General features: G+C 74.4%; 61 protein-coding genes and 2 tRNA genes (1 of these 63 running past the window's edge). 38 read left to right on the top strand and 25 right to left on the bottom strand.

Annotated features, from left to right (window positions below; genetic code table 11):
- From CRP29_RS01115 to CRP29_RS01095, 5 genes are all read left to right on the top strand, one after another.
- Nucleotides 1–875, top strand: partial view of a PLP-dependent cysteine synthase family protein gene (locus CRP29_RS01115; RefSeq protein WP_097193233.1) — the 3' portion only. The gene continues 76 nt to the left of window position 1, outside the view; only the last 875 of its 951 coding nucleotides appear in the window; its start codon lies beyond the left edge, outside the window; the stop codon is at nucleotides 873–875.
- 146 nt (nucleotides 876–1,021) lie between these two features.
- On the top strand, nucleotides 1,022–1,849 hold the full coding sequence (gene murI, locus CRP29_RS01110) for a glutamate racemase (protein WP_097193232.1): 828 nt from the start codon (nucleotides 1,022–1,024) through the stop codon (nucleotides 1,847–1,849).
- Nucleotides 1,846–2,589, top strand: a complete 744-nt coding sequence (locus CRP29_RS01105) for an MBL fold metallo-hydrolase (protein WP_097193231.1) — start codon at nucleotides 1,846–1,848, stop codon at nucleotides 2,587–2,589. Before murI ends, CRP29_RS01105 begins: the two co-directional genes overlap by 4 nt.
- A gap of 60 nt (nucleotides 2,590–2,649) precedes the next feature.
- The gene (locus CRP29_RS22350; RefSeq protein ID WP_097194013.1) at nucleotides 2,650–3,606 is read left to right on the top strand and encodes a DNA polymerase domain-containing protein; all 957 of its coding nucleotides are present in this window, start codon (nucleotides 2,650–2,652) and stop codon (nucleotides 3,604–3,606) included.
- A gap of 92 nt (nucleotides 3,607–3,698) precedes the next feature.
- A complete protein-coding gene (locus CRP29_RS01095) occupies nucleotides 3,699–4,181 on the top strand; it encodes a DUF4262 domain-containing protein (RefSeq protein ID WP_097193230.1) in 483 nt (160 codons plus the stop codon).
- 3 nt (nucleotides 4,182–4,184) lie between these two features.
- Here CRP29_RS01095 and bcp read toward each other — a convergent pair whose 3' ends face one another.
- From bcp to CRP29_RS22345, 3 genes are all read right to left on the bottom strand, one after another.
- Nucleotides 4,185–4,679 carry a thioredoxin-dependent thiol peroxidase gene (bcp, locus tag CRP29_RS01090; RefSeq protein WP_097193229.1) on the bottom strand — a complete coding sequence of 165 codons (495 nt, stop codon included), beginning with the start codon at nucleotides 4,677–4,679 and terminating at the stop codon, nucleotides 4,185–4,187.
- A gap of 64 nt (nucleotides 4,680–4,743) precedes the next feature.
- Nucleotides 4,744–5,148, bottom strand: coding sequence for a YjbQ family protein (locus CRP29_RS01085; protein ID WP_176522779.1), 405 nt, complete (start codon nucleotides 5,146–5,148; stop codon nucleotides 4,744–4,746).
- A gap of 59 nt (nucleotides 5,149–5,207) precedes the next feature.
- Complete coding sequence (locus CRP29_RS22345; protein ID WP_245852489.1) at nucleotides 5,208–5,426, bottom strand: DUF4337 family protein; 219 nt, start codon at nucleotides 5,424–5,426, stop codon at nucleotides 5,208–5,210.
- 564 nt (nucleotides 5,427–5,990) lie between these two features.
- On the opposite strand from CRP29_RS22345, the gene rph reads away from it, so the two are divergent.
- Together rph and rdgB are read left to right on the top strand one after the other, a co-directional pair.
- Entirely contained in the window at nucleotides 5,991–6,731 is a 741-nt protein-coding gene (gene rph / locus CRP29_RS01080) for a ribonuclease PH (protein ID WP_097193228.1), read from the top strand.
- Nucleotides 6,728–7,339, top strand: a complete 612-nt coding sequence (gene rdgB / locus CRP29_RS01075) for an RdgB/HAM1 family non-canonical purine NTP pyrophosphatase (RefSeq protein ID WP_097193227.1) — start codon at nucleotides 6,728–6,730, stop codon at nucleotides 7,337–7,339. The genes rph and rdgB overlap by 4 nt, the downstream gene beginning before the upstream one ends.
- A 1-nt stretch (nucleotide 7,340) precedes the next feature.
- Here rdgB and CRP29_RS01070 read toward each other — a convergent pair whose 3' ends face one another.
- On the bottom strand, nucleotides 7,341–7,526 hold the full coding sequence (locus CRP29_RS01070; RefSeq protein WP_097193226.1) for a hypothetical protein: 186 nt from the start codon (nucleotides 7,524–7,526) through the stop codon (nucleotides 7,341–7,343).
- Nucleotides 7,527–7,645: 119 nt separating this feature from the next.
- Here CRP29_RS01070 and CRP29_RS01065 point away from each other — a divergent pair, with 119 nt between their 5' ends.
- A complete protein-coding gene (locus CRP29_RS01065; RefSeq protein WP_097194011.1) occupies nucleotides 7,646–8,563 on the top strand; it encodes a DUF6910 family protein in 918 nt (305 codons plus the stop codon).
- A gap of 10 nt (nucleotides 8,564–8,573) precedes the next feature.
- Here CRP29_RS01065 and CRP29_RS01060 read toward each other — a convergent pair whose 3' ends face one another.
- On the bottom strand, nucleotides 8,574–9,098 hold the full coding sequence (locus CRP29_RS01060; RefSeq protein WP_097193225.1) for a VanZ family protein: 525 nt from the start codon (nucleotides 9,096–9,098) through the stop codon (nucleotides 8,574–8,576).
- Between the two features lie 108 nt (nucleotides 9,099–9,206).
- Here CRP29_RS01060 and CRP29_RS01055 point away from each other — a divergent pair, with 108 nt between their 5' ends.
- The gene (locus tag CRP29_RS01055) at nucleotides 9,207–9,839 is read left to right on the top strand and encodes a dihydrofolate reductase family protein (RefSeq protein WP_097193224.1); all 633 of its coding nucleotides are present in this window, start codon (nucleotides 9,207–9,209) and stop codon (nucleotides 9,837–9,839) included.
- A 24-nt stretch (nucleotides 9,840–9,863) separates the two neighbouring features.
- Here CRP29_RS01055 and CRP29_RS01050 read toward each other — a convergent pair.
- A tRNA-Leu gene (locus CRP29_RS01050) sits at nucleotides 9,864–9,944 on the bottom strand.
- Between the two features lie 88 nt (nucleotides 9,945–10,032).
- On the opposite strand from CRP29_RS01050, the gene CRP29_RS01045 reads away from it, so the two are divergent.
- Together CRP29_RS01045 and CRP29_RS01040 are read left to right on the top strand one after the other, a co-directional pair.
- Nucleotides 10,033–10,263 (top strand): DUF3618 domain-containing protein, encoded by a 231-nt coding sequence (locus CRP29_RS01045; protein ID WP_097193223.1) that lies wholly within the window; start codon nucleotides 10,033–10,035, stop codon nucleotides 10,261–10,263.
- A gap of 4 nt (nucleotides 10,264–10,267) precedes the next feature.
- The gene (locus tag CRP29_RS01040; protein ID WP_217991413.1) at nucleotides 10,268–10,762 is read left to right on the top strand and encodes a DUF427 domain-containing protein; all 495 of its coding nucleotides are present in this window, start codon (nucleotides 10,268–10,270) and stop codon (nucleotides 10,760–10,762) included.
- Between the two features lie 22 nt (nucleotides 10,763–10,784).
- On the opposite strand, the gene CRP29_RS01035 is transcribed toward CRP29_RS01040, so the two are convergent.
- Nucleotides 10,785–11,423, bottom strand: coding sequence for a TetR/AcrR family transcriptional regulator (locus tag CRP29_RS01035; RefSeq protein WP_097193222.1), 639 nt, complete (start codon nucleotides 11,421–11,423; stop codon nucleotides 10,785–10,787).
- 137 nt (nucleotides 11,424–11,560) lie between these two features.
- Between CRP29_RS01035 and CRP29_RS01030 the strand changes: the two genes are divergently transcribed.
- Nucleotides 11,561–12,676 carry an EAL domain-containing protein gene (locus CRP29_RS01030; protein ID WP_097193221.1) on the top strand — a complete coding sequence of 372 codons (1,116 nt, stop codon included), beginning with the start codon at nucleotides 11,561–11,563 and terminating at the stop codon, nucleotides 12,674–12,676.
- A 34-nt stretch (nucleotides 12,677–12,710) separates the two neighbouring features.
- Here the strand turns inward: CRP29_RS01030 and CRP29_RS01025 are convergent, their stop codons facing one another.
- On the bottom strand, nucleotides 12,711–13,376 hold the full coding sequence (locus CRP29_RS01025) for a histidine phosphatase family protein (RefSeq protein ID WP_097193220.1): 666 nt from the start codon (nucleotides 13,374–13,376) through the stop codon (nucleotides 12,711–12,713).
- On the opposite strand from CRP29_RS01025, the gene CRP29_RS01020 reads away from it, so the two are divergent.
- The 3 genes from CRP29_RS01020 to CRP29_RS01010 all read left to right on the top strand — a co-directional run bounded on the left by CRP29_RS01020 (nucleotide 13,375) and on the right by CRP29_RS01010 (nucleotide 16,103).
- Nucleotides 13,375–14,229 (top strand): aldo/keto reductase, encoded by an 855-nt coding sequence (locus tag CRP29_RS01020; protein WP_097193219.1) that lies wholly within the window; start codon nucleotides 13,375–13,377, stop codon nucleotides 14,227–14,229. The two genes, CRP29_RS01025 and CRP29_RS01020, sit on opposite strands and share 2 nt — an antisense overlap.
- A gap of 64 nt (nucleotides 14,230–14,293) precedes the next feature.
- A complete protein-coding gene (locus CRP29_RS01015) occupies nucleotides 14,294–15,448 on the top strand; it encodes an acyl-CoA dehydrogenase family protein (RefSeq protein WP_097193218.1) in 1,155 nt (384 codons plus the stop codon).
- The gene (locus CRP29_RS01010) at nucleotides 15,441–16,103 is read left to right on the top strand and encodes a PaaI family thioesterase (protein ID WP_097193217.1); all 663 of its coding nucleotides are present in this window, start codon (nucleotides 15,441–15,443) and stop codon (nucleotides 16,101–16,103) included. The genes CRP29_RS01015 and CRP29_RS01010 overlap by 8 nt, the downstream gene beginning before the upstream one ends.
- 3 nt (nucleotides 16,104–16,106) lie before the next feature.
- Here CRP29_RS01010 and CRP29_RS01005 read toward each other — a convergent pair whose 3' ends face one another.
- The 6 genes from CRP29_RS01005 to CRP29_RS00980 all read right to left on the bottom strand — a co-directional run bounded on the left by CRP29_RS01005 (nucleotide 16,107) and on the right by CRP29_RS00980 (nucleotide 21,842).
- Nucleotides 16,107–17,225 (bottom strand): NAD-dependent epimerase/dehydratase family protein, encoded by a 1,119-nt coding sequence (locus CRP29_RS01005; RefSeq protein WP_097193216.1) that lies wholly within the window; start codon nucleotides 17,223–17,225, stop codon nucleotides 16,107–16,109.
- Nucleotides 17,226–17,269: 44 nt separating this feature from the next.
- A complete protein-coding gene (locus CRP29_RS01000; protein ID WP_097193215.1) occupies nucleotides 17,270–17,608 on the bottom strand; it encodes a cupin domain-containing protein in 339 nt (112 codons plus the stop codon).
- Nucleotides 17,511–18,899, bottom strand: a complete 1,389-nt coding sequence (locus tag CRP29_RS00995; protein ID WP_176522778.1) for an MFS transporter — start codon at nucleotides 18,897–18,899, stop codon at nucleotides 17,511–17,513. Before CRP29_RS00995 ends, CRP29_RS01000 begins: the two co-directional genes overlap by 98 nt.
- A complete protein-coding gene (locus CRP29_RS00990; protein ID WP_097193214.1) occupies nucleotides 18,896–19,474 on the bottom strand; it encodes a helix-turn-helix domain-containing protein in 579 nt (192 codons plus the stop codon). The genes CRP29_RS00995 and CRP29_RS00990 overlap by 4 nt, the downstream gene beginning before the upstream one ends.
- Nucleotides 19,475–19,630: 156 nt before the next feature.
- Nucleotides 19,631–20,992 (bottom strand): MFS transporter, encoded by a 1,362-nt coding sequence (locus CRP29_RS00985; RefSeq protein ID WP_097193213.1) that lies wholly within the window; start codon nucleotides 20,990–20,992, stop codon nucleotides 19,631–19,633.
- A gap of 4 nt (nucleotides 20,993–20,996) precedes the next feature.
- On the bottom strand, nucleotides 20,997–21,842 hold the full coding sequence (locus CRP29_RS00980) for an alpha/beta fold hydrolase (RefSeq protein WP_097193212.1): 846 nt from the start codon (nucleotides 21,840–21,842) through the stop codon (nucleotides 20,997–20,999).
- A 95-nt stretch (nucleotides 21,843–21,937) separates the two neighbouring features.
- On the opposite strand from CRP29_RS00980, the gene idi reads away from it, so the two are divergent.
- The 4 genes from idi (at nucleotide 21,938) to CRP29_RS00960 (ending at nucleotide 24,593) form a co-directional block, all read left to right on the top strand.
- Entirely contained in the window at nucleotides 21,938–22,480 is a 543-nt protein-coding gene (gene idi / locus CRP29_RS00975) for an isopentenyl-diphosphate Delta-isomerase (protein WP_245852245.1), read from the top strand.
- 138 nt (nucleotides 22,481–22,618) lie between these two features.
- Entirely contained in the window at nucleotides 22,619–23,446 is an 828-nt protein-coding gene (locus CRP29_RS00970; RefSeq protein WP_097193210.1) for a polysaccharide deacetylase family protein, read from the top strand.
- Nucleotides 23,447–23,527: 81 nt separating this feature from the next.
- On the top strand, nucleotides 23,528–24,301 hold the full coding sequence (locus CRP29_RS00965) for an SDR family NAD(P)-dependent oxidoreductase (protein WP_097193209.1): 774 nt from the start codon (nucleotides 23,528–23,530) through the stop codon (nucleotides 24,299–24,301).
- 25 nt (nucleotides 24,302–24,326) lie between these two features.
- On the top strand, nucleotides 24,327–24,593 hold the full coding sequence (locus tag CRP29_RS00960; RefSeq protein ID WP_097193208.1) for a hypothetical protein: 267 nt from the start codon (nucleotides 24,327–24,329) through the stop codon (nucleotides 24,591–24,593).
- 23 nt (nucleotides 24,594–24,616) lie between these two features.
- Here CRP29_RS00960 and CRP29_RS00955 read toward each other — a convergent pair whose 3' ends face one another.
- Nucleotides 24,617–25,219, bottom strand: coding sequence for a biliverdin-producing heme oxygenase (locus CRP29_RS00955; RefSeq protein WP_097193207.1), 603 nt, complete (start codon nucleotides 25,217–25,219; stop codon nucleotides 24,617–24,619).
- 11 nt (nucleotides 25,220–25,230) lie between these two features.
- Nucleotides 25,231–25,782 carry a DUF488 domain-containing protein gene (locus tag CRP29_RS00950; protein WP_097193206.1) on the bottom strand — a complete coding sequence of 184 codons (552 nt, stop codon included), beginning with the start codon at nucleotides 25,780–25,782 and terminating at the stop codon, nucleotides 25,231–25,233.
- Nucleotides 25,783–25,836: 54 nt separating this feature from the next.
- On the opposite strand from CRP29_RS00950, the gene CRP29_RS00945 reads away from it, so the two are divergent.
- Nucleotides 25,837–27,018 (top strand): MFS transporter, encoded by a 1,182-nt coding sequence (locus tag CRP29_RS00945; RefSeq protein WP_245852242.1) that lies wholly within the window; start codon nucleotides 25,837–25,839, stop codon nucleotides 27,016–27,018.
- Here the strand turns inward: CRP29_RS00945 and CRP29_RS00940 are convergent.
- The 4 genes from CRP29_RS00940 to CRP29_RS00925 form a co-directional block, all read right to left on the bottom strand.
- Nucleotides 27,008–27,352 (bottom strand): hypothetical protein, encoded by a 345-nt coding sequence (locus CRP29_RS00940; protein WP_097193204.1) that lies wholly within the window; start codon nucleotides 27,350–27,352, stop codon nucleotides 27,008–27,010. The two genes, CRP29_RS00945 and CRP29_RS00940, sit on opposite strands and share 11 nt — an antisense overlap.
- A 74-nt stretch (nucleotides 27,353–27,426) precedes the next feature.
- On the bottom strand, nucleotides 27,427–28,257 hold the full coding sequence (locus CRP29_RS00935; RefSeq protein ID WP_217991412.1) for an ABC transporter permease: 831 nt from the start codon (nucleotides 28,255–28,257) through the stop codon (nucleotides 27,427–27,429).
- Nucleotides 28,254–29,180: an ABC transporter ATP-binding protein gene (locus tag CRP29_RS00930; RefSeq protein ID WP_097193203.1), complete on the bottom strand. Its 927-nt coding sequence runs from the start codon at nucleotides 29,178–29,180 to the stop codon at nucleotides 28,254–28,256. The genes CRP29_RS00935 and CRP29_RS00930 overlap by 4 nt, the downstream gene beginning before the upstream one ends.
- 184 nt (nucleotides 29,181–29,364) lie before the next feature.
- Nucleotides 29,365–30,426 (bottom strand): NAD(P)-binding domain-containing protein, encoded by a 1,062-nt coding sequence (locus CRP29_RS00925; protein ID WP_245852240.1) that lies wholly within the window; start codon nucleotides 30,424–30,426, stop codon nucleotides 29,365–29,367.
- Between the two features lie 172 nt (nucleotides 30,427–30,598).
- On the opposite strand from CRP29_RS00925, the gene CRP29_RS00920 reads away from it, so the two are divergent.
- Genes CRP29_RS00920 through CRP29_RS00900 form a run of 5 tightly spaced genes read left to right on the top strand, consistent with a single transcriptional unit; the run spans nucleotide 30,599 to nucleotide 35,600 of the window.
- On the top strand, nucleotides 30,599–31,390 hold the full coding sequence (locus tag CRP29_RS00920; RefSeq protein ID WP_097193201.1) for an ABC transporter ATP-binding protein: 792 nt from the start codon (nucleotides 30,599–30,601) through the stop codon (nucleotides 31,388–31,390).
- Nucleotides 31,378–32,265 (top strand): ABC transporter ATP-binding protein, encoded by an 888-nt coding sequence (locus CRP29_RS00915; protein WP_245852238.1) that lies wholly within the window; start codon nucleotides 31,378–31,380, stop codon nucleotides 32,263–32,265. The genes CRP29_RS00920 and CRP29_RS00915 overlap by 13 nt, the downstream gene beginning before the upstream one ends.
- Complete coding sequence (locus CRP29_RS00910) at nucleotides 32,262–33,152, top strand: branched-chain amino acid ABC transporter permease (RefSeq protein ID WP_097193199.1); 891 nt, start codon at nucleotides 32,262–32,264, stop codon at nucleotides 33,150–33,152. The genes CRP29_RS00915 and CRP29_RS00910 overlap by 4 nt, the downstream gene beginning before the upstream one ends.
- Nucleotides 33,145–34,365, top strand: coding sequence for a branched-chain amino acid ABC transporter permease (locus CRP29_RS00905; RefSeq protein ID WP_097193198.1), 1,221 nt, complete (start codon nucleotides 33,145–33,147; stop codon nucleotides 34,363–34,365). The genes CRP29_RS00910 and CRP29_RS00905 overlap by 8 nt, the downstream gene beginning before the upstream one ends.
- A complete protein-coding gene (locus CRP29_RS00900) occupies nucleotides 34,362–35,600 on the top strand; it encodes an ABC transporter substrate-binding protein (protein WP_097193197.1) in 1,239 nt (412 codons plus the stop codon). The genes CRP29_RS00905 and CRP29_RS00900 overlap by 4 nt, the downstream gene beginning before the upstream one ends.
- 40 nt (nucleotides 35,601–35,640) lie before the next feature.
- Here the strand turns inward: CRP29_RS00900 and CRP29_RS00895 are convergent, their stop codons facing one another.
- Nucleotides 35,641–36,798 carry an MFS transporter gene (locus tag CRP29_RS00895; RefSeq protein WP_097193196.1) on the bottom strand — a complete coding sequence of 386 codons (1,158 nt, stop codon included), beginning with the start codon at nucleotides 36,796–36,798 and terminating at the stop codon, nucleotides 35,641–35,643.
- Nucleotides 36,799–36,929: 131 nt separating this feature from the next.
- Between CRP29_RS00895 and CRP29_RS00890 the strand changes: the two genes are divergently transcribed.
- Both CRP29_RS00890 and CRP29_RS00885 read left to right on the top strand, forming a co-directional pair.
- A complete protein-coding gene (locus tag CRP29_RS00890; RefSeq protein ID WP_097193195.1) occupies nucleotides 36,930–37,316 on the top strand; it encodes a DUF6394 family protein in 387 nt (128 codons plus the stop codon).
- Between the two features lie 12 nt (nucleotides 37,317–37,328).
- A complete protein-coding gene (locus tag CRP29_RS00885; protein WP_097193194.1) occupies nucleotides 37,329–39,128 on the top strand; it encodes a potassium channel family protein in 1,800 nt (599 codons plus the stop codon).
- A gap of 130 nt (nucleotides 39,129–39,258) precedes the next feature.
- On the opposite strand, the gene CRP29_RS00880 is transcribed toward CRP29_RS00885, so the two are convergent.
- Nucleotides 39,259–39,334: transfer RNA gene (locus CRP29_RS00880), tRNA-Lys, on the bottom strand.
- A 234-nt stretch (nucleotides 39,335–39,568) separates the two neighbouring features.
- On the opposite strand from CRP29_RS00880, the gene CRP29_RS00875 reads away from it, so the two are divergent.
- From CRP29_RS00875 to CRP29_RS00860, 4 genes are all read left to right on the top strand, one after another.
- Entirely contained in the window at nucleotides 39,569–40,732 is a 1,164-nt protein-coding gene (locus CRP29_RS00875; RefSeq protein ID WP_245852237.1) for a L,D-transpeptidase, read from the top strand.
- 83 nt (nucleotides 40,733–40,815) lie between these two features.
- Entirely contained in the window at nucleotides 40,816–41,268 is a 453-nt protein-coding gene (locus tag CRP29_RS00870) for a hypothetical protein (RefSeq protein ID WP_176522777.1), read from the top strand.
- Between the two features lie 56 nt (nucleotides 41,269–41,324).
- Nucleotides 41,325–42,404, top strand: coding sequence for a sialidase family protein (locus CRP29_RS00865; protein ID WP_097193192.1), 1,080 nt, complete (start codon nucleotides 41,325–41,327; stop codon nucleotides 42,402–42,404).
- Nucleotides 42,401–42,682, top strand: a complete 282-nt coding sequence (locus CRP29_RS00860; RefSeq protein WP_097193191.1) for a ubiquitin-like small modifier protein 1 — start codon at nucleotides 42,401–42,403, stop codon at nucleotides 42,680–42,682. Before CRP29_RS00865 ends, CRP29_RS00860 begins: the two co-directional genes overlap by 4 nt.
- Before the next feature lies 1 nt (nucleotide 42,683).
- On the opposite strand, the gene CRP29_RS00855 is transcribed toward CRP29_RS00860, so the two are convergent.
- Together CRP29_RS00855 and dapA are read right to left on the bottom strand one after the other, a co-directional pair.
- Nucleotides 42,684–42,926, bottom strand: coding sequence for a hypothetical protein (locus tag CRP29_RS00855; protein WP_097193190.1), 243 nt, complete (start codon nucleotides 42,924–42,926; stop codon nucleotides 42,684–42,686).
- A 140-nt stretch (nucleotides 42,927–43,066) separates the two neighbouring features.
- Complete coding sequence (gene dapA, locus CRP29_RS00850; RefSeq protein WP_097193189.1) at nucleotides 43,067–43,969, bottom strand: 4-hydroxy-tetrahydrodipicolinate synthase; 903 nt, start codon at nucleotides 43,967–43,969, stop codon at nucleotides 43,067–43,069.
- 141 nt (nucleotides 43,970–44,110) lie between these two features.
- On the opposite strand from dapA, the gene CRP29_RS00845 reads away from it, so the two are divergent.
- From CRP29_RS00845 to CRP29_RS00825, 5 genes are all read left to right on the top strand, one after another.
- Nucleotides 44,111–45,259 carry an acyl-CoA dehydrogenase family protein gene (locus tag CRP29_RS00845; RefSeq protein WP_245852235.1) on the top strand — a complete coding sequence of 383 codons (1,149 nt, stop codon included), beginning with the start codon at nucleotides 44,111–44,113 and terminating at the stop codon, nucleotides 45,257–45,259.
- A 52-nt stretch (nucleotides 45,260–45,311) separates the two neighbouring features.
- Nucleotides 45,312–46,115: a crotonase/enoyl-CoA hydratase family protein gene (locus CRP29_RS00840; RefSeq protein ID WP_097193187.1), complete on the top strand. Its 804-nt coding sequence runs from the start codon at nucleotides 45,312–45,314 to the stop codon at nucleotides 46,113–46,115.
- Nucleotides 46,116–46,190: 75 nt separating this feature from the next.
- On the top strand, nucleotides 46,191–46,916 hold the full coding sequence (locus CRP29_RS00835; protein WP_097193186.1) for an SGNH/GDSL hydrolase family protein: 726 nt from the start codon (nucleotides 46,191–46,193) through the stop codon (nucleotides 46,914–46,916).
- A 72-nt stretch (nucleotides 46,917–46,988) separates the two neighbouring features.
- Complete coding sequence (locus CRP29_RS00830; protein WP_097193185.1) at nucleotides 46,989–48,692, top strand: P-loop NTPase family protein; 1,704 nt, start codon at nucleotides 46,989–46,991, stop codon at nucleotides 48,690–48,692.
- A complete protein-coding gene (locus tag CRP29_RS00825) occupies nucleotides 48,689–50,278 on the top strand; it encodes a GTPase (protein ID WP_097193184.1) in 1,590 nt (529 codons plus the stop codon). The genes CRP29_RS00830 and CRP29_RS00825 overlap by 4 nt, the downstream gene beginning before the upstream one ends.
- Here the strand turns inward: CRP29_RS00825 and CRP29_RS22340 are convergent.
- Complete coding sequence (locus CRP29_RS22340) at nucleotides 50,275–50,463, bottom strand: hypothetical protein (RefSeq protein WP_141437019.1); 189 nt, start codon at nucleotides 50,461–50,463, stop codon at nucleotides 50,275–50,277. The two genes, CRP29_RS00825 and CRP29_RS22340, sit on opposite strands and share 4 nt — an antisense overlap.
- A 139-nt stretch (nucleotides 50,464–50,602) precedes the next feature.
- Between CRP29_RS22340 and CRP29_RS23480 the strand changes: the two genes are divergently transcribed.
- Both CRP29_RS23480 and CRP29_RS00815 read left to right on the top strand, forming a co-directional pair.
- Nucleotides 50,603–51,928 (top strand): methyl-accepting chemotaxis protein, encoded by a 1,326-nt coding sequence (locus CRP29_RS23480; protein WP_281256748.1) that lies wholly within the window; start codon nucleotides 50,603–50,605, stop codon nucleotides 51,926–51,928.
- Between the two features lie 80 nt (nucleotides 51,929–52,008).
- Complete coding sequence (locus CRP29_RS00815) at nucleotides 52,009–53,100, top strand: pectin acetylesterase-family hydrolase (RefSeq protein WP_097193182.1); 1,092 nt, start codon at nucleotides 52,009–52,011, stop codon at nucleotides 53,098–53,100.
- Nucleotides 53,101–53,185 lie beyond the last annotated feature (85 nt).

Genomic DNA, 53,185 nt, shown 5'->3' with positions numbered 1-53,185 from the left:
CCGACGTCCGGCTGTGGGCCAAGCTCGAGGACCGCAACCCCACCGGCTCGATCAAGGACCGCGCCGCGATCAAGATGATCGAGGCGGCCGAGAAGGAGGGGCTGCTGCACCCCGGCTCGACGATCCTCGAGCCCACCAGCGGCAACACCGGCATCTCGCTGGCCATGGTGGCCCGGCAGCGCGGCTACAAGCTGATCTGCGTCATGCCCGAGAACACCTCGGTGGAGCGCCGGCAGCTGCTCGAGATGTACGGGGCGCAGATCATCTCCTCGCCGGCGGCCGGCGGCTCCAACCAGGCCGTCGCCATGGCCAAGGAGCTCGCCGCCGAGCACGACGACTGGGTGATGCTCTACCAGTACGGCAACCCGGCGAACGCCCAGGCGCACTACGAGGGCACGGCGCCGGAGATCCTCGCCGACCTGCCCTCCATCACCCACTTCGTCGCCGGCCTGGGGACGACGGGGACGCTCATGGGCTGCTCCCGCTACTTCCGCGAGCACAAGCCGGGCATCCAGGTGATCGCCGCGGAGCCGCGCTACGGCGAACTCGTCTACGGCCTGCGCAACATCGACGAGGGCTTCATCCCCGAGCTCTACGACGCCTCGCTGCTGGACTCCCGGTTCTCCGTCGGCCCGGACGACGCCATCCACCGCACCCGCCGGCTGGTGGAGCGGGAGGGCATCTTCGCCGGCATCTCGACCGGCGCGATCCTGCACGCCGCCCTCGGCATCGCCGACAAGGAGGTGGCGGCCGGGCGCAAGGCCGACATCGTCTTCATCGTCTGCGACGGCGGCTGGAAGTACCTCTCCACCGGCGCCTACGCCGGCACGCTGGAGGAGGCGTCCGCCGCGCTCGAGGGCCAGCTCTGGGCCTGAGTTCTGGCAGGGTGCGGTCGTGCTGATCACGGCGTGCCCGAACGGGGCCCGGAGCACGGGGGACCACCCCGCGCTGCCCGACCCGGCGCAGCGGGTGGCCGCCGTCCGGGCGTCCGGTGACACGGGCAGTTAGCCTGACCGGCGACATGGGGACGACTCAGCCGGGTGCCGACGCACCGATCGGCATCTTCGACTCGGGCGTCGGTGGGCTCACCGTCGCCCGGGCGGTGCTGGACCAGCTGCCGGGCGAGGCGATCCGCTACATCGGCGACACGGCCAACGGGCCGTACGGGCCCCTCCCGATCGCCGAGGTCCGCCGGCACTCGCTCGCCGTGATGGACGGGCTGGTCGCCGACGGCGTGAAGATGCTGGTCGTCGCCTGCAACTCGGCCAGCGCCGCGTCGCTGCGCGACGCCCGGGAGCGCTACGACGTGCCGGTCGTCGAGGTCGTGCTGCCCGCCGTCCGCCGGGCCACGGCGGCCACCCGCAACGGGCGGATCGGCGTCATCGGCACGCAGGCCACGGTCACCAGCGGCGCCTACGAGGACGCCTTCGCCGCGGTGCCGGGGATCAGCGTCACCAGCGCCGCCTGCCCGAGCTTCGTCGACTTCGTCGAGCGCGGGGTCACCAGCGGCCGGCAGCTGCTGGGGCTCGCGCAGTCCTACCTCGACCCGCTGCTGGCCGCGGGCGTGGACACCGTCGTCCTCGGGTGCACGCACTACCCGCTGCTGACCGGGGTCCTCTCGCTCGTCCTCGGTGACGACGTCACCCTGGTGTCCAGCGCGGAGGAGACCGCGAAGGACGTCTACCGGGTGCTGACCAGCGCCGGCCTGCTGCGCGCCGAGGACGCACCGGCACCACGGCACGCCTTCCTGGCCACCGGCGATCCCGAGCCGTTCGCCCGGCTGGGCCGCCGGTTCCTGGGCCCCGAGATCGGCTCGGTGCTGCGCGTCGGCGCGGTGGGGGTGGCGTGAGGCTGACCGTCATCGGGTGCTCCGGCAGCGGCCCGGGCCCGAGCTCGCCCGCGTCGAGCTACCTGGTCGAGCACGACGGCTACCGGCTGGTGCTCGACCTGGGCAACGGCGCCTTCGGGGCGCTGCAGGGGCTGATCGACCCGGGCTCGGTCGACGCGGTGTTCCTCTCGCACCTGCACGCCGACCACTGCCTCGACGTCGCGCCCTTCGTCGTCTGGCACCGGTACTCGAAGCGCTCGCCGGGGCGGCTCGTCCCGCTGTACGCGCCGGTGGGGGCCGAGCGCCGGCTGGCGCTGGCCTACGACAGCGACGGGGACGGGCTCACCGACGTCTTCGACTTCGTCCCCGTCGGCCCGGGGGCGCTGACCATCGGCCCGTTCGAGGTGGAGCTGGCGCGCACCGCGCACCCCGTCGAGACCTACGCGATCCGGCTCACGGCCGGCGGGCGCTCGCTGGTCTACACCGGCGACACCGGGGTCAGCGACCGCGTCGTCGAGCTGGCCCGTGGCGCCGACGTGCTGCTCGCCGAGGCCGCGCACCCGGACAACGACCCCGACCAGCCGCCGGGCCTGCACCTGACCGGCCGGCAGGCCGCCCAGCACGCCGCCGCGGCCGGGGTGGGCCGGTTGCTGCTCACCCACATCCCTGCCTGGGTGGACCGGATCGGCCAGCTCTTCGCCGCCAGCTCGGTGTTCTCCGAGACCGAGCTGGTCCAGCCGCTGAGCGTCTACGAGATCTGATCGACCCGACCGGGCGACGACCGGTTGCCGCGGGGCCGGTGTCCGGGCAGCGTGGCGGGCGTGGCCACCGAGGAGCGGGACGGCGTCGCGCTGAGCAGCCTGGACTCGCCCCTGGGCGACGACCTCGGCGTGACCAAGCGGCAGCTCGTCGACTACCTGGACGCGGTGGCCGAGCGGCTCGTCCCGCAGCTCGCCGGCCGGCCGCTGTCGGTCAAGCGGGTGCGGCCCGGGCAGCCGCCGTTCATGCAGCGCAACGTGAGCAAGGGGGCGCCCGACTGGGTGCGCACCGCGCCGATGTGGTCGGAGGGCTCGCACCGGGAGATCCACCAGGTGGTGTGCGACGACCGCCGCACGCTGCTGTGGCTGGGCAACCAGCGCGCCGTCGAGCTGCACGTCCCCTTCTTCCGCATCGGGAACCCGGAGCCCACCGGTCTGGTGCTGGACCTGGATCCCCCGGAGGGCGCGGACTTCTCCGTCGTCGTCGCCACCGCGCACCTGGTCCGGCAGGCGCTGCAGGGGGCCGGCCTCGCGGGCGCGGTCAAGACCAGCGGGTCCAAGGGCGTGCACGTCGTCGTCCCCGTCACCGGATCGCCGGGGGAGGACGTCGCTGCCGCGACGCGCGCGCTGGCCGCCCGCACCGCTGCCCTCGACACCGACCTGGCGACCACCGCCTACCTGCTGGAGGACCGGGAGGGGAGGGTGTTCGTCGACTCCACCCGCTCGGGGCAGGCCACCATCGTGGCGCCGTACAGCCCGCGGCTCCGCCCTGGGCTGCCGGTCTCGTTCCCCGTGGCGTGGGACGCGCTGGAGGACGTCCGCCCGGGTGACGTCACGGTGACCACGGCACCGGGCCTGCTCGGGGACGACGACCCGTGGGCGCGGGCGCTGCCCGATCCGCAGCGGCTGCCCGCGGAACTGGTCGCCGAGGGGCACGCGATCCCGGTCGCGCGGGTGCAGGCCATGCACGAGGGCAAGCGCCGCAAGCGGGCCCGGGAGGCGACGAGCACAGAGGGCTGACACTCCCGCTCGTCCGGTCCACACCGGGCGGTGCGCTCCACAGATCGTTCCCGGGCGGCGCCGCACGCCGGTCGGGCGGCGAGGGTTCCGGCATGACACAGGATGCGCAGACCATCGCCTGGCTCGACCAGGAGGACGCCCGGCTCGCCCAGCTGATCCGCCGCCACGGCTGGGCGGTCCAGTACGTCTCGGCGGACGAGGAGGAGGAGCCCTCCTTCGCCTACACCGTGGGCCTGTTCGGCCTCGGGCACCCCGAACTGGTGGTCGTCGGGGTCGGGTACGACACCGCCTGCGGGCTGCTGAACCGGGTGGGGGACATGGTCCTCGACGGGCGCGATCTCGTCGCCGGCGAGGTGATCCGCGACGACGACGGCGTGCCGGTGCTCGCGGTCGAGGTGCTGCCCAATGCCGGGGAGGTGCTCTTCTCCGCGAACCGCTTCTACCAGCGACCGGACGAGTTCTCGGTGCCCGCCTACCAGCTCACCTGGGCGCTGCCCGGCGGCATCTTCCCCTGGGACCACGGCTACGCCTGCGAGCCCGGCTGCCAGCCCCGACCGGGGGAGTGGCGGGCGTGAGCGTCAGCTCAGGCCGAGGTCGCGGCGCAGCTTGGCGACGTGGCCGGTGGCCTTGACGTTGTATGCCGCCTTCTCGATCCGGCCCTCGGCGTCGATGACGAACGTCGAGCGGATCACGCCCACGACCTGCTTGCCGTACAGCTTCTTCGGCCCGTACGCGCCGTAGGCGGTGAGCACCTGCTTGTCCTCGTCGGAGACCAGCGTGATGCTCAGGTTCTCCTTCTCGCGGAACCGCATCAGCTTCTCGACCGGGTCGGGGGAGACGCCGATGATGTCCAGCCCCGCCTCGGCGAGCTCACCCGCGGCGGCCGTGAAGTCGACGGCCTGGGTGGTGCAGCCCGGGGTCAGCGCCGCCGGGTAGCAGTACACGATGACCCGTCGGCCCCGGTAGGACGACAGGGACACCAGGTTGCCCTCGGCGTCGGGCAGCGTGAACTCCGGGGCGGGCTCGCCGGGGGTGAGGCGGACGGGTGCCGTGTCGGTGCTGCTGTCGGTCATGCCCGGCATCCTGCCGTGTCCGTGTGACGAACCTGCAGCGGGTGCGCCGCCCCTGGGGGGGCGGTCAGCCGGCCAGGAACGAGAAGCGCACGTGCCGCTGGTGGTTGTCGGTGTTGGTGTCGACGAGGCAGATCCGCTGCCAGGTGCCCAGCTGCATGCGGCCCTCCAGCACCGGGACCATCGTCTGCGGTGGCACGAACGCCGGCAGCACGTGGTCGCGACCGTGCCCCGGGCTGCCGTGCCGGTGTCGCCACCGGTCGTCGCGCGGGAGGAGTTCGTCCAGCTGGGCGAGCAGGTCGTCGTCGCTGCCGGCGCCGGTCTCGATCAGCGCGATGCCCGCCGTGGCATGCGGGACGAAGACGTGCAGCAGGCCGTCGACCTCCTGGCGCACGAACTCGGCGCACTCGTCGGTCAGGTCCACCACGACCGGCACCCCTCCGGTCCGGACGGCACGCAGCTCCGATCTCATGACGACGATCTTCGCCGTCCCAGCTGATCGGCGCCGCGTGACCGTCCGGGGAGCCCGGTTCAGCCGAGGTGCGCCCAGACCACCGCGCCCCCGCCGATGAGCAGCCCGGCGCCGCCGATCGCCAGGGTGGCGACCTGCGGGAGGTGGCGGCGGAACACCGTCGCGATACCGCCGAAGAACAGGGACAGGGCCAGGAACACCGTGGCCAGGTCGAACCGGTCGCCCTTGTCGTCCGCGGCGACCGCGTCCTGGTAGGCGGCGTCGGCCTCCTCGGACAGCGCGTTGCCCTCGGCCCACTCGGCCAGGGAGTAGGGGGAGCCGGCCTCGGCGTCGAAGGGGGTCGGTGACGTCGTCCCCGGTCGTGTCGTACCAGTCGACGGTCTCGGCGAGCGACTCGGAGAAGAACGACTCCCGCAGGGCGTCGGCGGCCTCCTCCTGGTCGGTGATCCGCAGCTCCGCGTACTGCAGGAAGAGGGTGCGGTCGAAGTTGTACTGGCCGGTGGCGTCCCCGTAGATGTCGGCCGCCTGGCTGGTGAGGGTGTTCGCCTGCGCGTAGCCCTGGATGGCGTTGCCGCCGTGGATGGCCGACCAGTAGGCGCTCCAGGCGGTCGCCACGGCGGCCAGGCCCAGGAGGAAGGCGGCGAGGATCTCCATGCGGCGCCCGTCGTCGGGGGCGTCGGGCTCCGGCGTGCCGACGGGGGCGGAGAACTCGGTGCTCATGGGTATCCCTGCTGCTCAGACGCCCGATCGGGCGAGGTCGCGGCGGACAGTAGGGCATCAGGAGCACGCGGCCGAGGCCGCCAGCGGAGGGGTGGGGCGCGTGCGCACTACTGTCGACTCCCGTGAGTGAGTCCAGTTCTCCTGCCCGTGCCGACGGCCGCTCGGCCGACCAGCTCCGCCCGGTGACCATCACCCGCAACTGGCTCGACCACGCCGAGGGCTCGGTGCTGGTGGAGTTCGGCAAGACCCGGGTGCTCTGCGCGGCGAGCGTGACCGAGGGCGTGCCGCGATGGCGCAAGGGCTCGGGCCTGGGCTGGGTCACCGCCGAGTACTCGATGCTGCCCCGCGCCACGCACACCCGGAACGACCGCGAGTCGGTCAAGGGCAGGATCGGCGGCCGCACGCACGAGATCAGCCGGCTGATCGGCCGCTCGCTGCGCGCCTCGATCGACCTGGGCGCGCTGGGCGAGAACAGCATCGCGATCGACTGCGACGTCCTCCAGGCCGACGGCGGCACCCGCACCGCGGCGATCACCGGCGCCTACGTCGCTCTCGCCGACGCCGTCTCCTGGCTCGGCGACCGCAAGAAGCTGGCGAAGAACGAGCCGCTGATCCAGTCGGTGGCCGCCGTCAGCGTCGGCGTCATCGACGGCGAGCCGCGGCTGGACCTCGCCTACGAGGAGGACGTCCGCGCCGGCACCGACATGAACGTGGTGTGCACCGGCGACGGCGGTTTCGTCGAGGTGCAGGGCACCGCCGAGGGCGCCGTCTTCGACCGGCCCACTCTCGACGCGCTCCTCGACCTCGCCGTGGCCGGGTGCGCGGAGCTGACCCGGCTGCAGGCCGCCGCGCTCGCGCGATGAGCACCCGGCTCCTGCTGGCCACCCGCAACGCGGGCAAGCTCGCCGAGCTCCAGCGGCTGCTGGTCTCCGCCGTCCCCGGTGTGGAGGTCGTCGGGCTGGCCGACGTCGAGGACTACCCGGAGGCGCCCGAGACCGGGGCCACGTTCACCGAGAACGCGCTGCTCAAGGCGCGCGAGGCCGTGCGGTACACCGGCCTGCCGGCCGTGGCCGACGACTCCGGTCTGACCGTCGACGCGCTCAACGGGATGCCGGGCATCCTCTCGGCCCGCTGGTCGGGCCGGCACGGCGACGACGAGGCCAACACCGCGCTGCTCCTGGGCCAGGTGGCCGACGTGCCCGACGGGCGACGGGGCGCGGCGTTCGTGTGCGCCGCGGCCCTCGTCCTGCCCAGCGGTGCCGAGCGGGTGCTGGAGCGGGAGTGGCGCGGCACCGTGATCCGCGAGAAGCGCGGCAGCAACGGCTTCGGCTACGACCCCGTGTTCGTACCCGACGGGCTGGAGGTCACCTCGGCGCAGCTCTCACCGGGGGAGAAGGACGCGCGCAGCCACCGCGGTCAGGCGTTCGCGGCGCTGGTGCCGGTCATCGCCGAGGTGCTCGGCGACCGCTGAGTCAGTCGAGGCCGAGGCTGAACCAGTCGACCGCGGCGAGCTCGGCGCGCAGCGCGTCGTAGATCGGCAGGTCGGCGTCCGGCTCGGCGTGCCGGCCCGGGCGGTCGACGTCGGCGAGGGAGGCGATGGTCTCCGGCGTGTCCTCCGGCGCGCGGTGGCGTCCGACGGCGAGGGCGGCGTTGCTCATACGCGGGAGTTCGGCGCTCCGGACGCTGCGCCCGAGCCTGCGCCGGGCCCGCCTCACCCTGGGGGGTGAGGCGCGGTACCGGAGAGCCGGTGTGCCGGCGCACCGGGCAGAGTGGCGGCATGCGGCTGTTCGTGGACGGGATCCGGCGGCTGCGCTTCGACGACGGGACGCCGGTGACCGCGGCGTCGGCGATCGCACCGCTCGGCGACGGCTGGCTGATCGCGCAGGACGACGCCACGTCCGCCGCCTGGCACCGCGCCGGCTCGGTGACGCCGGTGCGGCTGATGCCCCCGGTCGAGGGGTGCGACCGGTTCTCCGAACACGCCGGGACCAAGCATCTCAAGCCCGATCTGGAGGTCGCCTGCCCCGCGGCGGTGGCGGGCGACCCGGCGGTGCTGCTGCTGGGGTCAGGCTCCTCCGCCCGCCGCACGAGCGGGATCCTGGTCCGCCTCGGGGACGGCGTGCCCCGAGCCACCGGAGCCGACCTCACCCCGCTCTTCGAACGGGTCGCCGCGCGGCTGGGGGTGCCGATGGACCAGCTGAACCTGGAGGGGGCCGCCCGCCTCGGGAACCGGATGCGCTGGTTCTCCCGGGGCAACCTGGCCACGGGCACCCCGTCGGCGAGCGTCGACCTCCCGCTGGCGGCCCTGGTCGACGCCGTGCTCGGCCGGACCGCTGCCGCCGCGGTGCCGGTGGAGCACCCGCGCCGGTACGACCTGGGTGAGGTCGGCGGCGTGGGTCTGGCGATCACCGATGCCGTCGCGCTGCCGGACGGGCGGGTGATCCTGAGCACCGCGGCCGAGGACACCCCGAACGCCGTCGACGACGGCCCGGTGATGGCCACCGCGCTCGCGCTCGTCGACGACGAGACGGTCGTGGACGTCGCGCGGGTTCCCGAGCTCGACGGCACCGTGCACAAGATCGAGGGGCTCGCGCTCCGGGTCGTCGAGGGCCGCACCGTGCACCTGCTGGCGGTCGTGGACGACGACGACCCCGAAGCCCCCTCGGTCGAGCTGGACCTGCGGCTCGAGCTCTGAAGCGGGGGGTTCAGGGCTCCGACGGCGCCCGATCGGTCCGCCGGGCCGCCGCGCGGTCCGCGAGCGCGAGCGTCGCGCGGGCCAGCAGCACGCCCGCGGCGACGCCCAGCGTGTTCATCGTCCAGTCGTTGGTGTCGCACGCCCGGCCGATCGCGGGGACCGCCGCCTGGACGGCCTCGATCCCGGCGGACAGTCCGGCGCCCGCCGCGAGCACGGCCCACGGCCGGCGGGTGGCCAGGGCGGCGAAGACGGCCGCGGGCAGCAGGAGCGCGACGTTGGCCAGCAGCTCCACCCGGCCGAGGGCGGGCAGCGCGAACTGGACGGTGCAGCCGCCCGCCGAGGCGCCCTTGCCCGACGGGGTCAGTGTGAGCGCGAGGACCGGGAAGGTGGCGACCACGGCGAGCACGAGGAGCAGCGGCGAGCCCGGGCGGGCACGGCGCAGCGCGACGTAGCCGACGACGGCGCAGACCAGCGCCACGAGCGCCAGTGTCCCCGGGACGAGCGCCGAGTGGTCCAGCAGGAAGTCGGTGATCATCGAGCGTCGACCCTAGGGGGACGGGCCGGCGTCGTCGGAGCGGTGAGTTCGTCCCCGCAGGCCGGTCTACTCCGGAACAGCCACGGAATCACCCCTCGGGAGCACGGTATGGGACTCATCCACGTCGAGATGTTCACGACCCTCGACCTCGTGGGGCAGGCGCCCGGTGGCCCCGAGGAGGATCCGGACGGCTTCCCGTTCGGCGGCTGGCAGGCGCCGCTCCTGGACGAGGTCTCCGGAGCCCAGATCGCCGCCGCCTACCAGGGCACGGACGCCCTACTGCTCGGCCGGCGGACCTACGACATCTTCGCGGCCTACTGGCCGCACCAGGAGGGCGGGGAGGACGACGACATCGCCGCCCTGTTCAACCGGGTGCCCAAGTACGTGGCCTCCCGCGGCCGGCCCGAGCTGTCGTGGGCCGGGTCGACGCTGCTCGGCCCCGACCTGGCCGCCGCCGTGCGCGAGGTCCGCGACCGGCACGAGCACGTCACGGTCGTCGGCAGCCTGGACCTGGTGCAGACCCTGCTCCGCGAGAGGCTGCTCGACCGGCTGGACCTCTGGGTGCACCCGATCCTGCTCGGCGTCGGCAAGAAGCTGTTCGACGGCGGTGCGGTGCCCGCGAACCTCGAGCTGCTCGAACCGCCCGCGGCCGGCGCGACGGGGACGGTGTTCCTGCGCTACGGCTTCCGCGACGGCGTCCCGGCGACGGGGGACATGAGCGCGCCGGACCGCGGCGTCTGACGCGGCGGCGAGCGCGCGTCGTCGTGCGGGAGAGGGGAGTCGAACCCCTACGCCCGAAGGCACCAGATCCTAAGTCTGGCGTGGCTGCCGTTACACCACTCCCGCGAGGTCCTGAGAGTCTAGGAGCACCCCACTCGGATGACGGGCGGACGGTGGATGGGCCGGGTCGGCCCAGGTCTGGCAGGCTGTCGGGGTGCCTCGCGACCCTCGACAGATCCAGCTGGAGATCGACGCCGCCCGCGAGTCGCTGGCCGCCACGCTGGACCAGCTGACCCACCGGACGAGCCCCAAGCGCCTGCGCGCCAAGGGCCAGGAAGCCGTCGTGCGCTGGCTGCAGACGCCCGCCGGCATGGCCACCGCCGGCGCCGTCGGCCTGTTCGTGACCTTCGTCGTCGTCCAGCGGGTCCGGCACCGCAACGACTGACCCGGTGCCGGTGCGTCGCGATCCCGTCGGTCCGGGCCAGGAGTCCGTCTGGGACTACCCCCGGCCGCCGTCGGCCCTGGAGACGCCGCGACGCGTCGTCGTGGAGTTCGGCGGGCAGGTGGTGGCCGACACCCGGCGGGCGATCCGGGTCTGCGAGACGAGCCACCCGCCCACCTACTACGTGCCGCGCGCAGATGTCGCGGCCGACGTCCTCGCGCGCGCCGAGGGCGGGTCGTGGTGCGAGTGGAAGGGGCAGGCGACGTACTGGGACGTCGTCGTCGGCGACCGGCGCGCGCCGGCGGCCGGCTGGTCCTACGAGCGGCCGGCCGCGGGTTACGAGCACCTGGCCGGCGCCGTCGCCTTCTACCCGGGGCGCATGGACCGCGTGACGGTCGACGGCGAGGTCGTCCGGCCCCAGCCCGGGGACTTCTACGGCGGCTGGATCACCGACGAGGTCGTCGGACCGTTCAAGGGCGCGCCCGGCACGCTCGGCTGGTGAGTCGTGCCGGGCGCGCCGGGGCTCAGACCTTGGCCCCGCCGGCCCGGAGGATCGGGAGTGCCACGACGTCGACGACCGCGTCGGCGAAGGCGTTGTCGACGGGCTCGCCGTTGACCAGCCAGCGCTGGACGATGGGGGCGCCGATGGCCTCGGCGATCAGCGAGCCGGACAGGCCCTTCTGGACCTCGCCCCGCTGCTCCGCGCGGGCCCACATGTCGTCGAAGGCCTTGCGCCACACGGCCACCGGGCCGCCGCGGAACGCCTCGGCCAGCGCCGGGTGGTGCTGCATCGACGAGAGCAGCGCCTGGGTGGCCGCACCTGCCGGGCTGTTGACCAGGGACACCAGCGAGCGCAGCAGCACGCGAAGGTCACCCTCGAGCGAGCCGGTGTCGGCGGGCTCGGCGGCGGCGGTGGCGGCGGCCTCGGCCGCGTTGAGGTCGGAGACGGTGTCGACGACCAGCTCCTCCTTGGTGCGCCAGCGGCGGTAGATCGTCGCCTTGCCGACGCCGGCCTCCGAGGCGACGGCGTCCATGGTGAGCGCTCCGTACCCGACATCGGCGAGCAGGCGCAGGATCGCGGCCCGGATCACGCCGTCACGGCTGGGGTCGCGCGGACGGCCGCCGCGGCTGGGACGGGCGTCGGGAGCAGAGAGAACGGCCATGACCGTAACCTTAGATTCTCAAGTCTCGAAACTGCGACAAGATCGCCTGTGAGTCCGCTGAGAGTCACCCGGTAGAGCCTCGGCCGCCGCGCCGCGTGGCTCCAGCGCTATCGCCCGCAGTCGGTCATCCTGCTGACGTGTCCCCGAACTGCAGCGGCGTCTGCACCTGCCGTCGGCACTGGGCGGTGCCGGGCAAGGCCACTCGGGCGCTGCTGGCGACGTCGGTCGGTCACGTCCTGCCGACCGTCTCCCGCACGGCCATGGGGCTGGGGCTCGCCGTCAGCACCTGGTCGCAGCTGGTCGACGTCACCGACCCGCGCGGCGGCGCCGGCCTGGACCGGCTCTTCCAGCGGCTGGCCCGCGAGCTCACCGCCGCCGAACTGGACGCCGTCCGGGTGGTCACCGACCCGCCGGTGGACGGCGCGGCGCTCACGGCACGCCTGCTGACCGCGCCGAGCCTCGCGGTGGAGCTCGCCCGCCGCGGGGTGACCGCCGAGGTCGGCGTCCTCGTCGAGGCGGAGTTCTGGTCGGCCTACCAGCCGATCGTCTCCCTCGCCGACCGCTCCGTCGTCGCCCACGAGGCGCTGCTGCGCGGCGTCGTCGACGGCCGCGAGATCGGGGCGGACGACCTCTTCTTCGTGGCCGAGTCCGCCGGCTGGCTGCCCCGCCTCGACCGCATCGGCCGCGAGTCCGCCATCAGCGGCGCAGCGCCGTGGATCGGCGACGACGACCTGTTCATCAACTTCGACCCCACGTCCATCTACCGGCCGCAGGTCTGCCTCGCCAGCACCGAGCAGGTGGCGCACGCCTCCGGCCTGGCGCCGGAGCAGTTCGTCTTCGAGGTCGTCGAGTCGCACGTCATCGCCGACCGCGGGCACCTGGTCTCCGTGCTCGAGCACTACCGGTCGCTGGGGTGGCGGGTCGCCCTCGACGACGTCGGCGCCGGCTACTCCAGCCTGTCGCTGCTGGCCGCCATCCGGCCCGAGGTCGTCAAGCTGGACAAGGGTCTGGTGCAGGGCCTGCCCGACGACGGCGCCCGCACCGTGCTCAAGGCCGTGACCGACCTGGCCCACCAGCTCGGCGCCGTCGTCGTCGCCGAGGGGGTCGAGACCGAGCAGCTGGCCGAGGAGGTCACCGCGCTGGGCGCCGACCTCGGCCAGGGCTGGCTGTTCGGCCGCCCCGTCCGGCCGGCTCAGCCGGTCGAGCGGCCGGAGAGCGGCTTCCAGCCGGTGGCGGTCAGCCGCTCCCGCTGACCCGCCGCGAGGGCAGACATGGCCATGGCTGCCCTCAGCGCAGGCCCCACCCGGTCAGCACCGGCCGGTCGTGCTCGTGCCCGAGGACGCCGTAGGCAGCCGGCGGCAGCGCGAAGAGCGCACCGGCTTCCGGTGCGAGCCCCAGCCAGCGGGCGGTCAGGATGCGCAGCACGTGCCCGTGGGCGACCAGCGCGACGTCGCCGTCGTCCAGCCGGGCCCGGGCGCGGTCGAGCACCCGGTCCACCCGGGTCGCGACCTGGTCCAGCGTCTCGCCGGGGGTCTCGCCGGGCACGGTGCCGTCGGCCCAGATCGACCATGTGCGGCCGAGCTCCGCGCTGATCTCCGCCGTGGTCCGGCCCTCGTGGCCGCCGTAGTCCACCTCCACGAGGTCGCGATCGGTGCCGGTGATCTGCAGGCCGGCCAGCTCGGCGGTACGGGCGGCGCGCTGCAGCGGGCTGGTCCACACCGCGGCGAAGGGACGCGCCCCGACTCCGTCGCGCAGCGCCCGCGCCTGCTCCTCGCCCTCGGTCAGCAGCGGCAGGTCGGTGTGCCCGGTGTGCTTCCCGCTCCGGCTCCAGTCGGTCTGGCCGTGCCGCAGCACGATGATCTGCCCCGCCCGCCCGCCGATGATCTTTCCCACCCGGTCATCGAACACGGTGCCGGGAACACGCGCCCGCCGGTCGGTGCTGGCCGATGTCATGACCACTGCAGAACTGAGCGACACGTTCACCATCGGCGGGGACCTCCCCGTCCACCGCCTCGGCTACGGCGCGATGCAGCTCCCCGGTCCCGGCGTCTGGGGCGAGCCGGCCGACCGGGCCGCCGCCGTCCGCGTCGTGCAGGCCGCGGTCGAGCAGGGCGTCGACTTCATCGACACCGCCGACTCCTACGGCCCCGAGGTCAGCGAGCAGATCATCGCCGAGGCGCTGCACCCGTACGCCGACGGCCTGGTCATCGCCACCAAGGCCGGCCTGACCCGGCAGGGCCCCGGCATCTGGACGCCGGTCGGCCGCCCCGCCTACCTCAAGCAGCAGGTGGAGCTCTCGCTGCGGCACCTGAAGGTCGACCGCATCGACCTCATCCAGCTGCACCGCATCGACCCCGAGGTCCCGCTGGCCGACCAGTTGGGCGCCTTCGCCGAGCTCAAGGCCGAGGGGAAGGTCCGGCACATCGGCGTCTCGGAGGTGTCGGTCGAGGAGCTGAAGGCCGCCCGCGAGATCACCGAGATCGTCAGCGTGCAGAACCTCTACAACCTCACCAACCGGCAGAGCCAGGACGTGCTCGACTACGCCACCGCCGAAGGCATCGCCTTCATCCCGTGGTTCCCGATCGCCACCGGCGACCTCGCCTCGCCCGACAGCCCCGTCGCCGACATCGCCCGCGAGGTCGGCGCCACGCCGTCCCAGGTGGCACTGGCCTGGCTGCTGCAGAAGTCGCCGGTCATCCTGCCGATCCCCGGCACCAAGTCCGTCGACCACCTGACGGAGAACCTCGGCGCCGCCGGCGTCCGTCTCTCCGCCGAGGACATGACGCGCCTGGACCAGCTCGCCTGATCCACGCCGGGGGCAGGAATGGCCATCTCTGCCCCCGGTCGCGGGCCCGTGCCAGCATGTCCTCATGGACGCCGACGACTTCCGCCAGATCAAGGACGCCGTTCGCCAGCTGGTGCGCGAGGAGGTCATCCCGCTCGAGGAGCGCATCGAGGAGGAGGACCGCATCCCCGACGAGCTGCGCGCGCAGATCGCCGAGATGGGGTTGTTCGGCTACGCCCTCCCCGAGGAGTACGGCGGCCTGGGCGTCGGCATGGTCGAGGACGTCCAGCTGGCCATGGAGTTCGGCTACACGACGCCGGCGTTCCGCTCGCTGTTCGGCACCAACAACGGCATCGCCGGCCAGGTGATCGCGAAGTTCGGCAGCGCGGACCAGAAGAAGAAGTACCTGCCCGGCCTGGCCGCCGGTGAGCTGATCGGCTCCTTCGCGCTGACCGAGGCCGAGGCCGGCTCCGACCCCGCCGGGCTGCGCACCTCCGCCCGCCGCGACGGCGACTCCTGGGTCATCAACGGCAGCAAGCGCTACATCACCAACGCCCCGATCGCCGACCTCTTCATGGTCTTCGCGCGCACGAACCCGGAGGAGAAGGGCGGCCGGGGCATCTCCAGCTTCGCCGTCGAGACGACGACGCCCGGGGTCACCGTGGGCCCCAAGGACAAGAAGATGGGGCAGTCCGGCGCCTGGACCGCCGAGGTGTTCTTCGACGACGTCCGGGTGCCCGCCGAGGCGCTGATCGGCGAGGAGGGCCGCGGCTACGCCAAGGCGCTCACCGTGCTCTCCCGCGGCCGGCTGCACATCGCCGCGCTCTGCGTCGGGATGGCGCAGCGGGTGCTCGACGAGTCGGTCGCCTACGCCGCCACCGCCAAGCAGGGCGGCGCCCCGATCGGCCGGTTCCAGCTGGTCCAGGCGATGCTCGCCGACATGCACGCCGAGCTGCTGGCCGGCCGTGCCCTGGTCCGCGAGGTCGCCGAGCGCTACGACAGCGGCGAGGACATGGGCATCGGCCCGTCGTCGGCCAAGCTCTACTGCACCGAGATGGTCGCCCGCGCCACCGACAACGCCGTCCAGATCCACGGCGGCATGGGCTACCTGCGCTCCACCCCGGTCGAGCGGTTCTACCGCGACGCCCGGCTGTTCCGGCTCTACGAGGGCACCAGCGAGGTCCAGCGCGTGATCATCGGCGGCGGGCTGCTGCGCGAGGCCGGCATGCCGCGTGGCTGAGGACCGCGACCTCCGTCGGGAGGCGGTCGCCGGGCTCGGGGACGCCCTCCGCGTCCTGGTCGACTCCGCGATCCGCACGGAGGTGCCCATCGGCGAGCTCGACGACGTCGCCGCGGCGGTGCGTGCGCTGGCGGAGCGGCTCGACGCCGACCGGCGCGGCCTGCACGACATCGCGACCGTCGACGATCCCGCGACCGGTGAGCGCTGGTACAGCCCGGTCTACGGGCCGGGTAACCCGGTGGCGCCCCCGGTGGAGGCGACCGACTCACCCGACGGCCGCGCCACCGGGCGGGCGACGTTCGGCAAGGCCCACGAGGGCCCACCCGGGCTCGTGCACGGCGGCGTCGTCGCCACCGTGCTGGACCACGTGCTGGCCCGCGCGGTGCGCGCCGCCGGTCGCGGCGGGCTGACCGCCACGCTCACCGTCACCTACCGGCGGCCGGTGCCGCTCGGCGTCCCGGTGGTCGCGACCGCCGAGATGGGCGAGGTGGACGGCCGGCGCACGACGGCCACCGCCCGCCTGGTCGCCGAGGACGACCCGGGGACGACGCTGGCCGAGGCCGAGGGGCTGTTCGTGGCCCTGCGCCCGGAGCGGGCGGCAGACGTGTTCGCCTCGACCGGCCGAGACGTCGCCGCCTGGACCACCCGGACCTGACCCTCAGTCGGCACGCGGGCCGGGCGCGTTCGCGGCGTCGCCCGCCGGGTCCAGCGCCGGGCCGGACGCCGGCGCGAGCAGCGCGCCCGGGCCGCCGGTGCCGGCACCGAGCGCGGCGACGAACTGCGGCAGCACCTCGTCGCCGCGGTGGAACGGCGTCCAGTCCAGCAGCGTGCGGGCGCGGGTGGTGTCCAGCGCCGGGAGCGAGGTCCCCATGTCCAGCCAGCCGGGTTCGGTGGGGACGACGTGGGCGGCGAACGCTGCGTGCAGCGCCGCGCGCACCGCGAACGCCGGCACCGGGATGCGCCGGCTGCCGAGGGCCTTCGCGATGCCCGTGGCGTCCAGCACCGGCTCGGCGGCGATGTTGAACGGGCCGGGGACCCGGCGGTCGGCGATGCGCACGAGTGCGTCGGCGACGTCGTCGGCGTGCACGAACGACACCGCCAGGTCCGGGATCGGCAGGGGCAGCAACCGGGCCAGCGCGCCAGGGACCCGCCGGGCGGCGGCGAAGACCAGCGGGCCGAGGAAGTAGCGGCCGATCTCGCTGCCCGCCTGCGGCTGCAGCACCAGCGTGGGGCGGGCGACGGAGAGCACCGGGCCGGCGGCGCGGCCGATCACCTGGCGCACGACGCGCTCGGCCTCGACCTTGTCCCGGCTGTACTGCGAGCTCGGGACGCCGGTGGTGGGCCAGTCCTCGGTCACCTTCTGGCCGACGGCGCCCGCGGCGTAGGCGCCGATCGAGGACATGTGCAGGAACTGCTGCACACCGGCGGCGACCGCGGCCTGCGCCACCCGGCGGGTGCCGTCGACGTTCACCCGGCGCAGCCGCTCGGGTTCGCGCCCCGGCTGCAGCGCCCACGCCAGGTGGATGACGACGTCCACGCCGTCGAGGAACTCCGCCAGCACCGCCTCGCCGGCCGGCGTGCCGAGGTCGGCGGCGAACCAGCGGACGCCGTCGTAGGGGGCCACCCCGGGCGGGATCCGGCGGGCCAGCCCCCGCACCTCGGCGACGCCGCTGGACGGTGCGGTCAGCCGCCGCAGCAGCGCCGTACCGACGTTGCCGCTGGCGCCGGTCACCGCGACGGTGGCGCCCTTCAGGTGCCCGGGGGAGAACTCAGCCATGGGCTGCCGCTACCCGGTGTCCGGGGTGCGAACCGGCGAGCGGGTCACTCCGGACCGAGTCGGGCGGGTGCCGGGACCGTCGCGTCGCCGCCCTTGAGCTCGATGAACAGCGCGTGGGTGCGGCTGTCGCCGATGTTCTCGCCGGAGTGCCGCTGCGCGGGCAGCCACCCCGCGAAGCCGGTGGTGATCTCGACGTCCCGGGCGGCGTCCCCGGCGTGCAACCGCCGGCGGAAGGAGCTCAGCGTCACCATCACGCTGTCGGGGTGCTCGTGCTCGGTGGTGCGGTCACCGGGCACGTCCGTGTACTCGAGCACCCGCACGCGCTCGTTCTCGAAGACCACCCGGTAGTGCTGCGGGTTGGTCGTCACCGGGTCCAGGTCCATGGCGGGACTCTCCTCCGGCGGGCGCGTCCCGGCCAGGGGCGCGGGCATCCGGTCCACCGCGCAGGCCGAGGGAGAGCAGCGCCAGCAGCAGCATCCCCCCGGCGCCGGCGAGCAGCCCCGTGGGCAGGCCGGCGCCGTCGGCCAGGCGAGGGATGGTCAGGCTGCCGAGCATCCCGCCCAGCATCAGGGCCAGCGACGACGCCGAGACGGTGGTCGAGCGCTGCGCGGACGTCGTGCGGTCGTGCATCACCTGCTTGCGCGAGGGCCAGGCCGCCCCGTTGAGCAGGTAGAAGGCCGCGTAGGCGACGGCGGCGGGGACGACGCCGGGTGCGCCGGCCACCACCGCCACCGCGCCGGCGGCCAGGACCGACGTGCCGGCGCTGACCACGACGACCGAGCCGCCGGTGGCGCGACCGAGCACCGGCGCGAGGAGCGCGCCCAGCGCCGCGGCGGCGAAGGAGACCGCGGTGACGACGCCGAAGACCGCGGAACCCCGCTCGGCGGATCCGGCGAGCTCGGCGAAGTGCAGCGGGCCGAGCAGCTCGAGCGAGGTGAGCACGACGCCGACCAGGAAGGAGACGCCCAGCAGCAGGCGGAGCAGCCGGTCGCGCAGGACGAGGTGCACCGTCGCCGTGACGACGACCGGCACCTCGCGCACGCCGGCGAGCAGTGCGCCCCGGCCGGCTGCCCCGGACCGGTGCGGCGGCACGACGAGCAGCAGCACGGCGGTCACGTGCACCACCGCGAACACGGCGGCCAGCACGAGCGGTGCCGCCAGTGCCGCCGCGCCGCCGTGATCGAGCAGCAGCGGCAGCGTCCCGCCCAGCACCGCGCCCACCGCCAGCCCGGCGCCGTCGGCCGCGCCGGCCTGCGCGAGCCCGCGGGTCACGTCGGCCGCGGGATCCCCGGCGCGGGCGGCGTCCACGTACCAGGCCTCGAGCGGACCGGAGTCCAGGGCGCGGGCCACCCCCTGCAGTGCCCACGCGATCGCGAAGGCGGGCACGGAATCGGCCACCGCCATGGTGAGCAGCCCCGCGGCGGTGACGAGCCCGGCGGAGGCGAGCACCGTCCGGTGTCCGAGGGCGTCGGCGAACCCGCCGGTGGGCAGCTCGAGCACGAGGGTCACGGCCCCGTAGACCGCCACGCACAGGCCGATCTCGGCGGGGGAGAGCCCGCGGGCGGTGGCCAGCAGCACGGAGACTGGCACGACGATGCCGACGGGCAGCCAGCGGAGCGCGGTGAGCCCGACGAAGCGGCGGCGGGCGCGGTCCGGCGTCAGGACGGCGGTCACCGCGGCTGCTCGTCGAGCGGGAAGAGGTCCAGCAGCACGCGGACCAGCGGCTGGTCGGGCTCCTCCTGCGTGTCGCGCCAGCGCTGGACGACGTCGTTGAGCTCGCCGATCAGCTCGGCGGCCCGGGCGGGGGAGAGGCGCAGCGCCCAGTCGTTGAGCGACGCGGCGGTGCGCCACTCGTCGTCGCTGCGCTCCCGTCCCGCCGCGAAGGCGGCGAGCATCCGCCGCTGCTCCGCCACCAGCCGGTCGGTCAGCTCGTCGACGACCTCCCGGCCGCCGGGCTCGGCCAGGAATTCCTCGCTGCTCCAGCGGGTGCTGCGGTGCAGCGCCCGCCACCACCGCTCGCGGCCGGTGCCCTCGCCCGGCACCTCCTCGACGAACCCGAAGCCGGCCAGCTGGCGGAGGTGGTAGCTCGTGGCGCCGCTGCTCTCGCCGAGCCGGCCGGCCAGCCGGCTCGCGGTGGAGGGTCCGTCGCTGCGCAGCGCGGCCAGGAGGCTCATGCGGAGCGGGTGGGCGAGCGCCTTCAGGGCCCGGACGTCGTGGACGTCGACGGAGTCGTCCGGGGAAGGAGGCATGTGGCCACGGTAGATCGCAAAGGGTTCTTTGCAAAGTTTTCTTTGCACCTGCTGGCCAAGCCGTCCTCCCTCACCGCAGCGCGTCCTCCCTCACGGTGCGCGGTGAGGGAGGACGCGCCACGATCAGGTCACCTGATCGTCGCCCGGTCGCAGGGGTCAGCGGGTGCGGGCGGGCAGGGGCGTGTCGACGTCGTCCTCGAGAGCCTGACCGCGGCGCTCGGGCAGGCCCCACGACGCGAGCGCGGCGAGCGCGAAGAACCCGGCGAAGACGCCGAACACCAGCCCGGTGCCGCCGGCGTCGACCATCGGCGGCACGCACAGCGGGGCGGCGATCGAGGCGAGCCGGCCGAACCCGGCCGCCGCGCCCGCGCCGGTGGCCCGCAGCGCGGTCGGGTAGATCTCCGGCGTCACCGCGTACAGAGCGCCCCACGCGCCGAGGTTGAAGAACGACAGCACCATGCCGGTCACGAGGACGGCGGTGTCGCCGTCGGCCGAGGCGAAGAGCAGCGCCCCCACGGCGGAGCCGACCAGGAACGTGGCCAGCGTCGGCCGCCGGCCCCACTTCTCGATGAGCACCGCCGCGACCGCGTATCCGGGCAGCTGGGCCAGCGTGATGATCAGCGTGTACTGGAACGACTTGACGAGTGAGAAGCCGTCGTCGAACAGCAGGGTCGGCAGCCAGATGAAGGCGCCGTAGTAGGAGAAGTTGATGCTGAACCAGACGATCCAGAGCGCGGCGGTGCGGCCGCGCAACCCCGCCGCCCAGACCGCCCGGAGGCCGGGCCGGGCCGCGGTCGTGGCGACGGCGTCCGGCGAGGGCACGGGCTCGACGCCGGCGGCGGCCTCGAAGCGGCGCACGGTGGCCTCCGCCTCCGCGGTGCGCCCGCGGAGCTCGAGGAAGCGCACCGACTCCGGCAGCCCGCGGCGCACGACGACGGCGTAGACCGCCGGTAGCGCCCCGATCGCCAGCGCCCAGCGCCAGCCGTCGTCGCTGCGCGGGACGACGAAGTAGCCGATCAGCGCCGCGAGCGTCCAGCCCACTGCCCAGAACGCCTCGAGCAGCACGACCACGCGGCCGCGCACCCGCGACGGCGCGAACTCGCTGACCAGGGTGGAGGCGACCGGCAGCTCGGCGCCGAGCCCCAGACCGATGAGGAAGCGGAACACCAGCAGCGCGCCGACCGACCACGACAGCGCCGCCGCCCCGGTGGCGACGCCGAAGACCAGCAGGGTCAGCGCGAAGACCTGCCGGCGGCCGAACCGGTCGGCCAGCAGCCCGCCGAGCGTCGCGCCCAGCGCCATCCCGGCGAAGCCGATGGAGCCGATCCACGACAGCTCGGTCGAGCTGAGCGCCCACTGGCCGGCCAGTGCCGCCATCACGAACGAGATCAGCCCGACGTCCATGGCGTCCAGGGCCCAGCCCAGGCCGGAGCCGAAGACCAGCCGGCCGTGCTCGCGGGTGAAGGGCAGCCGGTCGAGCCGTTCGGCCCGGGAGGTCGGGTTCGCCGTCGCCGTCATGCCCTCAGTCTGCCGAGGGCGGCGCGGTGCGTACGTGCGCGGTGACCAGCTCGGCGACGCGGTCGGCGGCCAGCTCCGGGAGCCAGTGCGGCACGCCCTCGAGGACCTCCAGCCGGTAGGGGGCGTCGACGAAGCGCGCGGTCGCCTCGGTCGCCGCCCGGCCGAGGAAGGCGTCGCCGGTGCTCCACACGTGCAGGGTGGGCACGCGCACCGTCCCGACGGGATCGCGGCCGGACAGGGGCAGCGCCCGGTACCAGCCCAGCATGGACGACAGCGCGCCCGGCTCCTGCATGCGGCGGACGTAGTGGTCGACGAGGTCGTCCTCGAGGCCGCCACCGCGCAGCAGGCGGCGCAGCACCGCGCCGTCGCCGGCGAGGAGGAGCCGCTCGGGGACGACCGGGAGCTGGAACAGAGCCACGTAGAGCGAGCGCAGCGCCTGGTCGCTGGTCACCATCGCCTTCGCCATGGCCGCGGGGTGCGGCACCGACAGCGCGGTGAGCGTGCGCAGCCGGCCGGGGTGCCATGCCCCCAGCGCCCAGGCGACGATGCCGCCCCAGTCGTGGCCGACGACGTGCGCGCGCTCGAGGCCCGCCGCATCCAGCAGGGCGAGGACGTCGCCCACGGTCTCGCGCAGTCGGTAGTGCCCGCGGCCGCGCGGACGGGCCATGGGGGAGCAGCCCCGCTGGTCCGGCGCCAGGGTGCGCAGGCCGTGCTGGTGCAGCGCCGGGGCGACGCGGTCCCAGGCGGCAGAGTCCTGCGGGAACCCGTGCAGGAGGACCACGGGCTCGCCGTCCCCGGGGCCGGCGTCGCGGACGTCGAAGGTCAGGCCGTCGCGGCGGAAGCTGTCCACACCTGGACTCTGCCCCCCGGCGGGCTGCCGCGCACCGGGGAGGCGCCCGCGGCGGGTCCGGGCGCGCGGCGCTCCGGTCGGGGACGATGGACTGCGTGACCTCCCCCTCCGCCGAGATGATCGTGCTGGTCGACGACGACGGCCGTGCGATCGGCACCCTGCCCAAGCCGCTGGTGCACCACGGGGAGACGCCCCTGCACCGCGCCTTCTCCGCCTACCTCTTCGACGACGCCGGCCGGCTCCTGGTCACCCGGCGGGCGGAGGACAAGCAGACGTTCCCGGGCATGTGGACCAACACCGTCTGCGGCCACCCCGGCCCGGACGAGGACGACGACGCCGCGATCGCCCGCCGCGCCGCCTTCGAGCTCGGTCTCGGGGTGCGCGACCTGCGTCCGGCGCTGCCCGGCTACCGCTACCGCGCAGAGTTCCTCGGAGTCGTCGAGAACGAGATCTGCCCGGTGTACCTGGGGCGCTTCACGGGCTCGCCCGCGCCCGACCCCACCGAGGTGGGGGAGTGGGAGCTGCTCGACTGGGCCGCCTTCCGCCGTCGCCAGGAGACCGAGGGTGACGCGTGGTCCCCGTGGTGCCGGGAGCAGGCGCGGATGATCGAGGAGGCCGGGCTGGTACCCACCGCCTGACCCGCGGTAGTGATGGGGGCACGGGCCGTGACGCGATCGCGTCACGCTCCGGAGCCCTCCGGATGCGCTCCGAACGGTCACGGCGCGTCGCCCCGCGCCTCCGCGGGGAAGCCGGTTCCGGCTGCCTAGCGTCCCGGCATGGACCGACGCCGGTTCCTGCTGACCCTCGCCGCAGGACTCGCCGTGGCCGCCACGGGACACGGGGCGGTCACCGGCACGCGTGCCGGTGAGGGCGGGCCCGTCCCGCCCACGGAGCCACTCGCCGCGGGCCCGGTCGAGGCCGCTGTCGAGGCGCCCGCCGGTCCGCCGGCCGGCGTGGTCACGGCGCTGCCGGGGGAGGGCAACGCCCTGGCGCTGACCATCGACGACGGCACGAGCAGTGAGGTCGTCGCCGCCTACGTCGCGCTCGCCGTGGACGCCGACCTGCGGCTGACCTTCTTCCCCAACGGGCGGTACCGCGCGTGGGAGGAGAACGCGGCTGCTCTCCGGCCGCTGGTCGAGTCGGGGCAGATCGCCTTCGGCAACCACACCTGGTCGCATCCCGACCTCACCACCCTGGGCGACGCCGAGGTGGCCGAGGAGATCCGCCGCAACCGCGACTTCCTCCGGACCAGGCTGGGCGTGACCGACACCCCCTTCTTCCGGCCGCCCTTCGGTGCGCGCGACGAGCGCACCGACCGGATCGCCGCCGACCTCGGGCACCCGACGATCGCCATGTGGAACGGCACCCTGGGCGACTCCACCGTGCTCAGCGGTCCCGAGCTGGTCGGCTACGCCCGCGAGTGGTTCGCCCCGCAGAGCATCGTCATCGGTCACGCCAACCACCTGCCGGTGACCACCGTGTACGGCGAGCTCCTGGACCTGATCCGCGAGCGGGGCCTCCGCACGGTCACCCTCGCCGACGTGTGGGCGCCGGCCCCGCCGCCCTTCCGGGGCGTCGCCGCCACCGGTCTCGTCCGCGGCTGATCCCCGAGCCCTCCGGGCTGCGGCCGGTCCCGTTCTCGGCGAGGCTGTCGGGAACCGGACGGACAGGACTGGGGGGCCGGGATGCAGGAGTCGCTCGAGGGTCGCGTCGCCCTCGTCACGGGAGCCGCGAGCGGACTGGGCCGTGCCACGGCGCTGGCGCTGGCCGAGGCCGGGGCGCACGTGGCGATCGCGGACATCGACGCCGCCGGCAGCGAGGGCACGCGCGATCTGGTCGCCGACGCCGGCGGCAGCGCGGAGGTCGTCGCCCTGGACGTCACCGACGACGAGAGCCGGCGGACCGTGGTGGGCGGCCTCTTCGACGCGCACGGCGACAGCTTCGACATCCTGGTCAACGTCGCGGGGATCGACCGGCCGGGCTACATCACCGACATCGACCTCGCCGACTACCGGCGGGTGCAGGCGGTGAACTTCGAGGGCCCGGTCTTCCTCACCAGCGAGTTCACCCGGCGGGTGCAGCACCTCCCGGAGGGGCGCACCGCCGACGTGGTCCACATCGTGTCGCTCTCGGCGATCACGTCCGGCAGCGGGGCCATCGCCTACAACGGCTCCAAGGCCGGCTTCCTGAACGCCACCCGGTGCATCCAGCGGGAGCTGCGGGAGAAGGCGGTGCGGCAGCCCGACGGCAGCGAGCGGCCCTTCCCGTGCCGCGTGCAGTCGGTCATCCCGGCGGCCATGGACACGCCGATGATGGAGCAGTGGGGGATCCCGTCGCACCTGATGATGCCGCCGGCGGCGGTGGCCGAGATGGTGCGCACCCTCGTGCTGCTGCACCCCTCGGCATTCGTCCCCGAGATGCAGATCGTGCCGCGCCTCGAGCCGAACTTCCCTCGGTGAGCGCGGGAGAGGAGGCTTCGTGAGCATGGGCGCACCCCACGGCACCGACTCGGACGACGTCGCCCCGGACGCGGTCGAGCACCGCGCACGCCGGCAACCACGCGACCTCGCTCCTGACGAGGAGCGGTTGCTCGCCGCGCTCGAGCGGGACGCCCGCGGGCTGCCGGAGATCCCCGTCCGCGACACGATCCCCGAGGTGAAGGCCCCGGGCGATGGCCCGGCGGCGGACCGGGGCGGGCCGCCGGACGACGGGCTGACCCCGCTGTTCGCGGCACCCGAGCTCGACGACTGAGGGTCGGCCCGGACGCCGGTCCGTCAGGCGGGGACTGCCGGCAGGGCGGCGGGTCGGCACCAGTCGGCGAGGTCGCCGAAGGTCGTGCGTGCCGCGGCGAGCAGGGTGGCGACGTCGCCGCCGTCGGCTGCCCGCGCCCGGGTGGCCCGACGGAAGGCGGCCCACATCGCCCCGGTCTCGCTCCCGTAGGGGGAGAAGGCGCGGATGGCGACTCCGGCCAGCTCCGGCAACGTGGCCAGGTGTCGGTCGATGAAGACGCCGCCGAGCGTCGACCCCTCGAGCACGTACATCCGGCCCAGCGCCTCGTCGGTGCTCCGCACCGGCGCCAGCTCCGGGGAACGCTCCGACGCGCCGGCCCCGAGTGCCGCGAGGTCCAGCGCGAACAGGGGAGCGCGACGCCGGCGCGTCCACTGCAGCCGCTCGGCGTCGGCGGGGTGCTCCGCGGCCCACGTGTCGAGACCGGCCTCGGCGGCGCACCAGAAGCCGTGCATAAGGTCCAGCACGTGCGCCAGCCGGGCCCGGCTCAGCGCCGGGTCGAGCAGGGCGAGGGTGCGTTCGACGTCCTCGTGCTCGGCCGCCGTCCCCGTCCGGAGCAGGCGCAGCACGTCGTCGTCGTCCGCAGCCATCGCCGTCGAGGCTACGGGGTGGCCGGTCCGCCCGGAGGGGACGCCGGCCAGGTGAGCACCCCCTCGCCGCTCACGACCGCTCCGTCGGAGGGCCGGTGCGGGGCGAGCCGGCCGTCGGGCATCAGGTGGGTCACCGGCACCCCGCGCCCGAGAACGGCGACGTCGGCGATCAGCCGGCGGTGGCAGCGCCACCACACGCTCTCGCTGCACATCACCGCCACCGTCGCCGTGGCCGCGGCGGCCAGCAGGTCGTCGAGCGCGACGGTGAACTCCGGCGTCCGGGTGTGCGCGGCGTAGGCGGCGAACTGGGTCACCGTCCACCAGTCGTCGGTCACGGGCACGTCCTTCGGCAGGCTGCGCCGCCCCCCGAGGCGGGTGTCCCACCGGTAGTCGATGCCGAGGGCGGGCACCCACCGCTCGAGCTCCTCGCGGCGCACGTCGGGGTTGACCCGGCTGCCGGGGAAGCGGCGCACGTCGACCAGCAGGTCCAGGCCGGCGTCGACCAGGGCGGCGCCGAGGGCGGCGCGGTCGCGCGGTCCGTGGCCGAGGGTCAGCAGTGGCACGGCTCATGCCTACCCGTTCGCGGTCGGGCCGGCTCGGGCGGTCATGCTCGACAGGTGGACAGGGCAGGGGTGCGGGAGCGGACGTCGTTGTGGCGGTCGCGCGGGATGCAGGCGCTGATCGGGGTGACGTTCCTCGGGTTCGCCAGCTACAGCCTGACCCTGGCCTCGCTGCCCGTGTACGCGGTGCGCGGTGGCGCCGCCGAGAGCACGGCGGGCGTCGTCACCGCGGTCTTCCTGGTGGTCACCATCGCCGTCCAGGCGACCATCCCGGGGCTCACCGCCCGGTTCGGGGCGGGTCCGGTGCTCGTCGTCGGGCTGGTGGCCATGGGCGTGCCGTCGCCGCTCTACGTGCTGGACGACGGCGTGCTCTGGATCAGCGCACTCTCCGCCGTGCGCGGGGCGGGGTTCGCCATCCTGACCGTGCTCGGTGCCACGCTGTCGGCGCAGGTCGCCCCACCGGAGCGGCGCGGCGAGTCGATCGGCCTGTACGGCTTGGCGATCGCGATCCCGAACCTCGTCGCGGTCCCGGGCGGTGTGGCGCTGGTGCTGGGGGACTCGGTGGCCTGGCTGGCGTGGCTCGGCGCCTCGCCCCTGCTGGGCGTCGCGCTGGTGCCGCTGCTGATGCGCTCGGTCGGGCCGCAGCCCGGTCGCGCCGCCGCCGGGGCGAACCGCGCGGGGGTGCTGGCGGCGCTGGCCCCCTCACTGGTGCTGTTCGCCGTCACGATGGCCGGTGGCGGGGTGGTGACCTTCCTGCCGATCGAGCGTCCGGACGGCGTCCTGGCCACCACGGCCCTGCTGCTCTTCGGCGCGACCGGTGCCGTGACCCGCTGGCGGGCGGGCATGCTCGCCGACCGCCTGGGCGCCCGGCTGCTCCTCCCGCTCGCGGTCGTGCTCGCGGCGGTGGGGCTGGTGGCCGTCGGCGCCGGGCTGGCCGCCGGGGACGCCTGGGTCCTGATCGGTGCCGCGGTCTTCGGCATGGGCTTCGGCGCGGTGCAGAACCTGACGCTGCTGGCGTCGTTCACCCGGGCCGGGGACGCCGGGACGACGGCGGCCAGCGCGATGTGGAACGCGTCCTTCGACGCCGGGACGGCCACGGGGGCGCTCGCGCTCGGCGTCCTGGCCGCCGGCATCGGCCTGGACTGGACCTACGTGCTGGTGGCCGCGGCGCTTGCCGCGCTGCTGCCCGTGGCGGCTGCGGCCGCGCGCCCGAGCCGGGATCGAGCGCTCAGCCGGTGAACCGTGCGGCCGCGGCGGCCAGCGAGCGGAGGAAGAGGATCTCCTCGCCCGACGCCCGCAGCCAGGCGCGCAGCCCGTCGACATCGGTGCGGGAGCGGTCGCGCAGCTGAGCGAGGTTCACCTGGCGGGTGCTGGCCTGGGCGCGCTGCGCCGTCGGCAGCGCGCGGCCCTCGGCGCGGGCGATCACGGTGAGCCCCGCACCGAGGAAGACCACCTCGCGGATCTCGGTCAGGCCCTCGAGGAGGGCGTCGGCCGCCGGGTCCTCAGCGGCCAGCAGGGACAGGAACTCGTCGGCACGGCGGCGGCCCTCGGCGGCCGGATCGGGAGACGTCACCGCACCACTGTCCCCCGGCCGGAGCGGCCGGCGGGACGGGTGGGTGGGCGACGGGTGGGAAGGGGCGGCTCGGATCAGGCGTCGCGGCGCGCGAACACCACCCAGGCGACCGCGAGCAGGGCCAGCACCTCGGCGGCGAACACCGCGAACCCGGGCCACGGGGCCATCAGCTCCGGGTTGAAGGAGACCGGCGCCGCGATCGGGGAGCCGGCGTTGCCCGGCATGAGCTTCGCCGTCCACTCGCCCCAGGCGCCCGGCAGCAGGAAGGCCATGTTGCCGACGACGAAGACGAGGGCGAGCACGGCGGACAGCGCGGCCGCGGTGTGCCGGACCAGGATGCCGACGGCCGCGGCGAACAGGCCCAGCCCGGCCATGTAGAGGCCGCTGCCGACCATCGAGCGCAGCACGCCGTCGTCGGTCAGGGCCAGGCCGACGCCTTCGCGGTCCAGGAACCAGTTGCCGGCGAAGTACCCCGCGAAGGCGGTGACCGTCCCGAGGACGAACAGCGTGCCGGAGAGGACGAGCGCCTTCGCCAGCAGCACCGACCCGCGGCGGGGTGTGGCGGCCAGCGTCGCCCGGATCATCCCGGTGCCGTACTCGGCGGTGACCGTCAGCGTGCCCAGCACGACCGCGGTGATCTGGGCGAACGTCATCCCGAAGGTGATGAACGAGCCGGGGGACTCGTCGGCCTCGCTGCTGGCCAGCCACTCGGCGTTGGTGGCGCAGATCAGCGCGGTCAGGCCGGCGCCGAGGACGAACAGCATCACGGCCGACCACGTCGTCGAGCGGACCGACCAGAACTTGATCCACTCCGAGTGCAGCGTGGACGAGAACCCCGGACGGGTGCCGGGCACATTGCGGCGGGGGTCCAGCGCGACGGTGCTGCTGGCTGCGGTGACGGTCATCGGGTCGCTCCGGCGAGCTCGGCGCCGTCGCGAGCGGTGTACTCGACGCTCGAGGCGGTCAGGGTCATGAAGGCGTCCTCGAGGGAGGAGCGCACCAGGGTCAGCTCGTGCAGGTAGAGCCCCTTGTCGCCGACGAGCTCGCCCACGGCTGCGGCGTCGAGCCCCTGGACGTGCAGCTCGCCGTCGACGGGGGTCACGTCCGCGCCGGCACCGCGGAGCACGTCGGCCACCTGGCCGCCCTGCGTGCGGACCCGGACGAAGGAGGCCGCGTGCTCGGCGATGAAGTCGGGCATCGAGCAGTCGGCGAGGATCCGGCCGCGGCCGATGACGACCAGGTGGTCGGCGGTCAGCGCCATCTCCGACATCAGGTGGCTGGAGACGAAGACGGTGCGCCCCTCCGCGGCCAGCCGGCGGGCCAGCGTGCGCACCCAGCGGATGCCCTCCGGGTCCAGCCCGTTGACCGGCTCGTCGAGGACGACGACCGGCGGGTCGCCGAGCAGCGCGACCGCGATGCCGAGCCGCTGCCCCATGCCGAGGGAGAACTTGCCGACCCGGGTGCCGGCGACCGCCTCGAGCCCGACCAGGCCGAGGACCTCGTCGACCCGCGCGACCGGGATCCGGTTGCTGGCGGCCAGCCAGCGCAGGTGGTCGCGGGCGGAGCGGCCGGGGTGCAGCGCCCGCGCCTCGAGCAGGGCGCCGACCTCGCGCAGCGGGGCGGGGGAGTCGCGGTAGGCGCGGCCGTTGACGGTCACGCTGCCGGCGGTCGGCCGGTCCAGGCCGAGCACCATGCGCATCGTCGTCGACTTGCCGGCGCCGTTGGGGCCGAGGAAGCCGGTCACCCGGCCCGGGGCGACGGTGAAGGAGACGCCGTCGACGGCGGTCTTGGCGCCGTACTGCTTGGTGAGGCGCGCGACGTCGATCATGGCCGCGCCCCGGTCGGGGGAATCGCTGGAGTCATGGCCGGAAGCCTCGCGGCGGGCGGGTGCCCGGCACATCGGGGAGCGCCCTGAACAGACCCTGAACGTTCCCCTACGGGCATGCCCCGGCGAGATCGCCGATGTGGGGCGTTCCCACCCGCCTATCGCCCATCGCCGATGTGGGCGGGGGTCAGGCGGTGCGGGCGAGCTCCGGGCGGAGCAGCCGGCGCAGCTGCCGGGCCGCCGACTGCCCGGCCCGGTTGGCGCCGATCGTGCTGGCCGACGGGCCGTAGCCGACCAGGTGGACCCGCGGTTCGCCGGCGACGTGCGTGCCGTCCATGCGGATGCCACCGCCCGGCGCCCGCAGGTGCAGCGGCGCCAGGTGACCGATCGCGGCCCGGAACCCGGTGGCCCACAGGATCGCGTCCGCGCGGACCGACGTCCCGTCCCCCCACTCGACGCCGTCGGGGGTGATCCGGTCGAACATCGGCCGGCGGCGCAGGACGCCGCGGTCGAGGGCGTCGCGGATGTAGGGCGTCGAGGTGAGCAGGCCGGTGTGGCCGACGACGCTCCCGGGACGGCGGCCCTCGCGCACCGCCCGCTCGACCTCGGCGACGACCGCGCGGCCGGCGTCCTCGTCGAGGACGCCGTCGCGCCAGACCGGCTCGCGGCGGGTGACCCACGTGGTCGAGGCGACCCGGCTGATCTCGCCGAGGAGTTGGGTGGCCGATGCGCCGCCGCCCACGACGACGACGTGCTGACCGCGGAACTCCTCCGCCGAGCGGTAGTCGACGGTGTGCAGCTGGCGGCCCCGGAAGGTCTCCTGGCCGGGGTAGCGGGGGACGAACGGACGCGTCCAGGTGCCGGTGGCGTTGACCACGGCGCGAGCGGTCCAGGCGCCGGCGTCGCTCTCGACCCGGAAGCGGTCGTCGTCGGTCCGGCGGACGGCGGTGACGCGGACCGGGCGGAGGACCGGCAGGTCGAGCCGGCGCTCGTACTCGGCGTAGTAGGCGGGCACCGACTCGACGGCCGGCGCGGTCGGGTCGGCCGGCGCGAACGGCAGGCCGGGCAGGTCGTTCACCCGGTGCGTACTGGTCAACGTGAGCGAGGGCCAGCGGTGCTGCCAGGCCCCGCCGGGCCCGGCGTCGCCATCCAGCACCACGAACCCGGTGTGCGCCTCGAAACCCTGACGGAGCAGTCCGTAGGCGGTGGACAGCCCGGCCTGACCGGCCCCGATGACGACGACGTCCACGTCCCGGCCGGCCTCCACGACCGGTCGAACGCCGGACCGTGCCGGGGCCTTCCCCGAGGTGGGCGCGGAGGAAGACGTGACCGAACTGTGAACTCGAGGCTCCCGAAACGGCTGGTGATGGCCTTAGAGTCCCGCTCATGTGGTCCAGATCACACCTCTCGGGTGGTGGCCGGTGCTGAGCATCCAGGACCTCCACGTGACCTACGGCGGGGCCGTGCAGGCGGTCCGCGGCGTGTCCATGGAGATCCCCGACGGCGAGGTCGTCGCCGTCCTCGGCAGCAACGGGGCCGGGAAGACGACGCTGCTGCGCGCGATCTCCGGCACCCTGCGCCTGCACCGCGGCCGGATCGACTCGGGGTCGATCCGCTTCGGCACGACCGACCTGGCCGGGCGCGATCCGGCCCAGACCGTCCGCATGGGCCTGGTCCAGGTGCCCGAGGGACGGCGGATCTTCGGCCGGCTCACCGTCGAGGAGAACCTCCGCGCCGGCGGCATGGCCAGCAGGGACAAGGCGGCGAAGGCGCGGGCCCAGGACCGGGTCTACGACCTGTTCCCGGTGCTCCGCGAGCGCAGCTCCCAGCGCGGCGCCCTGCTGTCCGGCGGCGAGCAGCAGATGCTCGCGATCGGGCGCGCGCTGATGGCCAGCCCGAAGCTGCTCCTGCTCGACGAACCGTCGCTGGGGCTGGCGCCGCGGATCATCGGCCAGATCGGCCAGGTCATCGCCGAGATCAACCGGCAGGGCACGTCGGTGCTGCTGGTGGAGCAGAACGCGACGATGGCCCTCGGCGTCGCCCACCTGGCCTACGTGCTCGACGTCGGCGAGGTGTCGCTGTCGGGGGAGGCCCGGGAGCTCGCCCGCACCGACGAGGTGCAGCGCCTCTACCTGGGCCACGACGGGGACGGCGACGGCACGACGCGCCGGCGCGCGACGTCGGGCCGCAAGCTCTCGCGGTGGACGCAGTGAGCGCCCCCGGAGCGGCCATCGACGTCCGGTCGGACGTCCCCCCGGTCCAGGTGGAGGACGTCACCGTGCGGTTCGGTGCGATCACCGCCCTGTCCGGGGTGTCCTTCACCGTGGAGCCCGGCACCATCCACGCGATCATCGGCCCGAACGGGGCCGGCAAGTCGACGATGTTCAACGTCCTGTCCGGCGTCTACAAGGCCGCCGAAGGTCAGGTCCGGTTCGGCGAGCACCGGCTCGACCGGATGCGGCCCTACAAGATCGCGGGCATCGGTGTCGCCCGCGCGTTCCAGAACATCGCACTGTCGGCCGGCCAGAGCGTCGCCGAGAACCTGATGCTCGGGCGGCACCACCTGACGAAGGCCGGGTTCATCGCGGCGGGGCTGAGACTGCCGCTGGCCACCCGGGAGGGGAAGCTCCACGGCGCCCGGGTCGCGGAGATCGCCGACTTCCTGGAGCTCGGCGAGAAGCTGCACACGCCCGTCGGGGTGCTGTCCTACGGCGACCAGAAGCGGGTGGAGGTCGCGCGGGCGCTGTGCACGGAGCCGCGGCTGCTGCTGCTGGACGAGCCGGTGGCCGGCATGAACGCCGAGGAGACCCACCGCATGGCGGAGGCGATCCTGGAGATCCGCGCCGGGCTGGGCATCTCGGTGATCCTGGTCGAGCACGACATGGGCATGGTCATGTCCCTGGCCGACCGCGTGACCGTCCTCGACTTCGGCCGGCGCATCGCCGACGGCACCCCGGCCGAGGTGCAGCGCGACCCCGAGGTCATCCGGGCCTACCTCGGCTCCGGTGACGAGATCGACCCGTCGGAGGCGGCGGAGGCGGCCGCGGCCGGCGCCTCCTCCTCCGAGACCCCAGGGATGCCGTCGTGACCCAGTTCCTGTCGCTCCTGCTCAACGGCATCTCGCTCGGCGCGATGTACGCCCTCATCGCGCTGGGCTTCGTGATCATCTTCAAGGCGAGCGAGGTGGTCAGCTTCACGCACGGTTCCCTGCTGCTGCTGGGCGCCTACTCCATCGCCCGGTTGTCCGAGCCCCTGGGCTTCCTGCTCGCTGCCGTGGTGGGGATCGCGATCACCGCGCTCGCGGCGTTCGTCATCGAACGCGTGATCATCAACCGGCTCCGGGGGGCGGCGGTGATCAGTCTGGCCATCGTCACCATCGGCGTGGACATCATCCTGCTCACGGAGCTGATCCGGCGGATCGGTTCGGACATCCTCAACGTCCCCCACCCGTGGGCCGGAGGGTCGGTCCGGGTCGGTGACGTCGGGATCTCCGAGAACCGCCTCATCGCGATCGCCGTCGCCGCCGTCCTGATCGGGCTGTTCTTCGCCGCCTTCAAGTACTCCAACTGGGGCATCGCGATGCGCGCCTCGGCCGAGGACGGCGAGACCGCGGCGCTGATGGGCATCAAGCAGGGGCGGGTGTCCGCTCTGGCCTGGGTGGTCGCGGGCGTGCTCGCCGCGGTCGCCGCCCTGTTCCTCGTCGGCTCGCCCACCCCGGGGGTCAGCCCGAGCACCTACGCCGTGGCGCTGCGGGCCTTCCCGGCCGCGATCCTCGGCGGCCTGGACTCCACGGGAGGAGCGCTCGTGGGCGGCCTGCTGATCGGCATCGCCGAGGCGATGGCGGCCGGCTACCAGGACCAGCTGCTCTTCCTGGGCCGCGGGTTCAGTGCCGTCGTCCCCTTCATCGTGATGATCGCGGTCCTGATGTTCCGCCCGTCGGGCCTGTTCGGGACCAAGGAGCTGACCCGTGTCTGAGTCGACCCTCACCGAGGCTCCCGGGGCCCATCCCTCGGGGGTCGGTCGCCCCGCGCCGGCCGGTCGTCGCCGGTCCTGGCTGCGCCCGCTGCTGCTGGTCCTGGGGTTGGTGGTGATGCTCGCGCTGCCGCTCTACGTGGAGGAGTTCTGGCTGCGCACGGGGTTCGCCGCCGCCGGCGCGATCGTGGGCGCGATCGGCCTGAACCTGCTCGTGGGAACCAGCGGCCAGCTCTCCCTCGCCCACGCCTTCTTCCTGGCCGTGGGGGCGGTCAGCTACGTCTACGTCTCCGGGGAGCCGGGCGGCCTCGGCGTCGCCGAGCTCGGCGGCCTGGGCCTGCCGCCGATCATCGGCATGATCGTCGGTGTCCTCCTCGCCGGCCTCGCAGGGCTCCTCTTCAGCCCGCTGGCGGCGCGGCTGCGCGGCATCTACCTCGGGGTGGCGTCGCTGGCGCTGGTCTTCATCGGCGTCCACGTGCTCAACAGCTGGACCGAGGTCACCGGCGGTTTCAACGGGCGGTCGGCACCGGAGTTCTCGCTGTTCGGCTTCACCTTCGGCAACCGCGATCCGGAGCTGTACGTGCTCGAGGTGCCGTTCCGCGAGGCCGAGCGGCTCTGGTACCTCGGGCTCGTCCTCGCGCTCGCCGCCTACCTCTTCGCCCGCAACATCCTGCGCAGCCGCCCGGGCCGGGCACTGCAGACGCTGCGGGACAGCGAGGTCGCGGCGTCGGTCATGGGCGTCAACGTCCAGGGCTACAAGGCCCGCATCTTCCTCGTGAGCTCGATGTACGCCGGGCTGGCCGGGGTCATGTACGCGCTGTCGATCGGCAGCATCGCCCCGGAGTCCTTCGGCCTCGAGCTGTCCATCCTCTACCTCGCCATGATCGTCCTCGGTGGCCTGGGCTCGGTGAACGGGGCCGTGCTGGGGGCGATCTTCGTCAGTGCGCTGCCACTGGTCTTCCAGCGCTACGCCGACCTGATCCCCTTCGTGGGCGGCGGCGGGCTGGCGGCCGGTGAGGCGGCCCGGTTCCTGTTCGGTGCGGCCATCGTCCTGGTGATCCTCTTCGAGCCCGCCGGCCTGGCCGGTATCGCCAACCGCATCGCCGGCCGGTTCCGCCGCCCCGGCGGACGGGTCACCGAGCACCCACCCGACACGCCCACCCGAACCAGTGAACCCAGTCCGTCCGACCCGCCAGCCCAAGGGAGCACCACGTGAGACTCAGCAAGCGTTCGACCGGCGTCACGATGCTGGCTGCCAGCGTCGTCCTGGCCGCCACCGGCTGCAGCACCAAGGCGCCGGAGAGCAGCGGGGGAGGTGGCGGCGATGCGGCCGACGTCCAGACCGACATCGGCGTCGAGGGGGAGACCATCCGGCTCGGCGTCCTCACCGACCTCACCGGCGTCTTCGCCGCTCTGGGGAAGGACATCACCCAGGCCAACGAGCTGTTCTGGGAGGACAACCAGGTCTGCGACACCTACGACGTCGAGCTCGACGTGCAGGACACCGGCTACGTGCCCCAGCAGGGGGTGCAGCTGTACAGCGGGATGAAGGACAGCATCCTGGCGATGCAGCAGACGATCGGCTCGCCGATCAACACGGCACTCGCACCCGAGTACGAGTCCGACCAGATCGTCAACTTCCCGTCCGCCTGGTCCAAGACGCTCACCGAGATCCCCGGGACCGGTGTCGTCGGTGCGACGTACGACGTGGAGATCGCCAACGGGTACGACTACCTCTTCGAGGAGGGTCTTCTCGCCGAGGGCGACACGGTCGGCCACATCTACTTCGAGGGCGAGTACGGGGCCAACGGGCTCGCGGGTACCCGTGCCGTCGCTGAGGAGATGGGCCTCGAGGTGATCGAGGCGCAGATCAAGGCGACCGACCAGGACATGAGCGCGCAGGTCACCCAGTTCGCGGCGGCCGGCGTCGACCTCATCGCGCTCACCGTCGCCCCCGGGCAGACGGCGTCGGTGGCCACGGTGGCCGAGGCGCAGGGGCTGGACGTGCCGATCCTCGGCAGCAACCCGGTCTTCGCGCCGGGCCTGCTGCAGGGGCCGGCGGCCAACTGGCTGAAGACGCACCTCTACGTGGCGTCCCCGGTGTCGTCGTTCGACGCGCACCCGGAGCTCCTCGAGCAGTACAAGGAGGCCTACCCCGAGGCCACGGTCAGTCTCGGCGTGGTCGTCGGCTTCGGGATGAGCGAGATCATGAAGCAGGTCCTCGACGCCGCGTGCGAGAACGGTGACCTCACCCGCCAGGGCGTCGTCGACGCCTTCAACGAGCTCGAGGAGGTCGACACCGGCGGTCTCGTCGTCCCGATCCGCGGCTTCGAGACGGGCCAGTCGCCGAGCCTGGAGAGCTTCGTGCTCCAGCCGGCCGACGTCGAGGGCGGCGCCACGGTCCTGGCCGAGGCCTTCGAGGGTCAGTTCGCGGAGAAGATCGCCGGCTGAGCCGGAGGACCCGGCGCCCCTGCCCCGCAGGGGCGCCGGGTCACAGCCGACCGGACCGCGCGACCGGTACCAGGCGCAGGGCGAGCAGCCCGGCCAGGACGGCGGCTCCGGCGAGCGGCACCGGCGCCGACGAGGCCCGCGCGCCCACGGCCATCGCGTACGGCGCGGCGAACCCCAGGTAGGCGCAGGCCAGGAACAGCGACGTCAGCGCGCCGAGCCGGGCCGGCGCGGCCAGCCGGGCGGTGAGCGTCAGCCCGGCGGCGAGGCAGAGGCCGCCGCCGGCGCCCAGCAGCGGTGCGGCGAGGGCGAGCCAGCCGACGGCCTCCGTCGTCGCGAAGACGACGGCCGCCGCGAAACCCAGCGCGCCCAGCCCGGCACCGACGACGGCGGTCCATGCCAGGAACCGCTGCTGCAGGCCGGCCACCAGCGTGCCGGCCCCGAGCGTCACGCCGGCCAGGACGCCGGTGACCGCCACCCCGCCGTAGGGCAGGTCGACCAGCAGGGGCACCGCGCTGATGATCGTGGAGGGGAACGCGTAGACGCACACCGCGACCGGTGCCAGCACGGTGAGCACCAGGAGCCCGTCGCCCGGACGGATCAGCGGGGCGCCGGCCGGCCGGTCGGGCCCACTGGGAACGGGGCGGCGGAGATCGACGGTCTCGGGCAGCCGGAGGGCCAGCACCAGACCGATGCCGACCAGCACCACGTGCACCAGGTAGGGCAGCACCGTGGGCGCCGGCCCGTACTGGCCGAGCAGCCCGCTGGTGAGGGGGCCGAGCGAGAACCCCGCCGTCATGGCGAAGGCCGCGCGCCGGCCGCCGGCCCCGTTCCCGGAGGCGCTCGACAGCTCGCCCAGCCAGGCGCTGCCCACGCTGAACACCATGCCGCTGACGACGCCCTGCGCGAAGCGGGCGAGGAACAGCAGTGCCAGGGCGTCCCCTGCGGCGGCGAACGCCACGGACGCGAGCGCGGAGAGCACCATCCCGGGCAGCGCGACCCGCCGGCGGCCGAGCCGGTCCGACAGCGGACCGGCGACGAGCAGCGCGGGCACGAGCCCTGCGGCGTAGACCCCGAAGAGGGTGGTCAGCACCTCGGGGGACAGGCCCAGCCGCTCCTGGTAGACGAGCAGCAGCGGCGTCGGGACGTTGGTGCCGGCCGCCACCGCGAACAGTGCGAAGGCCGCCCGCTTCCACGCCACCGGGGCACCCTACGGACGGCGATGCCGGCGCGGTCGGCCGCCGCGCCCCGATGCCATGATCGTCTCTCCGGCGCGCGCACTCGGCCCTCGACCACCACGATCAGTGCGACGACGCGACGGCGGGAGGCCGGGTGAACCTGGAGAAGGTGGTGTTCGGGTTCTTCGTCGTGCTCGCCGCGACGTTGAACTTCGGGTTCTTCATCGGCGACATCGACGACCCCGCGCAGCACAACCCGTACGAACTGTTCGCGGCGGTGGTGGTCAACCTGATCGCGACGGTGCTCAAGTTCGGGGACCGCACGCAGATCGGCGCCGTCCACCTCGCGACGAGCCTGGTCGCCGACCTCCAGCTGATCGGCGCCGCGCTGGCGTTGGGCTACGCCACCTACGTGTCCACGGCCGGCATGAACGAGTCGTGGACGGCGAGCGTGGTCTCCCTGTCGGGCGGCGCTCTGCTGGCCAACATCGTCTCGGTCGTGCTGCTCGTCGTGGAGACGGTCTCCTTCCACCGCGGGTGATCGGAGGCGGTCATGGGCAACCCCCTGCTCACCTTCTGGAAGCAGCTGCTCGACGGTGACGACGAGCGGCACGAGCGCCGGGCCGTGCTGCGGGTCGCCGCCGCATCCGCCTCCCAGGCCTCGGCCACGGTCTTCCTGATCCTTCGGCGCATGCGGACGCCGCTGATCGTCCTGATCATCATCTTCGCGGTGAGCGTGCTGGGCCTGACCCTCATCCCCGGTCGGGACCTCGACGGCGAGCCCTCGCGGATGGGCTTCTTCGACGCCTTCTACTTCATGAGCTACACCGCGTCGACGATCGGCTTCGGGGAACTCCCGTACCCGTTCACGTACAGCCAGCGGATGTGGGTGACGATCTCGATCTACCTGACGGTGATCGGCTGGGCCTACGCGATCGGCTCGCTGCTGGCCCTCCTGCAGGACCGCGCCTTCCGGTCGGCGCTGGCGCTGCAGCACTTCAGCCGGAAGGTGTCCCGGCTGCGCGAACCCTTCGTGCTCATCGCCGGCTACGGGCGGACCGGTGAGCTGCTGGGGCACTCCCTCGACGGCCTGGGACGGCGATTCGTCGTCGTGGACAAGGACGGCGAACGGATCGACGGCCTCGAGCTCGATTCCTACCGCGGCGACGTCCCCGGGCTGACGGCCGACGCCAGGGACCCGGGGCACCTCGCCGTCGCGGGGCTCGACCACTCCACGTGCGAGGCGGTCGTCGCGCTGACCGACGACGAGGAGGCCAATCTCGTCATCGTGATGGCGGCCGGCCTGCTCCGCCCCGAGCTCCCGGTCATCGCCCGGGTCACGTCCCGCCCGCTCGCCGACCGCATGCAGGCCTTCGGCAACCCCAGCCTGGTCAACCCCTTCGACCGGTTCGGGGACCACCTCCGCCTGGCGCTGCGGGCACCCGCCTCGTACCAGCTCCTGACCTGGCTCGAGAGCGGGCCGGGGGGCGAGCTGCCCGACCGTGGCTCACCCCCACGGGACGGGCGCTGGATCATCTGCGGGTACGGCCGGCTGGGCCGGGAGCTGACCGCCGACCTCCGCGCCGAGGGCCTGGACGTGACGGTCATCGACGACTCCCCGGAGGACGTCGACGAGCCCGCCCTGCTGGTCGGCGACGGGTCCGACCCCTGGGTGCTGGCGCAGGCGGACCTCGACCGCGCCGTCGGCCTGGTCGCCGGCACGGACAACGACACGACGAACCTGTCCCTCGTCGCGGCGGCCCGGCGGAGCAAGCCGTCGCTGTTCCTCGTGGCGCGGCAGAACCGGCCGGCGAGCGCGCCCCTGTTCGCCGCCATGGAGATCGATGCCCTGCTCGTGCCGAGCGAGGTGGTCGCCCACGAGGTCTACGCGCAGCTGTCCACGCCCCTGCTGTGGCGGTTCCTGCGAGAGATGCCCGCGCGCGGTGACGCGTGGGCGGCGGGTGTCATCGACTCGCTCACCAGTGTGTGCGGCACCCGCCTCCAGTCGCTGTGGAAGCTGCGACTGACCGACTCGGAGGCGCCGGCGCTGGGGGGCTGGCTCACGTCCGGGTCGGCCCGGCTGGGCGACCTGCTGCGCAACCCGGAGGACCGGGGTGACCCCCTGCACGTCGTCCCGCTGCTGGTGCTGCGGGGCGACGAGGCCACGCTGGCCCCGGACGGGGACTTCGTCCTGGCCGCGGGGGACGAGCTGCTGCTGGCCGGCCGGCCCGGGTCGCGCCGGTCGCTGGACACGACGCTGTTCGTCCCGTCGGTCCTGGAGTACGTCGTGCACGGCCGCCGGGTGCCGTCGAGCTGGATCTGGCGGAAGCTGGCGCGCGAGCCTCGGCCCTGACCCAGACTGCGGGCGGGTTGCCGACGTCGCCGCGGCGATCGCGCCCGCAGAGCCCGCACGGGAGTGGCAGGGTCGGGCGGGCCTCGGGAACGACGAACGGCCCGGTCCGTGAGGACCGGGCCGCTCCGTCTGGTGCGCCATCAGGGACTCGAACCCCGAACCCGCTGATTAAGAGTCAGCTGCTCTGCCAATTGAGCTAATGGCGCGAGTTGCCCGGCGGGCCGGGCAACGAGGGAGAACGATACCAGCGCCCCCGCCGCCCGGTACGGGGTGGCAGGGAGTCCCTCGCCACACCTGCGCACCCGGGGTTCCCGGGGTCCGGTGCCGCACGTCGCGGCCCGGATGTCGTCCTGACGTGGACACTGGTGTCTCCGGTGCCCGTCGTGGTGCCGGTCGGGGAGAGGAGTCGCGAGGTGCGGCGAGCAGCGGCGGTTGTGGCAGTGGGGGCCCTCGTGTTCCTCGCGGGGTGCAGTGGCGACGACGAGGGCGGCGGCTCGGGCGGATCAAGCGGTTCGGCGAGCGGGGCGGCCCCGGCGCAGCTCACCCTCGCGCCGGCCGACGGCGCCGCGGACGTCTCCCCGGTCACCCCGCTCGAGATCTCCGTGACCGACGGCGAGCTCGCCGACGTCACGGTGGTCGACGCCGCGGGCAGCCCCGTCGAGGGCGAGAGCGCCGAGGTGCCGGGCGACCCGGCCACCGAGGTCTGGACGGCGGCCACCCCGCTGGCCTACGGCACCACGTACACCCTCACCGCGACGGCGACCAACGCCGACGACGAGGAGGCCGAGGAGTCGACGACGTTCACCACCGTGTCGCCGGCGACGCTCTCCACGCCGTCCGTCGGACCGCTGGGCGGCACCACCGTCGGGGTGGGCATGCCGATCCGCGTCTACTTCGACGACCCGGTCGCCGACAAGGCCGCCGTCGAGAGCCGCCTCGTGGTCACCAGCTCCACCCCGACCGACGGGGTGTGGAACTGGCTCACCGACAGCGAGGTGCACTTCCGCCCGTCGCAGTACTGGCCGGCCGACACCGAGGTCACCCTGGACGCCCGGCTCTACGGGGTCGACTTCGGCGACGGCGTCTGGGGCGAGAAGGACCGCACCGTGGAGTTCTCGATCGGCGACCGGCACGTCTCGATCGCGGACGCCGGCACGCACACCCTGGACGTCTACGACGGCGACCAGCTGGTGCAGAGCTGGCCGATGAGCGCCGGTGGCCCCGACTTCCCCAGTCGCAACGGCCCCCATGTCGTCACCGAGCTCAACCGGGACCGGGTCATGGACTCGAGCACCTTCGGCGTCCCGGTGGACAGCCCGAACGGCTACCGCACGCCGGTCGAGTACGCGGTCCGGCTGTCGAACAACGGCGAGTTCGTGCACGCGGCCCCGTGGTCGGTGGCCCAGCAGGGCAACACCAACGTGTCGCACGGCTGCATCAACCTCTCCACCGAGCGAGCCGCCTGGTTCTTCGGGTTCTCGCAGCCCGGCGACGTCGTCGAGATCAAGAACTCGATCGGCCCGACCCTCTCCTCGGCCGACGGCGACATCTACGACTGGGCCATCCCGTGGGACGAGTGGCAGGCCGGCAGCGCCCTCAAGTGAGTCCTCGGACCTGACGGCGGAGCCCGGGGCGTTTCCTGGCTCCGGTCGGGGGGCACCCACCCCGTCGACCGGAGGAGGTCGTCGTGGACACCTGGCTGATCATCGTGCTCGTCGTCGTCGCAGTGGTGCTCGTCGCGCTGCTGGTCCTGGCCCTGAGCAAGCGTTCCCGGATCTCGCGCGCCCGCAGGCGCGAGGAGGCGCGCGGGAACCTGCAGGAGGCCCAGGTCCGGGGGGCCCGCGCCGAGAAGGAGCAGGCGCTGGCCGAGGAGCAGGCGGCGGCTGCCCGCCGCCAGCTGGCCGAGGCGCAGGAGCGCGCCGCCCTCGCCGAGCAGGAGGCCCGCGAGCGGTCCGCCCGCGCTGACGAGGACCGGACCGCCGCCGAGGAGCTCCGCGCCCGGGCGAAGAAGGACGCCCCGGACCTGGTCCGCGGTGACGGGGCCGCCGACGGGCCCGGCCGCCACTCCGCCCAGGCCGCCACCGCCCCGGACCAGACGCAGATCATCGACCCGAACGAGGGCGGCGCCACCCGCCGCTGAGTTCCGCCCCGGTCGGCGGTCCTACGTCTGAGGACCGTCGACCCGGGAGGGGCACCATGACCGATCTGCTGGCGATCGGCACGCGCAAGGGGCTGTGGCTGGCCCGCAGCGAGGACGACCGGCGCACCTGGCGCATCGGGGAGCCGCACCTGCTGGCCCAGGAGGTCGCGGCGGTGAGCATCGACACCCGCCGGGACCGTCCGCGGGTGCTGGCCGGCATCCAGTACGGCCACTGGGGCCCGTCGGTCGTCCGGTCCGACGACCTCGGGGCGAGCTGGGAGGAGACGGAGTCGGGCGCCGTCCGCTTCCCGGAGGACACCGGTGCGGCGCTGGCCCGCGTGTGGCAGCTGCGTCCCGACACCGCCGACCGTCCCGACGTGGTGTGGGCCGGCTGCGAGCCGCACTCGCTGTGGCGCAGCACCGACGGCGGCTGCAGCTTCTCGCTGGTCCGCGGGCTGTGGGACCACCCGCACCGGCCCACGTGGGAGCCCGGTGCCGGCGGCGGCGCGGTGCACACGGTCCTGCCCGATCCGGGATCGGACCGGGTCACGGTCGCGATGAGCACCGGCGGTGTCTACGTCAGCGAGGACGGCGCCTCGGACTGGGCCCCGCGCAACCGGGGGATCAGCGCCGTCTTCCTGCCGGAGCCGCCGGAGTACGGCCAGTGCGTGCACAAGGTCGCCGTCGACGCGGGGGATCCGGCGCGGATGTACGCGCAGAACCACTTCGGCGTCTACCGGACCGACGACGCCGGCGGCTCGTGGACGTCGATCGCCGAGGGCCTGCCCGCCGACTTCGGGCTCCCGATCGCGGCGTCGCCGACGACGCCGGGCACGGCGTGGGTGGTTCCGCTGGTGGCCGACATGGAGCGGGTGCCGCCGGGTGGGCGGCTACGCGTGCACCGGACCCGCGACGCCGGGGTGAGCTGGACCGAGTCGGGGGAGGGGCTGCCGGACGGCGCCTGGACGGCGGTGCTGCGGGACGCCTTCTGCGTGGACGACGGCGATCCGACCGGCGTCTACGTCGGCACCCGCGACGGCTGCGTCTACGCCAGCACCGACGAGGGCGACACCTTCACGCTGGTCGCCGAGCACCTGCCCGACGTCCTCGCGCTGCGCGCCGTCCGGCTGCCGTGAGTGTCCAGGTGGTGCTGCCGGGCGTGCTCGCCGACCTCGCGGGCGGCGCCAAGCACCTCGACGTCGACCCTGCGGGCGGCACGCTGGCCGACCTGCTGGACGCCGTCGCCGCGCGGCACCCGACGCTGGACCGGCGGATCCGGGACGAGACCGGGCGGGTGCGCCGGTTCGTGAACGTCTACGTCGACGGCGAGGACGTGCGCTGGCAGGGCGGGCTGGCCACCGCCGTGCCCGACGGCGCCGTCGTGCAGGTGCTGCCCTCGGTCGCCGGCGGCTGAGTCAGAGGGCGGCGAGCTCCGCGCACGTCTCGCAGAGCTGCTGGTCGTCGTAGCCCGCGGGCGGCCACGGCTGCTGCTCGTCCATGGAGACGTAGGCGCCGCACAGCGCCTTGCGGCTCTGCCCGCTGACCCGGCCGATGGTGGCGTGCGCCGGGCCGATCTGGCGCGGCTTCAGCCCACCCACGCCGAAGGAGCCGACCATCACGACCGCGTGTGCCGTGCCGTACGCGTAGACGCTGGTCATGCTCGTCAGGGTGGGAGCACCGGCAGCCCGGGGCCAGCACCCCCGGGTGCGTGTTCGGCGCACCCGCCACTCCCGCCCCGCCCGTCGCGGCAGCGGGTCGACGGGCGCCCCTCGAGGGGTGCTCCGGAGCCGGGGCCGTGCTATCGGGGCGCGAGCGCGGCGGAAAGCGCGGCCCGCACCTCCGCGGTCTCGACCTCGTCAGCCGGGAGCTGAGGCAGCCGCATCGCCGGGCCGGGGATGCGGCCGAGCAGGGAGAGCGCGAGTTTCGCGCGCAGCGCCCCGTTCCCCGTCCCGGCGATCAGGTCGATCACCGGGAGCACCGACCGGAACACCTCCCGGGCGCGTTCCGGCTCGCCGGCCTGCGCCAGCGCGATGACCTGCGCGAGCTGCTCGCCGACGAGGTGGCCCGCCATGCTCACCAGGCCGACCGCCCCGACCGCGAGGAACGGCAGCAGCAGGCTGTCGTCGCCGCAGTACCAGGCCAGTCCGGTCTCCGGCATGAGCCGGAACGCGGCGAGCGGGTCCTCGGTGGCGTCCTTGATGGCGGTGATCCGCGGGTGCTCGGCCAGCGTGCGCAGCGAGTCGGCGCCGAGCCGGAGTCCGGCGCGCGCGGGCACGTCGTAGAGCATCACCGGCAGGTCGGAGGCGTCCGCGACGGCGGTCAGGTGCGCGACGACGCCGTCCTGCGACGGGCGCGAGTAGTACGGCGTGACGGCCAGCAGACCGTCGGCGCCGGCCTCGGCCGCCTGCCGCGCCAAGCCGACCGCGTGCCGGGTGTCGTAGGAGCCCGCGCCGGCGAGCACGACCGCGCGGTCGCCGATCGCCTCGACCACCACCCGCACCAGCTCCGCTTTCTCCGCGTCCGAGGTGGTCGGCGCCTCGCCCGTCGTGCCGTTGAGCACCAGGCCGTCGTGCCCGGAGTCGACCAGGTGCACCGCCAGCCGCGCGGCCGCGTCCAGGTCGAGTTCCCCGTCGTCGGTCATCGGCGTGACCATCGCCGTCAGCAGGGCGCCGAAGGGCGGGGCGGCGGGAGTGGCGGGCATGGCCGGGGAATCTACGTGCCCCGGCTCGCTCCCCGCCGCCGCCGTCGGCGGGCGGCTCGTGTGACCTGGGCCTCATGGCTGTCGGGGGCGTTGGCTATCTTCTGCGCAGCCTCCGCCTGGAGGCGTGGTCCCGACCCGGGGGTGGCTGTGCAGTCCGCGCTCTACGAAGCCGAGCACGAGGCGTTCCGCGCGACGGTGCGCGAGTTCCTGGCCAAGGAGGCCGTGCCGCACGTCGAGGCGTGGGAGGCGGCCGGGCAGGTCGACCGCGACGTCTGGCTGGCCGCAGGCGAGCAGGGACTGCTCGGCATGGACGTGCCCGAGGAGTTCGGCGGCGGCGGGGTCAAGGACTTCCGCTACAACGCCGTCCTCACCGCCGAGGTCGGACGTGCGGGCGCCACCGGGCTGGGCTTCACCCTGCACAACGACGTCGTCGCGCCCTACCTGACCGACCTGTGCACCGAGGAGCAGCAGGCGCGCTGGCTGCCCGCCTTCGTGCGCGGCGAGCTGATCACCGCCATCGCCATGAGCGAGCCGGGCGCGGGGTCGGACCTCCAGGGCCTGCGGACGACGGCCGTCCGCGACGGCGACGACTGGATCCTCAACGGCCAGAAGACCTTCATCACCAACGGCATCCTCTCCGACCTCGTGCTGGTCGTGGCCCGCACCGACCCGGAGGCCGGCGCCCGCGGCTTCTCCATCCTCGCCGTCGAGCGCGGCATGCCTGGCTTCGAGCGCGGCCGGAAGCTGGACAAGATCGGCCTGCGCGCGCAGGACACCGCGGAACTCTTCTTCGAGGACGTCCGCGTGCCCGCCGCCAACCTGGTCGGCACCGAGGGCCACGGCTTCTTCCACCTGATGCACAACCTGCCCCAGGAGCGGCTGTCGATCGCCGCGGGCGCGGTCTCGGCGGCCCGGATCGTCCTCGACGCCACCGTCGAGTACTGCAAGGAGCGGACCGCGTTCGGCAAGCCGATCGGGAAGTTCCAGAACACCCGGTTCGAGCTGGCCGAGATGCACACCGAGGTCTCGATCGCCGAGACCTACCTGGAGAAGGCGATCCTCGAGCACAACGCGGGGCGGTTCACCGCCGAGGACGCCGCGATGGCCAAGTGGTGGACGACGGAGCTGCAGAAGCGCGTCGTCGACCGGTGTCTGCAGCTGCACGGCGGCTACGGCTACATGATGGAGTACCCGGTCGCGAAGGCCTTCCTGAACTCCCGCGTGCAGACCATCTACGGCGGCACGACCGAGATCATGAAGGAGATCGTCGGGCGGTCGCTGGGGCTCTGAGCGCCGCACCCCGCTCCCGTCGCACGCACCTCGCACCGCCAGGAGATCCGCCGTGCCCCAGCCCGACCAGCCCGCCCCGACCGTCCTCACCGAGCGGACCGGCCACGTCCTGCTGATCACGATCAACCGGCCGCAGGCTCGCAACGCGCTCGACCTCGACGTCGCCACCCGGCTGGCCGACGCGTTCGACGCCGCCGAGGCCGACCCCGCGATCCGCTGCGTGGTGCTCACCGGGGCGGGGGACCAGGCGTTCTCCGCGGGTGCCGACCTCAAGGCCCTCGCGCGCGGTGAGCGGGCGATCGTGCCCGGCCGCGAGCACTACGGCTTCGCCGGCTTCGTGCGCCACCCGATGAGCACGCCGGTGATCGCCGCGGTGAACGGCGCGGCGCTGGGCGGCGGGACCGAGCTCGCGCTCGCCGCGGACCTGGTCGTCGCCGCCGAGCACGCCACCTTCGGGGTGCCGGAGGTCAAGCGCGGCCTGCTCGCCGCCGCCGGCGGGGTGTTCCGGCTGCCCGAGCAGCTGCCTCGCAAGGTGGCGATGCGGCTGGTGCTCACCGGCGAGCCGATGAGCGCCCAGGAGGCGCTGCACTGGGGCCTGGTCAACGAGGTCGTCGCGGCCGCCGAGGTGCTGCCGACGGCGATGGCGCTGGCGGCGCTCATCGCGGCCAACGCGCCGCTGGCGGTGCAGGCCAGCAAGCGGCTGGCCCTCGGCATCGTCGACGGCGACCGCCCCGCGGAGACCGGGATGTGGGACCGCTCCGGGGAGGAGATGGGCCGGCTGCTCGCGTCCGCCGACGCGGCCGAGGGAATGCGGGCCTTCGCCGAGCGGCGACCGCCGGAGTGGACCGCCCGCTGACGTCGGTGCCCCGGTGGGCTCCGGAGGGGTGAGGGCCGGTAGGCAGCGGGCGACGCGTGACCGTACGTTCCGACCATGCGCAGAGTCCGGAAGGCGTGGGTCTGGTTCGCGTCGGCGCTCGCCCTCGGCGTGCTGGCGCTGCTGATGACGGCCGGCTGGGTCGGGGCGTCGTCGGACCCGTCGCCCGGCGCCGGGCCGGTCATCGACCGCGACACGGTGCGCAATCCGGACGGCACGGTGGGCCCGGTGGTGGCCCTGGGTGACTCCCTCACCGCGGACCTCGGGTGGGCGGTCGCCCCGGGCGGGGTGGTCTACCCGTCCTGGTTCACCGCTGCCCTCGGCGACGAGCCGCGGCTGGTGGCCGCGGCCAACGCCGGCATCCCCGGCGACACGACACAGGGCATGGTGGCCCGGTTCGCCCGTGACGTCGCGGTGCACGCCCCGCGCGTCGTCGTGATCCTGGGCGGCACGAACGACCTGCCCCTCGGGCGGGCGCCCGAGCAGGTGGTGGGGACGCTCGAGCAGCTGGCCGACCAGGCCCGCGACGCCGGCGCCGTCCCCGTCCTGGCCACGGTCCCGCCGCGCACGGACGGCTCCTTCACCTCCGACGTGGCGGACCTGAACGCCGGCATCCGGCGGTCGGCTGCCGTCAGCGGCACCCCGGTGATCGACTTCTTCTCCGTGCTGGCCGACGAGGGCGGCGGCTGGCGCGAGGGCTTCACCCTGGACGGCGTCCACCCGACGCAGGCCGGCGCCGACGCGATGGGCCGGATCGCCGTGGAGACGCTCGTCGGGGACTGACCGGCCGACGGGATGCGCGGCGGCCTTTCCGCGGCGCGGGTGAGTTCGCGCCGGTTCGGGCAGGTATCGGGCATGAGCACCGCTGCGCCGCGCCTGCCCGACGCCCTCCAGGCGCTCCGCGACCTCCTCGCCGACGCCCCGCTGCACCTCGACGTCCCCGGCCGGGACGAGGCGAGCCGCTCCGCCCGTGCCGTCGTCGACCAGATCGACGACTACCTGCTGCCCCGGCTCGGCGACCTCGACGCCCCGCTGCTGGCCGTCGTCGGCGGCTCCACCGGCGCCGGGAAGTCCACGCTGGTCAACAGCCTGCTGGGCGCGCCGGTGACCACGGCCGGCGTGCTGCGCCCGACCACGCGGGCGCCCGTGCTGGTCTGCTCACCGGCGGACCGGGCGGCCTTCGCGGGCGACCGGGTGCTGCCTGGTCTCGCCCGCAGCACCGGCGAGGGGGAGGTCACCGGCGGCCTGCGGCTGGTGGTCACCGACGCGCTGCCGCCGGGACTGGCGGTGCTCGACGCCCCCGACGTCGACTCGGTGGTCGAGACCAACCGGGAGCTGGCCGGCCAGCTCCTCGCGGCGGCCGATCTCTGGCTGTTCGTGACCACCGCCGCCCGCTACGCCGACGCCGTGCCGTGGGAGCTGCTGCGCACCGCCCAGGAGCGGGGCACCGCGCTGGCCGTCGTCCTCGACCGGGTGCCGCCGGAGGCCGCGGCGGAGATCGCCGACGACCTCGGCGGGATGCTGCGCACCGCCGGGCTCGAGGCGGCCCGGCTGTTCGTCGTGGAGGAGCGCCCGCTGGTGGACGGCCTCCTGCCGGAGGACCAGGTCGGGCCGCTGCGCGCCTGGCTGCACGGGCTGGCCGCGGACCAGGAGCAGCGCGCCGCCGTCGTCCGGCAGACCCTCGCCGGGGCGCTGGAGAGCCTGGGCGCCCGGGTCGACGGGGTCGCCGAGCAGGTCCGCGGTCAGGAGGCCGCCGCCGCGGCGCTCCAGGAGGCCGCGGACGCCGCCTACGCCCGGGCGTGCGCGAGCGTGTCCGACGGCGTCGCCAGCGGTGCGCTCCTGCGGGGCGAGGTGCTCGCCCGGTGGCAGGAGTTCGTCGGCACGGGGGAGTGGATGCGCACGCTGCAGGGCCATGTCGGCCGGCTGCGGGACCGGCTCACCGCCTCGCTCACCGGGCGCCCGGCCGCCGGCGCCGGCCTGCAGCAGGCGCTGGAGTCCGGCGTCGAGACGCTCCTCCGGGACGCCGCCGAGGAGGCGGCCGAGCGCACCGTCACCGCCTGGCGCGGCACGCCGGGCGGCCCGGCGCTGCTCGCCGGCCGGCACCGCGAGCTCGAGGCGCCGTCGCCGGACTTCGCCGACGCCGCGGCCGCCCAGGTGCGCGACTGGCAGGGCGCCGTCCTGGACCTGGTGCGCAGCGAGGGGACGGACAAGCGCACCCGGGCCCGGGCCTACTCCTGGGGCGTCAACGGGGCGGGCGCCGTGGTGATGGTCGCCGTCTTCGCCTCGACCGGCGGCTTGACCGGGGGCGAGGTGGCCGTGGCCGGCGGGACGACGGCGCTGGGCCAGCGGGTGCTCGAGGCCGTCTTCGGCGACTCCGCCGTCCGGGCGCTGGCCGCGCGCGCCCGCGAGGACCTGGAGCAGCGGGCCGACGAGCTGCTCACCTACGAGCGCGGCCGCTTCGACGAACTGGTCGCCGCAGTTGCACCACCACCCGGCAGCGTCGAGGAGCTGCGGGCGGCCACCGCCGAGCTGGCCGCGGCGCGGCGGGCGCAGCGATGAGGCGCCGGGACCGCGACGCGCTGCCGCTGGGGGAGCGGCTGGCCGCGCTCCGCGAGGCGGTCGAGGTCGCCGAGGGACGGCTGGACGTGCCCGACGTCGCCCGCGCCCGGACGCTGCTGGCCAAGGCCGGTGCCCGCGAGGCGCTCGGCGACGCCACCGTCGTCGCGCTCGCCGGGGCCACGGGCAGCGGCAAGTCGACGATGTTCAACGAGCTCTCCGGCGCCGAGGTGAGCACCCCCGGCGTGCGGCGGCCGACCACGGGGGTGGCGCACGCGTCGGTGTGGGGCGAGGCCGGCGCCGACCGGCTGCTCGACTGGCTGGAGGTGCCGCGCCGGCACCGCATCGCCGACGGCGAGCCGGGCCTGGACGGCCTGGTGCTGCTCGACCTGCCCGATCACGACAGCGTCCGGCTCGAGCACCGGCTGGAGGTGGACCGGCTGGTGGAGCTCGTCGACGTGCTCGTCTGGGTGCTTGACCCGCAGAAGTACGCCGACGAGGCGGTGCACGGCCGCTACCTGGCGCCGATGGCCGACCATGCCGGCGTCCTCGTCGTCGTCCTCAACCAGATCGACCGGCTCGACGAGCAGTCGGCCGCCGCCTGCCTGGCCGACCTGCGCCGGTTGCTCGACGCCGAGGGCCTGGCCGACACCCCGATCGTCGCCACCTCGGCCCGGACCGGCGCCGGCCTACCGGAGCTGCGGGCGGAGCTGGCCCGCCGGGTGAGCGCCCGCCGGGCGGCGTCCGAGCGGCTGACCGCCGACGTGCGCGCGACCGCGGCCGCACTGGCCGCGCACTGCCCCGACGGCGACCCCGGGGGAGCCTCCGGCCGGGCGGCCGAGACGGAGCTGACCGGCGCACTGGCCGGCGCGGCCGGCGTCCCGGTGGTGGCGGCGGCGGTGGAGCGCTCCGCGATCCGTGACGGCTCGGCGCGCACCGGCTGGCCGCTGGTCCGCTGGGTGCGCCGGCTGCGGCCCGACCCGCTGGGCCGGCTGCACCTGGGCGACGAGCGGGCCCGCTCCTCGCTGCCGGCCGCGGGTGCGGTGCAGCAGGCGGCGATGACCGCCGCGCTGCGCCGGGTCCGCTCCACCGCCGGCGAGGGGCTGCCGCAGGCCTGGCGGGACGAGCTGCGGCGCACCGCCGACCAGGCGGAGTCGGGGCTGGCCGACCGGCTGGACCGGGCGGTCACCGGCACCGACCTCGGTCCGACGAGAGTGCCGGTGTGGCAGCGCGCGGTCGGCGGCCTGCAGTGGCTGCTGCTCGCCTGCGCCCTCGTCGGCGTCCTCTGGCTGCTGGGGCTCGCCGTCCTCGGCTGGCTGCAGCTCGGTGACGTGCTGCCGCTGCCCCGGGTCGAGGGCATCCCGCTGCCCACGCTCCTGCTGGTCGGCGGACTGCTCGGCGGGGCGCTGCTCGCCGTGCTCGCCCGCCCGTTCGTGCGCGCCGGTGCCCGCCGGCGACGGCACCGGGCCGAGCTCCGGCTCACCGCCCGGGTGGGTGAGGTGGCCCGCGCGGAGGTGCTGGCGCCGCTGCAGGAGACGGTCGAGGACGTGCGGGTCTTCTGCGCCGCCGTCTCCCGGGCCGGCTCCTAGGAGACCAGCTCCGCGGCGGCGATCATCCGGCTGAGCGTCTCCACCCAGGCCGCCTGCACCTCGGCCGGCTGGTCCCGGACGACGGCGCGCACCCCGTCGTCGAGGTCCCCCTGCCGCGCCACGGCCTCGAAGCCGAGCCTGAACATCAGGTCGGTGATGGTCTGGGAGGGCAGTCCGGCATCCACGAGGGGCTGCAGAATCCACGCGCGCGGGTCCACGACGGGTGTTCGGTCGCAACGGCGCTCCCGGATGCAGGTCGCACAACACTGGAACGAGTACACCGTCTGTGCTCAACACCTCGGCTGCGATGCCGATGGTCCGAGGGTGACGACCACCCCCGCAGAGCCCACGACGTCCGAGCGCGGCGGTTTCCGGGCGGGCATCCCCCGGGGCGCGCGGCTCGACGAGCGCCACTTCGTCAGCCGGCACCGGATCATCTCCGGCGTCCTCGCGGCGCATCCGCCGGTCCTCGCCGCGATCGGGCTCGCCCGCGGTGTCGGGGGCTGGCTGCTGTGGGGCCAGCTCGCGGCGATCGTCGTGCTGCTCGTGCTGGGCTGGACGCTGCGCCCGCAGGTCGCCCGCGCCGCCGCGGTCGGCCTGGGCCTGATGATCGGCGCCGACGTGCTCGTGCACGTCAGCGGCGGCCTCACCGACATGCACATCTGGTTCTACGCGCTGCTGGCGCTGGTGGCGCTCTACCAGATGTGGACGCCCTTCCTCCTGGCCGTCGGCTTCGTGGCCGTGCACCACGCCGCCATGAGCCTCTGGATGCCGGAGTCGGTCTTCTCCACCCACGAGGCGCAGCACAACCCGCTCGCCTTCGCACTGCTGCACGCGGTCTTCCTGCTGGCCGAGGCCACGTTCCTCGCGTACGGGTGGAAGTTCACCGAGGAGGCCGACCGCGGACGCCGCGCCGAGCAGAAGCGCGCCGAGGAGCAGACGCTGGCCCAGGCCGCCGCGCAGGCGGAGCTGGACCGCGAGCGCGCCCGGACCGCCGAGAGCGCCGCAGCGGACCTCGCCGAGCGCCAGCAGCGCACCGAGCTGATGGCGTCCCGGCTGGCCGGACTGGTCGACGCGGGCCGCCGGCTGGACGGCAACGTGGCGACGGCGACGTCGGTCATGGCCGGTCTGCGCGAGGCGATCGCCGAGATCGCGGCCGCGGCCAGTTCCGCCACCTCGACGGCGCACCAGGCCAGCGAGGGATCCCGCACCAGTGCGGGGACCGTCGAGCGGCTCGCGGTGACGATGGCCGAGATCGACCAGATCGCCGGCAGCATCTCGACCATCGCCGACCAGACCAACCTGCTGGCCCTGAACGCCACCATCGAGGCGGCCCGCGCCGGGGAGACCGGGAAGGGCTTCGCCGTCGTCGCCGGCGAGGTCAAGGACCTGGCGGGGGAGACGGCGAAGGCGACCGAGCGGATCCGCCGCGTCGTCGACGCCGTCCGCGGGGACGTGGAGGCGGCCGGCGCCTCGCTGGAGAGCGTGCAGGTGGTCATCCAGGGCGTCGTCGAGGCCCAGACCACGATCGCCGCCGCCGTCGAGGAGCAGAGCGCGTCCACCGCGCAGGCGCAGGAGGCGATCGTCGGGGCTTCGCACGAGGCCAGCCGCATGGCCGCCGACCTGCAGCGCATCGTGGAGGGCACCTGACCCCGGGCGGGCAGGGCTGACGGTTACCGGAGCGTAGGGACCTCGCGGGTCGATCGTGGCCCGTATTACTGTCCGCTTCCATGATGCGCCGCCTGCTCCCTCCGCTCGTCGCCGTCCTGGCCTTCTCCGGCCTCGCCGGCTGCGCGGAGGAGTCCGACGGCGGTGGCGAGCAGGCGTCGGCCGCGGCATCGGCCCCGCCCGAGGAGATCACGTGGGAGCAGGTGAGCACCCCCGACGAGTGCGAGTGCAGCGACGGCTCCGAGTTCCACTACTGGGTGCACGAGGGCGCCGCCGACAAGGTCGCCTTCGTCCTCGAGGGCGGGGGCGCGTGCTTCAGCGCCGCGACGTGCGGGCCGACCGGCGGCACGTCCACGGTCAACCTGGACGGGGAGTCGCCCGACGGTCCGCGCACCCAGGGGCTGCTCGACCTGGACAACCCGGACAACCCGCTCGCCGGCTACAGCGTGGTCTACGTGCCCTACTGCACCGGCGACCTGCACCTCGGGGACAGGACCCAGGACTACGGCGACGGCGTCGTCGTGGAGCACAAGGGCCGGGTCAACGCCACGTCCGCGCTCGAGGGCATGGCGGAGGCGTTCCCCGACGCGGAGGAGGTCGTCGTCGTCGGCTTCAGCGCGGGCTCGGCCGGCGCGCCGCTGTACGGCGGTCTCGCCCACGACCTGCTGCCCGAGGCCGACATCGCGGTGGTCGCCGACGCGTCCGGCGCCTATCCCGGTGACGAGCTGATCACCACCGCCATCGGTGGCCTCTGGGGCATCTTCGACGACCTGCCGGCGTGGCCCGAGAGCGCCGACCAGCCGCAGACGGCGTGGTCGCTGCCCGGCCTGTTCGTCCAGGCGGGACGGCACGTCCCCGGCATCCGGTTCGCCACGATCGACACGGCGGCCGACTCGGTGCAGCGCACCTTCACCGAGCTCATCGGGTTCGGGACGACGCCGCTGATCGAGCTCATCGACGCCAACGCCGCCTACATCGAGTCCAACGGGGTCGAGGTCAGCGCCTGGGTCGGGCCGGGGACGCAGCACGTCAGCACCGCCGGCGACGACGTCCTCTACGGCAGCGAGGTGGACGGCACCGCACTCGTGGACTGGCTCGGCGACTTCCTCGCCGGGAGCGACGTCCCCGACGTCCACTGCGTCGACTGCGGCTGACCTGAGCGGAGAGCCGCGTCGGCGACCGGTCGGCGCGGCTCCCTCTGGGACGATGAGCGGGTGGCCCGTCCGGCCGCGCCGACGC

The organism is Blastococcus aggregatus, from assembly GCF_900221005.1.
GTDB lineage: Bacteria > Actinomycetota > Actinomycetes > Mycobacteriales > Geodermatophilaceae > Blastococcus > Blastococcus aggregatus.
Note: the sequence above shows the minus strand (reverse complement) of the source record. Positions and strands in the feature narration are given on the sequence as shown.

Excerpts from the sequence above, each read along its gene's own strand:
- bcp (WP_097193229.1), bottom strand. The coding sequence starts at position 4,679 with ATGACCGACAGCAGCACCGACACGGCACCCGTCCGCCTCACCCCCGGC.
- CRP29_RS00970 (WP_097193210.1), top strand. The coding sequence starts at position 22,619 with ATGGACCGACGCCGGTTCCTGCTGACCCTCGCCGCAGGACTCGCCGTG.
- CRP29_RS00990 (WP_097193214.1), bottom strand. The coding sequence starts at position 19,474 with ATGCCTCCTTCCCCGGACGACTCCGTCGACGTCCACGACGTCCGGGCC.
- CRP29_RS00830 (WP_097193185.1), top strand. The coding sequence starts at position 46,989 with ATGAGCACCGCTGCGCCGCGCCTGCCCGACGCCCTCCAGGCGCTCCGC.
- CRP29_RS01055 (WP_097193224.1), top strand. The coding sequence starts at position 9,207 with ATGGGACTCATCCACGTCGAGATGTTCACGACCCTCGACCTCGTGGGG.
- CRP29_RS01015 (WP_097193218.1), top strand. The coding sequence starts at position 14,294 with ATGGACGCCGACGACTTCCGCCAGATCAAGGACGCCGTTCGCCAGCTG.
- CRP29_RS01085 (WP_176522779.1), bottom strand. The coding sequence starts at position 5,148 with ATGAGATCGGAGCTGCGTGCCGTCCGGACCGGAGGGGTGCCGGTCGTG.
- CRP29_RS00955 (WP_097193207.1), bottom strand. The coding sequence starts at position 25,219 with ATGGCTGCGGACGACGACGACGTGCTGCGCCTGCTCCGGACGGGGACG.
- CRP29_RS00985 (WP_097193213.1), bottom strand. The coding sequence starts at position 20,992 with ATGACGGCGACGGCGAACCCGACCTCCCGGGCCGAACGGCTCGACCGG.
- CRP29_RS00825 (WP_097193184.1), top strand. The coding sequence starts at position 48,689 with ATGAGGCGCCGGGACCGCGACGCGCTGCCGCTGGGGGAGCGGCTGGCC.
- CRP29_RS01020 (WP_097193219.1), top strand. The coding sequence starts at position 13,375 with ATGACCACTGCAGAACTGAGCGACACGTTCACCATCGGCGGGGACCTC.
- CRP29_RS01065 (WP_097194011.1), top strand. The coding sequence starts at position 7,646 with ATGCGGCTGTTCGTGGACGGGATCCGGCGGCTGCGCTTCGACGACGGG.
- CRP29_RS00855 (WP_097193190.1), bottom strand. The coding sequence starts at position 42,926 with ATGACCAGCGTCTACGCGTACGGCACGGCACACGCGGTCGTGATGGTC.
- CRP29_RS01095 (WP_097193230.1), top strand. The coding sequence starts at position 3,699 with ATGACACAGGATGCGCAGACCATCGCCTGGCTCGACCAGGAGGACGCC.
- dapA (WP_097193189.1), bottom strand. The coding sequence starts at position 43,969 with ATGCCCGCCACTCCCGCCGCCCCGCCCTTCGGCGCCCTGCTGACGGCG.
- CRP29_RS01070 (WP_097193226.1), bottom strand. The coding sequence starts at position 7,526 with ATGAGCAACGCCGCCCTCGCCGTCGGACGCCACCGCGCGCCGGAGGAC.
- CRP29_RS00930 (WP_097193203.1), bottom strand. The coding sequence starts at position 29,180 with ATGATCGACGTCGCGCGCCTCACCAAGCAGTACGGCGCCAAGACCGCC.
- CRP29_RS01035 (WP_097193222.1), bottom strand. The coding sequence starts at position 11,423 with ATGGCCGTTCTCTCTGCTCCCGACGCCCGTCCCAGCCGCGGCGGCCGT.
- CRP29_RS01025 (WP_097193220.1), bottom strand. The coding sequence starts at position 13,376 with ATGACATCGGCCAGCACCGACCGGCGGGCGCGTGTTCCCGGCACCGTG.
- CRP29_RS01000 (WP_097193215.1), bottom strand. The coding sequence starts at position 17,608 with ATGGACCTGGACCCGGTGACGACCAACCCGCAGCACTACCGGGTGGTC.
- CRP29_RS00885 (WP_097193194.1), top strand. The coding sequence starts at position 37,329 with ATGGGCAACCCCCTGCTCACCTTCTGGAAGCAGCTGCTCGACGGTGAC.
- CRP29_RS01005 (WP_097193216.1), bottom strand. The coding sequence starts at position 17,225 with ATGGCTGAGTTCTCCCCCGGGCACCTGAAGGGCGCCACCGTCGCGGTG.
- CRP29_RS01060 (WP_097193225.1), bottom strand. The coding sequence starts at position 9,098 with ATGATCACCGACTTCCTGCTGGACCACTCGGCGCTCGTCCCGGGGACA.
- rdgB (WP_097193227.1), top strand. The coding sequence starts at position 6,728 with ATGAGCACCCGGCTCCTGCTGGCCACCCGCAACGCGGGCAAGCTCGCC.
- CRP29_RS00965 (WP_097193209.1), top strand. The coding sequence starts at position 23,528 with ATGCAGGAGTCGCTCGAGGGTCGCGTCGCCCTCGTCACGGGAGCCGCG.
- CRP29_RS00960 (WP_097193208.1), top strand. The coding sequence starts at position 24,327 with ATGGGCGCACCCCACGGCACCGACTCGGACGACGTCGCCCCGGACGCG.
- CRP29_RS00835 (WP_097193186.1), top strand. The coding sequence starts at position 46,191 with ATGCGCAGAGTCCGGAAGGCGTGGGTCTGGTTCGCGTCGGCGCTCGCC.
- CRP29_RS00815 (WP_097193182.1), top strand. The coding sequence starts at position 52,009 with ATGATGCGCCGCCTGCTCCCTCCGCTCGTCGCCGTCCTGGCCTTCTCC.
- murI (WP_097193232.1), top strand. The coding sequence starts at position 1,022 with ATGGGGACGACTCAGCCGGGTGCCGACGCACCGATCGGCATCTTCGAC.
- CRP29_RS00935 (WP_217991412.1), bottom strand. The coding sequence starts at position 28,257 with ATGACCGTCACCGCAGCCAGCAGCACCGTCGCGCTGGACCCCCGCCGC.
- CRP29_RS00865 (WP_097193192.1), top strand. The coding sequence starts at position 41,325 with ATGACCGATCTGCTGGCGATCGGCACGCGCAAGGGGCTGTGGCTGGCC.